Here is a 57,671-nt window from a genome sequence, read left to right as displayed (position 1 = left end):
CAACAAAATCACAAACTAAAGTTCCTGGACAAGATTCCTTTATTATCCTAAACAACATTCGCGAAAGCAAAAAAGTTTGGAGTAATAGTGGTGCAATTATTCAGGACTTAGGAGATGGAATCTTAAACTTAGAATTCCAATCTAAAATGAATACAATTGGTGGCGATGTACTTCAGGCTATCAATAAAGCAATCGACTTATCTGAAAAAGAATATCAAGGTTTAGTTATTGGTAATCAGGCAGCGAATTTCTCTGTCGGAGCTAATATCGGAATGATTTTCATGATGGCAGTTGAGCAGGAATATGATGAGTTGAACATGGCTATCAAAATGTTCCAGGACACGATGATGCGCGTTCGTTATTCTTCTATTCCAGTTGTTGTAGCACCTCACGGAATGACTTTTGGTGGTGGATGCGAAATGAGCTTACACGCTGATAAAGTGGTTGCTGCTGCTGAAACGTATATGGGATTAGTTGAATTTGGTGTTGGTGTACTTCCTGGTGGTGGTGGATCTAAAGAAATGGCTTTGAGAGCTTCAGATTTATTCCGCAAAAATGATGTGGAATTGAACGTTCTTCAGGAATATTTCTTAACAATCGCTATGGCAAAAGTTTCAACTTCTGGTTATGAAGCTTTTGATACCGGACTTCTTCAACATGGAAAGGACGTTATCGTAGTAAACAAAGATCGTCAGATCGCTGAAGCTAAAAAACATGCTTTATTAATGGCAGAAGCTGGTTATACACAACCTATCAGAAGAACTGATGTGAAAGTATTAGGAAAACAAGCTCTTGGAATGTTCTTAGTTGGAACGGATCAAATGGAAGCTGGAAAATACATTTCTGAGCACGACAAGAAAATCGCTAACAAACTTGCTTACGTAATGGCTGGTGGTGATTTATCTGAAGCGACTTTAGTATCTGAACAATATTTATTAGATATCGAACGTGAAGCTTTCTTGAGTTTATGTACTGAACGTAAGACTTTAGAAAGAATTCAATATATGTTAACTAAAGGAAAACCACTTAGAAATTAGAAAATAGAACAAAGAGAATAGAATATAGATTTTCAGACTTAGTAAAGTCTATTTTCTATACTCTATCTTCTATACTCTTAAAAAACAAAACAAATGAAAACAGCATATATAGTAAAAGCTTACCGTACTGCGGTAGGAAAAGCACCAAAAGGGGTTTTTAGATTTAAAAGACCTGATGAATTAGCTGCAGAAACCATTCAGTTTATGATGGATGAGTTGCCTGATTTTGACAAAAAACGTATTGATGACGTTATGGTAGGAAATGCCATGCCGGAAGCTGAACAAGGACTTAACGTTGGTCGTTTGATCTCTCTTATGGGATTAAAAGTTGAGGATGTTCCTGGTGTAACAGTTAACCGTTATTGCGCATCTGGATTAGAAACTATAGGAATGGCAACTGCTAAAATCCAATCAGGAATGGCAGATTGTATCATTGCTGGTGGTGCAGAAAGTATGAGTTTTATTCCGATGGGAGGTTACAAACCAACTCCGGATTATAAAGTTGCTGCTGCAGGTCACGAAGATTACTATTGGGGAATGGGTTTAACTGCGGAAGCGGTTGCTAATCAATTTAAAATTTCAAGAGAAGATCAGGATGAGTTTGCTTATAACTCTCATATGAAAGCTTTGAAAGCTCAGGCTGAAGGAAAATTCGACAAACAAATCGTTCCGATTACTGTTGAACAGACTTTCATCAATGAAAATGGTAAAAAAGAAACTAAATCTTATGTTGTAAAACAAGACGAAGGTCCAAGAGCCGGAACTTCTGTTGCTGCTTTAGCGGGATTAAGACCTGTTTTTGCTGCTGACGGAAGTGTAACTGCCGGAAACTCTTCTCAAATGAGTGATGGTGCTGCTTTTGTTTTAATCATGAGTGAGGATATGGTAAAAGAATTAAACCTTGAGCCAATTGCAAGACTTGTAAACTTTGCTTCTTCTGGTGTTGAGCCAAGAATTATGGGTATTGGTCCTGTAAAAGCAATTCCGAAAGCATTGAAACAAGCTGGATTAACATTGAACGATATCGAGTTAATTGAATTAAACGAGGCTTTTGCTTCACAAGCTTTAGCAGTAACTCGCGAATTAAACATTAACCCGGAAATCGTAAACGTAAACGGTGGAGCAATCGCTCTAGGACATCCTCTGGGTTGTACTGGTGCTAAACTTTCTGTTCAGTTATTCGACGAAATGAAACGCAGAGGTAACAAATACGGAATCGTTTCTATGTGTGTGGGAACTGGGCAAGGAAGTGCTGGGATTTACGAGGTTCTTTAAAAAGAGAATATTATTAAGTAAAGTACACGTTCAGTTTGTCATTGCGAGGAACGAAGCAACCTCGCTAACAATTGCACAAAGTTTTATTTTGCAAGTGCGGTTGCTTCGTTCCTCGCAATGACAAGATTGTGTACAAAAAACATAAATAAAAAACATACAAAAACAAAAAGCAATGGCAGATACAATCGAAAAAAACGTAACCCGTGGTGGTCAGTTTTTAGTTAAGGAAACAAAATGCGAAGATGTCTTTACACCAGAAGATTTTTCGGAAGAGCAGTTAATGATGCGTGACTCTGTAAAAGAGTTCGTTGACAAAGAATTATGGGCACACAAAGATCGTTTTGAGAAAAAAGATTATGCTTATACTGAATCATCTATGCGTAAAGCTGGTGAACTTGGACTTCTGGGAGTTGCGGTTCCTGAGGAATACGGTGGATTAGGAATGGGATTCGTATCTACAATGTTAGTTTGTGATTACATTTCTGGTGCTACAGGATCGTTCTCAACTGCTTTTGGTGCTCATACAGGTATTGGAACTATGCCAATTACTCTTTATGGATCTGAAGAACAAAAGAAAAAATACGTTCCTAAATTGGCTTCCGGAGAATGGTTTGGAGCTTATTGCTTGACTGAACCAGGTGCAGGATCTGATGCTAACTCAGGAAAAACAAAAGCTGTTTTATCTGAAGACGGAACGCATTATAAAATTACCGGACAAAAAATGTGGATTTCGAATGCAGGTTTCTGTAGCGTTTTCATCGTTTTTGCCCGTATTGGTGATGATAAAAATATTACAGGTTTCATCGTAGAAAACGATCCGTCTAACGGAATTTCTATGAATGAAGAAGAGCATAAATTAGGAATCCGTGCTTCATCTACTCGTCAGGTTTTCTTCAATGATACAAAAGTTCCTGTTGAAAACATGTTATCTGAAAGAGGAAACGGTTTCAAAATTGCAATGAACGCTTTAAATGTTGGTCGTATTAAATTGGCAGCTGCTTGTTTAGATGCGCAACGTAGAGTAACTTCAAATGCAGTAAAATATGCGAACGAAAGAATCCAGTTCAATACTGCAATTTCATCTTTTGGAGCTATCCGTTCTAAATTAGCTGAAATGGCAACTAATGCATACGCTGGAGAAAGTGCTTCTTACCGTGCTGCAAAAGATATCGAAGACAGAATCGCTGCTCGTGAAGCTGAAGGAACTACGCATCAGGAAGCTGAATTAAAAGGTGTTGAAGAATATGCTATCGAATGTTCTATCCTGAAAGTTGCAGTTTCTGAAGACGTACAATCTTGTGCTGACGAAGGAATTCAGATTTTTGGTGGAATGGGATTCTCTGAAGACACTCCAATGGAAAGTGCCTGGAGAGATGCTCGTATCGCTCGTATCTACGAAGGAACAAACGAAATCAACAGAATGCTTTCTGTAGGTATGTTGATCAAAAAAGCGATGAAAGGTCACGTTGATTTACTTGGACCAGCAATGAAAGTTCAGGAAGAATTAATGGGAATTCCATCTTTTGATACTCCTGATTTCTCTGAATTATTTGCTGAAGAAAAAGGAATTATCGCTAATCTTAAGAAAGTTTTCTTAATGGTTGCCGGTAGCGCTGTTCAAAAATACGGACCGGATTTAGATTCTCACCAACAGCTATTAATGGCTGCTTCTGATATCTTAATCGAAATCTATATGGCTGAAAGTACTATTCTTAGAACTGAAAAATTAGCTAAAAATCAAGGTGAAGATAAAGTACAAGAGCAAATTGCAATGGCAAAATTATACTTATACAAAGCTGTAGATATCGTAAACTCAAGAGGAAAAGAAGGAATCATTTCTTTTGCTGAAGGAGACGAACAACGTATGATGTTAATGGGACTTAAACGTTTTACAAAATACACAAACAATCCTAATGTTGTAGCTTTAAGAGAGGTTATTACATCTAAATTAGTTGCAGAAAACGAATACTGCTTCTAATATAAAAATAGTTTTTAGCTTTTAATTTGTTTAAACCCGCACTAATCCGAAACAGTGCGGGTTTATTTTTTTGTCATTTTTTTGTAGAGACGCAATATTACGATCTCATTTCACAAATCTTTATTAAAATTGCATTTCTGATACAAGATCAATAGCAAAATTTATAATCTAATGTTTTATATTTAGCGTTCTAAAACTTCAAAAAATATAAAATGAAACAAATTAACCTAATTGCTCTTTTATTTCTTTGCCTGATATCTACATCTATTTTTGCTCAGAAAAACAAGAAATTTGACATTATCGCTTATTACACTGGCGATGATAAACTGATTAACGAATACGAAGTAAACAAATTGAATCAAATTATTTTTAGTTTCTGTCATTTAAAAGATGGAAAACTAAGTGTAGATTCCCCTAAAGATTCTACCACAATTAAATACCTGGTTTCTTTAAAAGCTAAAAATCCGCAACTTAAAATTATTCTTTCACTTGGTGGCTGGGGAGGTTGTGAGCCTTGTTCTGCTGCATTTTCTACAGCTGAAGGAAGATTAACTTTTGCAAAATCAGTAAAAGAAGTGAGTGATTATTTTAAAATAGATGGATTAGATTTAGATTGGGAATATCCTGCAATTGAGGGACTGCCTGGACATTTATTTCAAGCTGCTGATAAACCTAACTTTACAGAATTAATTAAAATTTTGCGTTCTACTTTAGGTAAAAAGTATGAATTGAGTTTTGCGGCAGGAGGATTTCAAAAATATCTGGATGAATCTATAGACTGGAAAACCGTAGCGCCATTAGTAAATCGTATCAATATTATGAGCTACGATTTAGTAAACGGATATTCTAAAGTTACCGGACATCATACGCCATTATACAGTACAAATGCAAAAGAAGAATCTACAGACAGAGCGGTTACTTACTTAATAAAACAAGGAGTTCCTGCAGAAAAATTAATTATTGGAGGCGCTTTTTATTCCAGAACATGGAAAAATGTAGAAAATATAAACAATGGTCTTTATCAGGCGGGCGAACACATTCAGGGTGTTGACTTTAAAAACTTTGCTTCAACTTATACAGAAGCTAATGGCTGGAAATATTTTTGGGATGATAAAGCAAAAGCACCATATTGGTATAATGCGACATCAAAAACCTTTGCAACATCAGACGATCTAAAATCGATAAAGGAAAAAACGGAATATGTAAAATCTAAGAAATTAGGAGGTATAATGTTTTGGGAACTTACTTTAGATAGTCCGCAAAACGGAATGGTAAACGCAATTTATGAAGTTAAAACAAGTAAATAAGCTTTAAATAAAAAACGGTCGTTATAAATTTATAACGACCGTTTTTTTATGTTTATAACTTATTGCAATTTTGATTTATCCAATTCTCCTATAAAAGGAACAGATTCTAAGATTTCAGCACGGATTATAGTCTGTAAATAAACTTCTAACTGAAGAAATTTCGCTGCATTTATGGCGCCAACTGCTTTTTTAGCTTGTCCATAAGTTTTCGAGTATAATTTTTCATAAGCCAAATGATTTTTTAAAGTTCCTTTTGCCAACTCATCTGCTTTTTCATCTGTTAGTGTCGCATAATTTGCAGCATAATCATTAATCAACTGAAATTTTGCCTGACCTAAGGCTTTACGTTCTGTTTCGTAATTATCATACACTTTAGTAAAAGCAGCACTTTGAGTATCAGACAAATTCATATACTGTTTTACAAGATCACTTTTTGATTTGCCGTAAACACTTTGCAGCACATCAACATCTTCCTTAAATGAAGATTGGGCAAAGGATGGAAACGAGACAATTGCCATAAAAATAAGAAGAAGAAAATTTTTCATAGTTTTAAATTTAATTTTGTTTGTAAAAAATTCATACACTATCAAATATACTTATTTTTCTTACACGAAATCTTATTTTTTGCTTTCTTGAGCCTTAGGTGCTCTGATTTCTCCATCATAAGAAATTGGCCCTCTGTTATTGCTATTTATAGAAAGTGTTGCCCCGCCATCAAAAAAGACAGAAAGCATTAAGTCATATGAATCATCTTTACCTCTGACAGTTGCCTTGACGATATAATTTTTTTTATTTTTTTGAATTTTTATATTTTCAGGCAAACCTTCAAATTTTATTCCCCCATCGCCACCGTATGGTACATTAAAACCCCGACCAAAAAAGGGCAAATCACAAGTTGTCTTTTCAGTATTAAACTTTAGAAAATAAGTATTATAGTCCAGAAAAATAAGCCTTCCTCCTTGCGGATTGGCTTTTTGTGCTTCAAAATCAAATTTCTTGGAATCAATTAGAGCTTCAATTTCTTTTTGTTTCTTTAAATCTCTTTCTGCTTTTAATTCCTTCTTTGTTTTTTCCTGAGCAAAAACACCGAAACTTAAAAAGCATAATATCAGTATTGGTAAAACAGATAGTTTCGTTTTCATAAAACAAATATTTAAGTAGAACTAAAAAGCATTTTTATTTTTTGGTAAATCGCATCATCGCAATATCTTCCGAAATAAAATTCAGCGTTTTCCCATCATCGGTAACATCATATGAAGTTATTTTTTGTAAAGTGCTCATAAAAATGGGTTCACCTTGTGCATCAATACACATCATTCTGGTAACAGCCATAGGTTGGGTAAAATCAATTTTATTCCCTGTCACTTTCAATTTTCCTGTAAAAGAATTGCAGCTGTTGTTTCCGGAAACCTGATTTTCTTTTACATTAAAAGTTATGGTTGGTTTTTTATTTGGATACAAACCGTCAAAAGTTATTCTTGGTCCCGTTATATAATTAAGTTCCCATGTTCCTTCAAGTTGCGAAACAGAATCATTTTTTGAAGTTTTAGAAGCATTGCATGAGATTAGGACAATTCCTGAAAAAACTAAAATTAAAATATTCTTTATCATAATTTTATAGATTAAATTAGAAAATAATCGACACTGATTTTGAAAACTTTAAATTCGAGGTGATACGAAATTACGCAATAATAATTTGTTGATCCCTTAAAGAACCATTAAATTACAGGTAATAGTTTTAGATTTTTTTAACTCTTAGCGCCAATCAATGTCGGAATTTTATGTTAAATTTACTTAATCTTTAATTTAAAAAGCCTTTCATATGAAAAAAATAATCGTTTCTTTCGCTATAATTACAGCCTTAATTATTGGTTGTAAGACCAATACAAAATCAAATGACGCTAAAACACTTACTGTTGCCTTAGAGCCTAAAAGCAATAGTAAAGTTGGAGGAACTGCTACTTTTACAGAGAAAAATGGTAAAGTAACGTTTGTTGCAAAAATGACTGGTTTAGAACCGGGAGTACATGCAATCCATATTCACGAAAAAGCAGATTGTAGCTCTGCAGACGGAAGTTCTGCCGGAGGACACTGGAATCCCACTTTTAAGAAGCACGGAAAATGGGGCGTTGCAGAATATCATAAAGGTGATATTGGAAACTTTACCGCTGATGCAAAAGGTAATGGAACTATTACGCTAACAACAGACGAATGGTGCATTGGTTGTGGTGATACCAACAAAGATGTTTTAGGAAAAGGTTTAATTGTACATCAGGGAACTGATGATTTTACAACTCAGCCTACCGGAAATGCAGGCGGAAGAGTTGCCTGTGCAGGAATCATCAAATAAAAAACACAATAACCACTACATTTTCACAAAATCTAGTGGTTATTTCATTTAAAACTTATCCTAACACAAGAAAAAGATATAGCTTTGCAGCTATAAATTAAAGTTAATGATTAACCCATCGGCATCAGGTTGGATAGACAAGTTTTTTAGTGAACAAAAGTTTTCAGAGGCAATTCCTTTTGAGACTACAGAATCGTTTTACTATAAAATCAGAGAAACCGGTTTTATCTATGGCCACATTATCGAGATAGATTCTCAGGTTCCGGTGCCTATAAAAGGCTGGTTTAAAACCGAAATTTCTAAAGTAGCTTTACTAAATACTTTATATCACGTTTTTTGTTTGGAAAAAAGAAGTTCTGAACCAAAAAACTTTATAACCGAAGTCTTGAAATTTTATAATAAAATGAATCCGGAAGGATTTAATTTATTCAAAATTTTACTCCCTAAAGACACTCCTTCCCTTTCTCTTGAAAATATAATTGATCAAAGAGTTCAGACTAATGATAGTATTATTAGTAAAAACTTTTCGCATCTGGTTACCAATGCGCTTTTATTTATTGATGTTTTAGCTTTCAGACAGTATCTGGAGCATGGTGTAATTCCTGAAAAATATCTAAAAAGAATCGAAGAGACTGTTCTTGGTATTGTCGCTTTGGCCTTAAAAACGAAAACTGTTAAATCGCAACATGACGATTTACTGATTAAACTTTTTGAAGCATCAATACGATATTCTAAATTCTCAAAAGTTACTGTAGATACTTTAGAAACCCTGCAATTAGAAAACTTCAGTAATAAACTAGAGCAATATTATTTTATTGATATGGCCGGAATGGCACTATGGAGTGACGGCGTTGTAGAAAATGAAGAATCTTATTTTTTATATTCTTTAGGATCAATGATGGGCGTTACTGATGATTTTGTTACCAAAAGTATTGATACCACTCATACTTTTATAACAACTCATAAAAAGAAAATTCCGTATTTTAATTATTCAAATCCTGTAAAGCATTTTTACGATCAAATGACACATAGTGTTGTAAAGCTGATTGTAAGAAACAAAAACAGATTAGTTAAGGAAATTGTTCAGAGTAAAGAATTAATGGTCTTATTGGCTTATTCTACAACGAGAGATCTGGATGCCAAGGAAAAGAAGAAAGTAAAAAAACAGTTGTTGGATATTTGCAAAACGATTCCGTCATTAACAATATTTTTACTTCCCGGCGGAAGTTTATTATTACCTATTTTAATAAAGTTTATTCCAACCCTATTACCATCAGCTTTTAATGAAAATCTAGACGAAAACGAATAAAAAAAAAATCGCCCTTTTGAGGCGATTTTTTTTTTTATAGATTGCTTAGTTGATAAACCTCATCTAATTCATCATTTGATGCGATATTTACATTAAGATCCGTTACAAATCCGGAATTTAAACCGTAAACCCATCCGTGAAGCATTAAATCCTGACCATTTTTCCAAGCGCCTTGTACAATTGATGTTTTCGCTAAATTGTATACTTGTTCTTTAGCATTAATTTCAACAAAAGCATTAAAACGTTCCGTTTCATCTTCAATTGAATTTAGATATTTATCATGTAAACGATATTCATCTTTAATGTGACGAATCCAGTTATCGATGATTCCAACAGACATATTTCCCATTGCTGCTTTTACACCGCCACATCCGTAATGTCCGCACACGATAACATGTTTTACTTTAAGAACATTTACAGCATAATCTAAAACACTCAACATATTCATATCAGAGTGTACAACCATGTTTGCGATGTTACGATGCACAAAAACTTCTCCTGGTTTTGCCCCAATAATTTCATTTGCAGGAACACGGCTGTCAGAGCATCCAATCCATAATAATGGTGGTGTTTGCCCCTTGGCTAAATCTGCAAAATAATTTGGGTCTAATGCTAATGATTTTTCAACCCACTCCTTGTTGTTTTCTAATAATTGTTTATAAAACTCTCTCATTTTTTTGTTTTTTGAATGGTACTTCTACATGTTTAAACATATCAAAAATAACTTAATGTAAAGTTATCTAATTTTCATACTTCTCACAATGAAGAAATACCTTTAATTAATTTAATTTGTTTAAAAATCTTCTTTTACCGTTTCTTTTTTAACTAAAGCTCTTTTTGCAACATCATAATAATGTTCTATAGTTACATGATTGTTAATATCAGGAGAGTTTTCAAGCTCGTAAGCTTCTTTAAATCCTTTTAGTTTTACTTTGATATTTTCATCGATAGCCCTTGTTTCCTTAAACTCACGAATCAAATCTAAAACATCATGGGCAATATACTCTGTATCATGTGCATTGATAATTACTTTTGAGTTTTGAGGAATCTCACTTAATGTCGATTTAATTGCCGCTTTGTTCAGGAATGAAACTTCCTGAGCTAAATCAATATGAATAATGTCTCCATCTTCGTATTCTTCTTTTTTGAAACTGTAAGCTCTTTTCAGGTTTCCTCTCAAGACAAAAATTATACTAATAATAATTCCCAGTGCAACTCCTTTAAGTAAGTCTGTTGCTACAACAAATACTAATGTTGCAACAAAAGGAATGAACTGGTATTTTCCTTTCTCCCAAAAATGTTTGAAAGTTGCAGGTTTTGCTAATTTATATCCAACCAAAATTAAAACGGTGGCTAAAGTTGCCAACGGAATTTTATTTAAAATTGCTGGTATTGACAAAACACTAATCAGTAAAAGTACACCATGAATAATAGCTGACATTTTTGACTTTGCTCCTGCATTGTTATTCGCAGATGATCTCACAACAACTGATGTCATTGGCAAACCTCCTAAAAGTGAGCTCATGATATTACCAATACCTTGTGCCCTAAGTTCAACATTTGTATTGGTGTAACGTTTTTGAACATCCATTCTGTCAGAAGCTTCGATACAAAGTAATGTTTCTATAGAAGCTACAATGGCAATTGTAATTCCAACTACCCAAACTTGTGGATTTGTAACCGCAGCAAAATTTGGTGTAATTATAATAGATTTAAATTCATCAAAAGATTTTGGAACTGGCAATGAAACCAAATGTTCTTTTGCAATTGCCAATGAACTTCCTGAATTAAGAAATAATTCATTTAAAACTACTCCTGTAATAACCGCAATAAGTGCACCCGGAACTAATTTTAATTTCTTTAAAAAAGGAACTTTTTCCCATGAAATCAATATTACCAGTGAAACAAGTGAGATAACTACTGCTCCTAAGTGAATGTGATTTAAAACATCGAATAAAAATGAAAATGAATTGCTTCCATCATTTTGAACAAAAGCCTGATCTCCTTCAAAATCAGCATCGTAACCAAAAGCGTGAGGCAATTGTTTCAAGATGATAATGATTCCAATTCCGGCTAACATTCCTTCAATAACATTTGTTGGAAAATAATTTGATATACTTCCGGCTTTTAAAAACCCTAATGCTAATTGAATTAATCCAGCAATAAAAACCGACATTAAAAACACATCAAAAGCACCTAAATCACTAATAGCGGTCAAAATAATAGCGGTCAACCCGGCTGCTGGTCCAGAAACACTAATGTGTGACTGGCTTAAATAACCAACCACAATACCACCAATAACACCTGCTATAATTCCAGAAAATAACGGTGCTCCAGAAGCCATTGCGATACCTAAACACAACGGAAGAGCCACCAAGAAAACCACTAAACCTGAAGCAAAATCAGATTTAAGGTTGGCAAAAAGATTGATTTTTTTTGTCATAATACAATACTAAAAAAATTATTCATTAAAGATTTACCACATTTAATCAAAAATGCAGTGTAGTTCAAAATAATCGGAAGTATTATGCCAGGTTGGGAGGTGGAGCAAATATGCTCGGAGAAATATTATCTAATTTTACGATGTTTTCAGAAACGATCGTTTTCTTTTGAATATAAACAGGTAATAAAACTTCATGCTCTAATATTGTAGCATGAACTACAGATTTAAGTTCTTTATGAACTTCCTCTTCTGCAAAATTAAAAGACATAGGTGTATTGCCTCCTTTCTTTATCGCCTGAACAATTGTTGGGGTCGATAAAAAGGCAATAAATATGAATAATAATATGCGTGCGATTAGTTTCATTGCAGCAAAAATAGTGTTAAAGAAATAAAATCAAAGCGCGAGGGCAAAAAATTTATACAAATTTAACAAACATAAAAAAACAGAATAAAGGAAAGACCAATATTCTGTTTATATATCCTTAAAAAACAATTCGTTACAGTGATTCTTCTAACCATGCTTGCATCATCCAGATGGTTTTTTCCTGCTCTGCAATGAAGTCACTCATCATAGAATTTGTTCCTTCATCATTAATATCATCTGATTGTTTTAAAATTTCTCTTTCGATTTTCAACAAATCAGACAGCGAATTTACAATCAAGTGAACTGCTTTTTCATCATTAGAAATATTTTTTCCAACGGTTAATTTATTGTTTTTAATATAGTCTTCAAATGTATGCAATGGAGTTCCTCCTATTGTTAGGACTCTTTCTGCAATCATATCTATTTTTAGTTGTGCATCTGTATATAATTCTTCGAATTTAACATGCAAATCAAAGAAACGTTTACCACGAATATTCCAATGTATTCCTCTTAAGTTCTGATAGTATACCTGAAAATTTGATAACAGAATATTTAATTCGTTCACTAATAATTCTGACTCTTTTACCGGTAATCCTAAAATATTTGTTTTGATAGTTTTCATTTTATAATAAGTTTACTACAAATTTAAAACAACTTCTTTAAAAATATTATAAAAAAAAATTATATTTTCTTATTTTTGCATCACAAAATACTATCAAAATGACGATTACTCAATTACAATATGTGTTAGCTGTTGCCGAACATAAAAATTTTACACTTGCTGCCGAAAAATGTTTTGTTACTCAACCAACATTAAGCATGCAGATTCAAAAAATCGAAGAGGAACTTAATATTTTAATTTTTGACAGAAGTAAAAAACCAATCCAACTTACTGATATTGGTCAAAAAATTGTCAATCAGGCAAAGAATATTGTAAATGAAGCAGACAGAATCAAGGATATAGTAGAACAGCAAAAAGGTTTTATAGGTGGTGAATTTCGTTTGGGAATTATTCCAACCATTATGCCTACCCTTTTACCTATGTTTTTAAACAATTTCATTAAAAAATATCCTAAAGTAAAACTCTTAATCGAAGAATTAAATACGGATGAAATTATTATAAAACTAAAAAATGGTCATCTGGATGCTGCAATTGCTGCAACTCCGCTTGAAGATGAAAAAATAAAGGAAATTGTTTTGTACTTCGAGCCATTTGTGGCGTACATACCGGAACATCATGCAAGTTTTCAGAAAGAAGAAATTGAAGTTTCAGATTTAAATATTAATGAAATCCTGCTTTTGCAAGACGGACATTGTTTTAGGGACGGGATTTTAAATTTATGCAAAAATGGTACTGATATCGACCAGAATAATTTTCAGATCCAAAGCGGAAGCTTCGAGACCCTGATAAAATTAGCCGATGAAGGATTGGGTACAACATTACTTCCGTATTTGCACACCTTAGACTTAAAAGATTCTGACAAACTGAAACTACGAAATTTTAAGGAACCAAAACCTGCCCGTGAGGTAAGTTTAATTTACCCAAAGAGCGAATTAAAAATGCAAATCATTGACGCCCTAAGATCTACAATCGCCGGAGTTGTAAAAGGAGCAATTGTTTTTCAGAACGTTCAAATCGTGAGTCCGCTACAAAAGAAATAAAAAGAAAAAAGGAGCCAATTTGGCTCCTTTTTTTATACTTTGATCAGTAGTAAACTTTGTTTTAGTTCTGGTTTTTCAACAATAAAGTTTAATAACCATTCTTGCAATTGTTCCATCTCGTATGGTAACAGTGTTTTGATAGCTTTCTCTAGTTCTTTACAGAAAAGTATCGGGTCGAAACTTACTCTCTCAAGTATTGATTTCGTGTAATCAAACATCATTTTTGACATAATAAAACAAGATTTTTGGGGGTTATCTATATTTTTAAACTCGCACAAATTTAATCAAATATCATTCATACGTATTCATTTTAACTTATTTTTTTAAAAATTTTATCAACGAATACGTTTTCTTAATATATATAAATCAATATAGAACGATTCTAAACAATTCATTTAAACCTTTTTAAAGGCTCTAAACATCTCTCTTTTTCCCGGAGGTCCAGCTAATTTTTCGACGGTAAATCCAACTTCGATCATACTTCTTTTAACAACTCCGCGAGCGGCGTATGTCACTAAGACTCCGTTTGGCTTTAAACTATTATACATTTTCCTGAAAATTTCAGTACTCCAAAGCTCCGGTTGCACTCTATATCCGAAGGCGTCAAAGTAAATCAAATCAAAAATTTCAAAATCGTTTATTTCATCAAAAAATTGTTTCCTTTTGGTTAACGAAAAAGCATTACAAATTTCAATTTTTTTGTTCCATTCACATTTATGCATTTTCTCAAAAATGTTCTCAAATTCCAATGCCTCAAGTTCACTGACATAATTCATCGCTAAAACTTCTGCTGCTTCAACAGGGTAAGCTTCTACCCCAACGTAATCAATCTTCTGGCTTTTATGATTCGATTCTAAAAAAGTAATAAAAGCATTTAGACCTGTTCCAAAACCTATTTCAAGAATATTTACAGGATTATTTTCAAATAATGAAAGTCCGTTTTTTATAAAAACATGCTTTGCTTCTTGTATAGCACCATGTTTTGAATGATAACATTCATCCCATTCTGCCAAATGAATTGTCGTTGAACCATCTAGCGTTTTAATTATTTCTCTTTTCACTTTTTCGGAATTTATAATCTGATTTTGTTGGAATTCAGAGCGTTTTGCGAGCCAAATTTAGTCAAAACAAATGCGTAAAGACTTAAAAAATGGCTGTTTTTTCATAAATTCTATATAAAAATGTGCTAATTTTTTCACTTTATTATAAGATAAATAAATCTCAGTTAAACCCCATAAATAATGCAGTTTTACTAAGCAAATTATATATTTTTACTTAATTTTGCATTTGTTAAATTCTATTTCACACCAAATCATTGCTTTAGAATCTTCTATTGGAATGAGAATTACATAAAAACTTTATATAATTATGAGTACAACTCAAACAAGCAAAATTGAAATCAGAAAAGCCACTTCGTCAAAAATAAGCGGAGTTGACTTTCAAAACTTAAGCTTTGGTGCTGTTTTTACAGACCATTTATTCGAATGTGATTTTAAAAATGGAGAATGGCAAAATCCTGTCATTAAGCCTTATGCTCCAATTTTAATGGATCCGTCTTCTAAAGTCTTTCATTACGGACAAGCTATTTTTGAAGGAATGAAAGCTTATAAAGATGACAATAATGATGTTTGGTTGTTTAGACCTGACGAAAACTTTAAGCGTTTTAATAATTCAGCTGTTCGTATGGCAATGCCAGAAGTTCCTGAAGCTATTTTTATGGAAGGCTTAAATGAATTATTGAAAATTGATCAGGAATGGATTCAAAAAGGAAACGGAAGCAGTATGTATATTCGTCCTTTTATGATCGCTACAGGCGCTGGTGTTGTCGCTAATCCTTCTGACGAATATAAATTTATGATTTTACTTTCTCCTGCACAATCTTATTATGCCGGTGAAGTAAAAGTAATTATTGCTGAACATTACAGTAGAGCTGCAAATGGCGGAATTGGTGCTGCAAAAGCTGCCGGAAACTATGCTGCGCAATTTTACCCAACTAATTTAGCAAACAAAGAGGGCTTTCAACAAGTTATCTGGACTGATGACGCAACACATACAAAACTAGAAGAAGCGGGAACAATGAACGTTTTCTTTAGAATTAATGACACTTTATTAACTGCTCCAACAAGCGAAAGAATCTTAGACGGTATTACGAGAAAAAGTTTGATCGAAATGGCAGAAAAAGAAGGTCTTAATGTAGACGTTCGTCCTGTAATTGTTTCAGAATTGGTAGAAGCAGCTAAAAACGGATCTTTAAAAGAAATTTTTGGCGCCGGAACTGCTGCAGTTATCAGCGTTATCAAAGGTTTCTCTTATCAGGATGTTTATTATGAAATGGCTCCGGTTGAGAATTCATATGCTTCTTTATTAAAAGAAAAACTAACAAGTCTTCAAAACAAACTTTCTGAAGATACTTTTGGATGGACTGTAAAGGTGCAATAATCAAAAGAAGTTTTAAATATAAAAACCCGACAGCCTAATAAGTTGTCGGGTTTTCTATTTTATATGATTATTATAGGGCTAATTTTACCGCAAAGAACGCTAAGTTTTTTTTCTTTGTGGTCGTTTATAAAAAGTAAAAAGTTCGCAAAGCTGTTTCGACACAAAGCTTTGCGAACTTTATATTTCTTAAGTTATATAAAAAAACTTAGCGTTCTTTGCGGTAAAAAAAGTTCGTTTGTATTTACACACAGAATAAAAAAACCTTAGCGTTCTTTGAGGTGAAAAAAAATTATAAAAGTTTAGAGAAATCAGGTTTAAAATAATTTGGTCCTTTCATGACCTTACCATCTTCTCTGTAAATAGGTTGTCCGTCTTCGCCTAATTTACTCATATTACTACGCTGAATTTCATCAAAAACAGCTTCTATTTTATCCTGTAAACCGTGCTCGATAATAGTTCCGCACAAAATATACATCATATCACCAAGAGCATCAGCAATCTCGACCAAATCATTGTTCTGAACAGCTTCAAGATATTCTTCGTTTTCTTCTTTCATCAAATTATAACGAAGTATTTTCTTTGTTTCGCCCAAATCAGCAATTGGAGTCTGACTGTGACCTATTTTAAAAGCAGTATGAAATTCTGTTACGGCATCAAGTTGTTTCTTCATGATATTATTTGATTAAATGAAACGGCAAATTAGCAACTATTCATATACAATTCTCTAAATTTGTCAAAAATAATTTTCAACTATGTTTAGTCAAGGACAATTAATATTCGCGCTCTGTTTTTTTATTGCATTTGTAATCGTAATGATATTTGCTTACCGTAAAGATCTCGCTTTGCATAAAGTTTTTTATAAAGGAAATTATAAAGTTTTAATTGTATTCTTGATTTTTATTGCTCTTTTATTTGTTATCAAATTTTTCTTTAAAAGATAATTTCAAAAATTTATTGCTATATTTAGAATAAAATAACTTTAGAAGCTTTTTATACTTAAACATCTTCAAAAACGTTTATTTAAAGCTTTTTTTGACCAATATAATTTATAAAGTGTACTTTTATTGCTCCGTTATTATTGCGACTGGTAATTTAAATTTATAACTTTACGACACAAAATAAACGACTACAATGAAGATTCTAAAATATTTATTTCTCCTGTTATTATTAAGCTTAGTTGCTCTTACTGTTTTTGTCGCTACCCAAAAAGGGATTTTTTCTGTAGAAAGAAGCAAAGTGATCAATTCGCCAAAAGCAACGGTTTATAATTACGTAAATGATTTTAGAAATTACGAAGATTTTGAATCGTGGTCTGTTGAAGATTCATCAATAAAAATGACGTTCCCAAATAAAACTGCCGGAAATGGTGCGTCTTATTACTGGGACGGAGCTGAAGGAAAAGGAAATGCGATTACCCTAAAAGCAATTGACGGTGAAAGTATTCAGCAAAAAATGAAATATGACGGCACAGAAGCTGATGTAAACTGGACATTTAAAGATACTCTGGCAGGAAAAACAAAAGTTACCTGGAAAGCTAGCGGAACAATGAGCTTTTTATTTAAAGTATACACTGCGCTAAATGGAGGTTCTGATAAAGTCATTGGAACTATTTATGAAAAAAGCCTTGCTAACATCGATAAAAATTTAGATTATGAAACTAAAACTTTTGCTATCAATGTAAATGGTTTAGTAAAGAAAACAGAAACTCCTTATATCAAACAAACTTTTACGAGTGAGATTTCTAAAATAAATAAAAATGCAAGAATTGTAATTCCTAAACTTATTGAGTTTAGCAAAAACAATGGTTTGTCTACAAACGGAAAACCTTTTATAATTTATCATACTTATGATACACAAAAAGGATTAGCAAAAATCTCGATTTGTTTACCTACAAACAAAGAAATCATGACCACATCCGGAAGTGATATTTTAGGAGGAAAACTTAATGGTTTTGAAGCCGTAAAAACGACTCTAAAAGGAGATTACACGCATTTGAATACCGCAATTGCAAAAACTACTGCTTTTATCAATAAAGAAAAAATCACACCAGAGTTAAGCTGGTCTCATCTTGAAATTCTGGCCATTAGCAAGCTGGATGTAAAAAGCCCATCTAAGTTAATGACAGAAATTTATTTTCCTGTAAAACCAAAAGTAGTTCCTGTGGTTAAAGTTCCTGTATACAATACTCCAACAGCAGAACCTGCTTCGCCTAAACCTGCTACAGAAACACCTAAACCAGCACCTAAACCTACTACAGAAGAAGAGCAGTCAGAGTTTTAAAATAAATGATGCATTAAACCTTTTGTTTAAAGTTCATTCTAATAAGATAAATCGAAAAATTTGACAGACGAGAAGGAATTTATACAACAATTATTAGATCCTAAAACGCAAAATACTGCGTTTCAAAAACTCTTGTCTGATTATCAAAAACCATTATATTCTCACATTCGAAACATTGTTTTGAACCATGATGATACAGATGATGTATTGCAGAATACTTTTGTAAAGGTTTTTCAGTATTTAAAGAATTTTAAAGGCGAAAGTAAACTCTTTTCCTGGATGTACCGAATTGCCACTAACGAGGCTCTTACTTTTTTAAATCAGAAAGCAAAACTAAGCGGATTAACATCTGAGGCATTACAAAACAAAACCATCGATAATTTGAAGGCTGATGTTTATTTTGACGGAGATGAAATTCAGTTAAAACTTCAAAAAGCAATTGTAACGTTGCCGGAAAAGCAACAATTGGTTTTTAAGATGAAGTATTTTCAAGAGTTAAAATACGAAGAAATTGCTGAAATTCTGGGAACTTCAGTGGGCGCTTTGAAAGCATCTTATCATCATGCTGTAAAAAAAATTGAAATATATGTTACATCAAATTAAACCTTTTGTTATAAAACATATCTTATAGACATTATGAAAGCATTTAAATTAGAAAACGAACCCAAAATAACAACTGGATTTAAAACTCCGGAAAATTACTTTGATAATTTTTCGGCAAAAGTTTTAGAACGGGCAAACGAAGAACAGGAAGTAAAAGTAATCCCAATTTACAAGCGTAAAAAAGTACTTTCGCTACTTGCTGCCGCTGTAGTTGTTATTGCCTTAATGATCCCTATAGTTAATAATTACAACAATACCTCTAAAGATCTGGATGAAGATACTTTAGAAACCTATTTATCTTATCAGTCGAATTTAAATCAATATGATTTAATTCAAAAACTAGATACAAAAGACATTCAGCAATTAAGTAAAAATGTTGCAATTGAAGATGAAACCCTTGAGGATATTCTGGCAACAAATCCAAATATTGAGCATTTAATATCAGAATAAAAAAACTAAAAAATGAAAATCAAAAATATACTTCCGATAATCCTGTTTCTGGTTAGTTTTTCGTTTTATGCACAAAGCGGCAAAACTGATGAAAAGAGAGAAAAAATTAAAGCTTATAAAGTTTCATTTTTAACGACTGAGCTGGAATTAACCTCAACAGAAGCTGAAAAATTCTGGCCTATTTATAATGTTTATGATGATAAACAATTTGAATTAAGACATCAGAAAATGAAAACGTACATGCGTAAATTAGATGATGATAATATCAATTCAATGTCTGATAAAGATGCCGTAACGCTTTTATCACAAATGGAAAGCACAGACAAAGAGCTGTATCTTTTGCGCGATAAATACATGACGAATTTGAAAAAAGTACTTTCGGCTAAAAAGATATTAAAGCTTAAAAAATCAGAAGACGATTTTAATCGCAAATTACTGCAGCAATATCGAGATAAAGCAGGTAAAGATTAAAATACATTTTACAGTACAACAGCGACAGGAACCCTTTATAATAATACTTACTTTATTATTTAGGGTTCTTGTTATTTAGAGTTCTTTCTAATTATTTAAAATTAATTCGAACCATTTTATTATATCCTGCAGCAATTGCCGTATTTTTATTTAAAAATCGAATTGTAAAAAGCTTAGTATCATCTGATAATTGTATCCATGAAGCGCCATTATCTGTAGAATATTGCAATCCTCCTGATCCCACACAAACCAATTGGCTACCATTAGTTCCGGGAACATACTGCACGCAGGAAGCATAACCAAAACCTTCATTTTGACCTATTACATTCCAGGTTTTTCCACCATCTTTTGTAAAGGCTTTATTATCCTTTTTTTGATCCGGTAATTCATAATCTCCTCCAGCGATAAAACCGGTTTTCGCATCATAAAAATCAGCCGTAAAAATTCCGGTCATTTCTTTACCCTGAACTATTGGCGTTTCGATTACTTTCCAGGTTTTACCTTTATCAGGAGAATAAAAAGTCCTAGCTTTTTTTCCGCCTGAAAAAATCCATGTTTCGTTTCCTTTTATTACAATATTTGAATTACTTGCTGCAAAAGCTGCCTCGCCCGTAGCGTTTGTTGGTAATTTATCTGATAATAATTTTGTCCAATTTTCTCCTCCATCACGGGTAATAATGATCGAAAAAGTATCTTCTGTAGGATCTCCAATTGCGATTCCTTCTTTATCATTCCAGAATTGCATACTATCATAAAATACTTTTGTATGGACTTCCTTGTAAACTAATTTTACTTTTTGAGTTTTTTTAGAAACCTGATAAAGTAGTGCGGGATTTCCTATACTTAATAAAAAAACATCGTTAGAAGTTTGTGCTATACTTCTAAATTCAAGCTTTAAAGTATCGCGATAAATATGCTCTTCAAATTTCTCATTTTTATCTAAATCATAATAGCCAAAACGAGAATTATCGCCACCGTACCAGACCTTGTTTTTATCTATTGATATGGCGCGAATACTAATTTGATCCTTAAATAAAGTATCTATTTTGACAGTCGAAAAATAACCATTTAACCCTACTTTATCACTGTAATTCAGCGTCTTAAAAGACATAAACAAAACAAAAGCGCAACAAAATAAAATTAGTTTTTTCATAATCAATTAGAGTTTATTTGGCGCTAAAATACAATTATTTACAAAATATAAAATAAGTTAGGTGTTTTTTTCTGGCACAGTAATTGGATATCTCACAATATTAATCTTAATATGATTTAAAATGAAAACGAAACTACTATTTATAGCCCTGTTAACATTAGGTTTTAGTTCTGTACAAGTTCAAAGCCAAACTACTGTATATGCAAAGAATTCAGATATAAGCGATAACTTAGATTTAAGAGCCGTGGCTTCTATTTTTGGAGAATCAGCCAATCTTCAGGATTTTGAAAGACGTTTGAATGATCCAAAATACCAAATATCAAATCTAGATTTAAATGGAGATGATCAGGTTGATTATTTACGTGTAATCGAATCTGTAGAAGACAGAACCCACGTTGTAATTATTCAGGCAGTTTTAGATCGTGATGTTTATCAGGACATTGCAACAATCGATGTAGAAAGAGATAACTCTAACAGAGTCGTGGTTCAGGTTGTAGGTAATACTTATTTATATGGTGCAAATTATATTTATGAGCCGGTTTATAATGTAACACCCGTAATTTACAGCTCATTTTGGGTAACCAATTACAGACCTTACTGTTCTACATGGGGATGGAACTATTATCCAACCTATTATTCAGTTTGGAGACCCTTCCCAATTTACAGATACAGAAACAATATTAATGTTTACATCAACGTAAATAATCATTATAACTATGTAAATACAAGAAGAAGTTACAGAGCTCCGGTTATGTATGAATCAAGACGTACTTATGGTTACGAAACAAGACGTCCTGACTATAGCTTTGCTCAAAGACATTCTAATGTATCTAACAGATATGATCTCGATCAAAGACGTGTTGCGAGCAGAGAAACAGGCAGAAACCAAAATTACAGCACAAACAGATCTAATACAGGAAGAGTTTCTACTACAGACAACAGAACTGCTCCAAACAGAAATTATGCTGAAAACAGAACGAGCACTGACAGAAGTTACAACACAAATCGTTCTGCTTCATCAAACAGAAATAGTGCATCTACAGGAAGCAATCCTACTGTAAACAATCCGGTAAGAGTTGAAAATACTCCAAGAACAGAAACCAGAAGAGATTACAGTCAAAATAATGGGAATGTTTCAAGAGGAAATTCTCAAGATAATGTAAACACGAATAGAAACGTTACACCTCAAAGAACAGAAACTCCAAGAAGTTATTCTGAAAACAGAGGAAACTCAGAAAGCAGAGGAAACTCAGCGAGAACTCAAAACACGCAACGTTCTGAAGCTCCAAGAGTAAGCCAGGAATCAAGAAGCAGTCAGCCACAAAGAGAAAATTCTGCTGGCGGAAGAAGCGCCGGAGGAAGAAGAGGTTAATATTAAATTCGCATTTCTAAATAAAAATCTAAAGCACAATTTAACGATTGTGCTTTTTTTTATCTTTTTAATTATAATTGATGCTAATTTGTTTTAAAACAGTAAATTTGCAACCGTCTTTTATAAAAACATACATGAGCGCATCGCATAAAAACTTACATAGTAAGTTGTCTATAGGGGGTTTATTGATAACATTAGGGATTATTTATGGGGATATTGGTACTTCTCCATTGTATGTAATGAAAGCCATACTTGGTGAGTACGCCATTAATTCTGATATTGTTCTGGGTGGAATTTCTTGTGTTTTCTGGACCTTGACTTTACAAACTACCATAAAATACGTACTTATTACCTTAAGCGCTGATAATCATGGCGAAGGTGGTATTTTTGCACTTTATGCACTAGTCAAAAAGACTAAAATTCAATGGCTCATCGTGCCCGCCATAATTGGAGGAAGTGCCTTGCTTGCTGATGGAATTATAACACCGCCAATTTCGATATCTTCAGCAGTAGAAGGAATCAGGGCGTTTTATCCTACTATGCAAACCCAGACAATTGTATATATTGTTATCGGAATTTTATTCATATTATTTACCATTCAACAATTTGGGACCAAGCTGGTTGGAAAGTTTTTTGCTCCAATGATGCTTATCTGGTTTGCCATGTTGGGAACTCTTGGAACTATCCAGATTATAAATCATCCGGAAGTAATAAAAGCGGTAAATCCTTATTATGCTTACCATTTATTATCTATTCATCCTGATGGTTTCTTCGTTCTTGGTTTTGTATTTTTATGTACAACTGGTGCAGAAGCTTTGTACTCTGACATGGGACATTGCGGAAGAAAAAATATTAGAATCAGCTGGATTTTTGTAAAAACTACTTTAGTATTAAATTACTTTGGTCAGGCAGCTTATTTAATCCACCACGAAGGAAGCACTTTGCAGCAATTAGGCGGTGAAAACGGAAATCCTTTTTACCTCATCATGCCACATTGGTTTCTTCCGTTTGGTATTGTGGTTGCAACTTTAGCAGCGGTTATTGCTTCTCAGGCGCTTATTAGTGGTTCATTTACTTTGATAAACGAAGCAATGCGATTGAATTTCTGGCCAAAAGTAAAAATCAAATATCCTACTGAAGTAAAAGGACAATTGTACATTCCGTCGATTAACTGGTTATTGTTTTTTGGTTGTGTCGGAATCGTTTTGCATTTCGAAAAATCAGGTAACATGGAGCATGCTTATGGTTTAGCAATCATTTTATGCATGATCATGACTACTATTTTACTTAATTATTATTTAATAATGAAACGAGTAAAATTGTATTTGATGGTTCCGCTTATTACAATTTATTTATTGATAGAATTTAGTTTCTTAATTGCTAATATTACCAAATTTGCCGAGGGTGGTTATGTAACTTTAATCATTGCAATGCTGCTGATTTCGATTATGACAATCTGGTATCTGGCTAAGAAAATTAATAAAAGCTACACTAAAATCATTAAAATTGACGATTATAAGAAAGTATTAATGGAGTTAAGCGAAGACTTATCTATTCCTAAATACGCAACGCATTTGGTATACATGACCAATGCAAACCGCGTTGATGAATTAGAGGAAAAAGTAATCTATTCGATATTGCAAAAACGTCCTAAAAGAGCTGACATTTATTGGTTTGTACATGTAAACATTCTTACTGAACCATACAAAACACAATATAAAGTTACTGAGATTGCGAAAGACGATATTTACAGAATCGATTTTAACTTAGGATTTAGAGAACCTACAAAAATCAATTTAATGTTTAGAGAAGTAATTCGTGATATGGTAAAACGTGGCGAAGTAGATATTACCAGCCGTTACGAATCATTAAACAAAAACAATATCATTGGTGACTTTAAATTTGTATTATCTGAGAAGTTTTTATCGAATGATAATGATTTAAGATGGCACGAAAATATCATCATGAACTCTTATTTCTTTATCAAGAAACTGAGTTTGTCTGAAGAAAGAGCCTTTGGTTTAGATAGTAGTTCGGTAAAAATAGAAAAATTCCCAATGGTGCTTCACGCTCCGGAAAACATCGGATTAACCCGAATTATAAAATAAAATCAATTCAAAACACATTCAAAAAACACTCTTTTAAACTTTATTAGAGTGTTTTTTTTCTTTTTAAAGGAAGTTAAAACAACAATCAAAATTAAAAATTTAACTTTCAATCAATTAATAGTACCTTTGCAACTCAAATATTTAAAATGAGATTACACAGAAATTTAGTTTATACTACCATCGATTCTTTAAATGCTATTTTCAATGAAGGAGAATATGCAGACAAAGTGGTAGCAAGAGCATTAAAAAAAGACAAACGTTGGGGAAGTTCTGATAGGAAGTTTGTTGCTGAAACGATATACGAAATTGTTCGTTGGAAACGATTATACGCAGAAATTGCCGAAGTAAAAGAACCTTTCGACAGAGAGAACCTATGGAGAATGTTCGCAGTTTGGGCAGTTTTAAGAGGATATCCTATTCCGGATTGGAAACAACTGGAAGGAACTCCTGAAAGAAAAATAAAAGGACGTTTTGATGAACTTTCTAAAATCAGAGCATTAAAAGAATCTATTCCGGACTGGATGGATGAATTGGGTGTAAAAGAATTAGGCGAAAAAGTTTGGGCTACAGAAATTGCTGCTCAAAATCAACCTGCAAAAGTTATTTTAAGAACTAATACACTTAAAGGAACTAAAGAAAGCCTGAGAAACACGTTGATGGATTTGAATATTGAAACTGAATATTTAAAAGATCAACCGGAAGCTTTAGTTTTAAAAGAAAGAGCAAATGTATTTTTGACAGACGCTTTTAAACAAGGACTTTTTGAAGTTCAGGATGCAAACTCACAATTAGTTGCCGGTTTTATGGATGTAAAACCTGGAATGCGTGTTGTTGATACTTGTGCCGGAGCTGGAGGAAAAACATTGCACATTGCTTCTTTAATGGAAAACAAAGGACAATTGATTGCAATGGATTTGTATGAAAGCAAATTGAAACAATTAAAATTAAGAGCAAAAAGAAATGGCGCTTTTAATATTGAATATCGTATTATTGACACAACAAAAGTGATCAAAAAATTGCACGAAAAAGCGGATCGTGTTCTAATTGATGCGCCATGTAGTGGTTTAGGAGTTCTAAAAAGAAATCCTGATGCAAAATGGAAATTAAAACCTGAGTTTATTGACAACATTCGTAAAGTTCAGGCAGAAGTTTTAGAAAGCTATTCTAAAATTGTAAAACCAGGCGGAAAATTAGTTTATGCAACTTGCTCTGTTTTACCATCTGAAAATCAGGAACAAGTAGAGAAATTCTTAAAAACCGAAATTGGTAAACAATTTACTTTCATAAAAGATCGTAAAATTTTAGCTTCTGAGTCTGGTTTCGACGGATTTTATATGGCATTGTTAGAACGTAAAGATGCAGTAATAAAAGAATAATTCTATATTACTTGTAAATAAAAAGCCTTTAGATTTATTTTCTAAAGGCTTTTCTTTTTTTCACCATATAAGTTCATTTAAAGTATTGTGTCCTAACGTAATGTATAATCCCTACGGGACATTTTTTGTTTGTCTTTATTTTTTTTCTACCAACCTTTAACTCCTAGCGGAGTATTCCACATAGTACTCATGTAATGCTTTCAAATATAAAAAACTACAAGAAAATTATCTCTTAGAGATTAAATATTGGTAAAAACCCACAACAAAAGCGAACGATTGTTCCGTAGGAACTACACCACTATTTTTTAAATGAACTTACATAACTTATATGGTAAAAAACTACGCCAAACTAGGCTTACGCAATAACTTTCCATTTTCATTTTCTTTAAATTTTGGAACAAAAACAATCTCTTTTGGTTTTTCATATTTGTCTAAAACATCAAAGAAATCATTCGCAAAATCTTGTTTTTCTCCTTCAATAACTAAAATTAATTTTTCGCCCAAAGTTGTATCCGGAACTCCGGTAACAAAAAATCTTGTGCTGATTTTTCCATTCAGCTTTGCTTCTATCTGTTCTGGAATGAGCTTTACTCCTCCACTATTCACTACATTATCTATTCTTCCTAAAAACATGAACTGATTTCCTCTAATTATTTCAACCAAATCATTAGTAACAATTGCATCTTCAGAAATAGTTGGAACAGTAACAACCAAACATCCGCGGTGATCTTGTGCGATTTTTACATTTGGCAAAACGGTAAAAACATTCTCTCCTACCTTTTTTGCAGCAATATGAGTAATTGTTTCAGTCATACCATATGTCTCGTAGACTTCTGTTTTTATTAATGGTAAAACTTTTTCTTCGAGAGAAGCATCCATTTTAGCTCCGCCAACTATTAATTTTTTAATGTTTTTTAAAGCATCAATAGAATTCTGAACTTGCAAAGGCACCATTGCCACAAAATCATAACTTTTTGTATTTAAAGCTAATGGCTGTGTACTTGGTTCTACAATATCCAGTTCAAGTCCTAAAATTATACTTCGTACCAACATCATTTTACCTGCAATAAATTTTACAGGCAAACAAAGTAAAGCTTTATCTCCAGGCTCTAATTTAAAAAAATCACCCGTGGCCAAAGCAGACTGAATCATGGCTTGCTTTTCTAATTGTACTAATTTTGGTAATCCGGTTGTTCCGGAAGTTCTCATTTCGATATATTCTTTATCATCGAACCAATCCAGCAAAAATTCACCAATCGCCTGTTCGTTGCCATCACCTTCTTTTATATAATCATAAGCAACACGGCGCAACTCCTCTGCGTTTAAATGAAAACCATTTATCTTAAAATAATTGTGAACATTTTTATGTGTTAATTTTGACATGATATTATTAATTTGAAATTTCTACAACATTTATTTTCCCCGTTAATTTTTCTTTCCAGTTTGTCCACTTGTATTTTTTACTAAAAATAAAAAGCAAAATAGGATAAATCACTACAATAGGAAGTATTACATCGAGTCCTGCTGAAGGATCTGACATGTCTTTGAAAAGAGAATGAGTCTGAAAAACTGACCAGTCTGAAGTAACTAACAAGGCACCAACCAAATTATTGGCGGCATGAAAACCTAAGGCAAGTTCTATACCTTCATCCATAAGGGTAATAACTCCTAAAAATAATCCTGTACCAATGTAATAGATCATAATAATATAACCCATTTTTGCCACTTCAGGATTAAAAACGTGCATGGAGCCAAATATAAGCGATGTCATCAATAGCGGAAACCATCTGTTTTGCGCCAAATTTGCAAATCCCTGCATCAAATAACCTCTAAAAACATATTCTTCGGTACTGGTTTGTATCGGAATCAAAATAGATCCTACACCAACTAAAGCTAAAAAAGGAAGTAATTTAAAATTCCAGATGAAATTCTCAGGAGATTTTAGATAAACAGCCAGAAAACTCAAAACAGAAAAGAAGGACCATAGAAAAAAAGAAAAACCTATACGTTTCCAATCTACTTTATTTCTGGATGTTGTAATTGATAAAAATGTCTGATGATGCAAATATTTTACCACATAATAAATTCCCGCAAGTGCAAAAGCAAAAGAAATCATTACTAAAAACAAGGTCATATTGGGCTCGAATATTTTCATAACCGCAGCATTATCAGTTGGAAAAGTCTCTTTGCTAATAAAAGTTTTACATAAGACTGCAACCGAAAAAGGAATCTGACCAATAAATGATGCAATAATGATTAAAACGGATCCTATAAGATATAGCCAAAATTTATTGTGAGGTTTAATTCCTTGTTCTAAAAACATATTTATAATAATTTAAAAATGAGAATTCGATTTGATAAGTAAATCTTATTTTTGGTCTTGCTAAAATACCGATTTTTTAGTTTAATTATCTTACAACACTTTAAATTTAGTAAAATGATACAAATTTACCATAATCCTCGTTGCGGAAAATCAAGAAATTGTCTTGCCTTTATTGAACAGACAAATCAGGAATATGAAATAATTCCCTATTTAACAGAAACTCCGAGTTTTGATGAATTGAAAAAACTTTTAGAAAAACTAAATCTTCAACCAATTGAATTAGTTAGAATTAAAGAAAAAATATGGATTGAAAATTACAAAGGAAAAGAACTAACAAACGACCAGATTATTCAGGCTATGATTGAAAATCCAATTTTGATAGAACGTCCAATTGTAATAAAAGACGGAAAAGCAATCATAGGCAGGGATTTAGATCGTGTCGCTTCTTTTTTAGACTGATTATAAAGAAGCTTATTAACATATTTTTGTGATTTTCCTCTTTAAACCAAAAGCTACATTTGCGGTCTAAAAAGTAATTGAAACCAAAAATAACAATGAAAAAAATCAAATTTGCTGTATTGCTTGTATTCTTTCTTACAAGTTTTTACAACTATGCACAACAGGAACCACCTGCCAAAAATAAGGTAAAAGTAACGGGAAAAGTTTTCGAAAAAATAAGCAAACAACCCCTTGAATATGCAACAATTTCTATCACTGCGCCAAATGACACTAAAGTTATTGCGGGCGGAATCACAAATCCCAAAGGAGAATTTGATGTAGCGGTTGCGCCGGGAACTTATGATATAAAAATTGAATTTATTTCGTTTAAAGCGACTGAAATCAAAGCAAAAAATATTCAGGAAGACACCAATTTAGGAGTTGTAAATTTATCTGAAGATGCAGCACAATTAAATGAAGTTGTTATACGTCAGGAAAAATCGACTGTAGAAATAAAACTGGACAAAAAAGTATACAATGTTGGTCAGGATATGATGGTAAAAGGCGGAACTGTAAGTGACGTTTTAGACAATGTACCATCTGTTTCTGTTGATACAGAGGGAAATGTAAGTTTAAGAGGAAGTGATAATATCAGAATTTTAATCGATGGAAGACCTTCAAACGCTATAAATGTTGCCGAAGCTTTACGTCAGCTTCCAGCCGATGCTATTGACAAAGTAGAAGTAATTACAAATCCATCTGCGCGTTATGATGCCGAGGGTGGATCAGGAATTATCAATATCATTCTTAAAAAAGGAAAAAACCAAGGTTTTAACGGAACTTTTATTGCCTCAACAGGTCTTCCGGAAACTTATGGAGCAAGTGCAAATTTGAATTATAAAACAGAAAAACTTAACTATTTTACAACTGCCGGATATAACTACAGAACAAATGAAGGAGCAGGTTTAACTAACTCTGAATATTTTAATCCGGACGGAACGACTAAAAATTTCCTTGACGAAGATCGTGATACCAAAAGAACCAGAGAAGGTTTTAACGGTAGAGCTGGTATTGAATGGACTGTTGCACCAAATACATTCTGGACAAATGCCATTAATTACCAAAAAAATACTGGTGAAGACAGAGATTTAATCAATTATAATAACTTTGACGCCGGTCGTAATTTTACCGGTTCAACTTATCGTTTAAATACCGGAGATACCGGAAGTGAAAACGTAGAATATACTTCGAACTTAATTAAAAACTTCAACGATAAAGGTCATAAATTAACGGCTGATTTATCGATTTCAAGAAATACTGATGATAGTAATAGTGTTATTACAGGTTCTGACGATTTTAACAATACACTAAACAATCAAGTTCAGAAACAAGTACAATTACAAGCTGATTATGTTTTGCCATTAGGAAAAGGAAGTCAGTTTGAAGCTGGATACAAAGGAAGTTTTGGAGATTTGAATAACGAATATTTTGTTCGTGATGATCAGGGAGAAGCACTTCCTAATTTATCAAATACGTTAGAATACAAAGAAAACATCAATGCACTTTATGCTTCATATGGTTTTAAAGTAAACAAATTCTCTTATTTATTTGGTTTACGTTGGGAAGACACAAACATTCAGGTTAACTTATTAGACACGAACGATTTTAATACTAAAAAATACAACAACTTATTTCCAAGTGCATTTATTAGTTACGAAATCTCAGATCAAAGTAATTTTACAGCAAGTTACAGCAAGCGTTTATCCAGACCAAGAGGACGTTTCATGAATCCTGCGGTAAATTATTCAAGTAACATTAATATCTTTCAAGGAAACCCAGACTTAGATCCATCGCTTACAGATAAATACGATATAGGATTTATCAAACGCTGGAACAAAGTAACCTTTAATACCTCAGCATATTTTGAAGACACAAAAGATGTTTTCAGTTTTGTTCGATCTCCTACGGGTGAAGACGTAAATGGAATTCCTGTTATTTTGAGCAGACCTATTAACTTAGGAAAAGAGCAAAAATTTGGTTTTGAATTTACATTAAATTATACCGCGTTTAAATGGTGGAAATTAAACAGTAACTTCAATTTTTACAATGTAAAAACAACTGGAGAAAACAGTTATACAGATGCTAATGGTTTACTTGTAGTACAAAATCTGGACAATCAGGCAAATTCTTGGTTTGCCAGAATCAACTCAAAAGTAACTTTACCATACAAAATCGACTGGCAATTAACCGGTATGTATAACGGAGAGCAAAAAACAGCACAGGGTAAAAACTTAGGTCAGTTTGGTATGAATACAGCTTTGAGCAAAGATGTCCTAAAAGACAAAGCTACAATTGCTTTTAATATTAGTGATGTTTTCAATTCAAGAATCATGAAATCATACACCTATCTTGAGAACCAAACTTCTTATGGAGAAATGCAATTTCGTAAACGTCAATTCAACTTATCGTTTACCTATCGTTTTAATAAAGCTAAAAGCGATAGAGAAAAACCAACAACACCTAAAAATGAAGGTGACGGCGGAGGAGAATTTCCTGGATAATCTTCAACAAATAACTTATAAGAGGACTCGTGAAAACGGGTCCTTTTTTTATGAGTTAAAAAACATAAAGCATAAAAAAAAGGACTCGTAAAACGGGTCCTTTTTTTATGAAGTCAATTTAAAATTAAATTGCTTGTTCTTGTTTCTTTTTTGCTCTTTTCTCTTTGATAAGTTCCCAGCTTGCTCCCGTAACCCAATAAGATACGAAACCAACTAAGAAAAACATCAACCAAAACCCTATAGTTAGTATGGTCAAGAAAAGTAAAAAGCCTAAGTACTGTGAAAATTCAAACATGTTTTCCGGAATTTTTGAATGTAAGCACAAATGTATGTTTTATATTTTTCGTTAGCAATAAAAACCAAATCAATTTTTATAAAATCACAATAATCCGTATATTTAAACTCATTTTAAATAAGGGATTTTTTCGATTATTATTTAACTATCTAAACTGTAAGAACATGAGTATTTTCAGGAGCTATTTCCCGCTATTCGTTACAATCTTTTATGATTTTTAAAGAAAAAACATAAAAGGATTTCCACTTCTATCGGGGCTAGGATATACGTTTTTATAAGAAATTTTAAGCATCAGAATCTTAACAGACTTTTAAAATGAACGAATAAGAGAAAAAATCCGTCTTAATCTGCGTCTTTACGAAGTAAATCAGCGTCATCTGCATTCTATTTATACCAATAATCAACAATCCACATTTCAAATAATAATATATAACAACTCACATAAATAAAATAAAATGAAATACAGAATAGAAAAAGACACGATGGGCGAAGTTCAGGTCCCGGCAGATAAATATTGGGGCGCACAAACAGAACGCTCCCGAAACAATTTTAAAATTGGCGCTTCGGCATCAATGCCACAAGAAATAATCGAGGGTTTTGCTTATCTTAAAAAAGCTGCCGCTTACGCCAATGCTGATTTAGGAGTTCTTCCTGCCGAAAAACGTGACGCAATTGCTGCAGTTTGCGACGAAATTTTAGCCGGACAATTAAAAGACGAATTTCCATTAGTAATTTGGCAAACCGGTTCAGGAACCCAAAGCAATATGAATGTCAACGAAGTTGTTGCCAATCGTGCACAAGTTTTAAAAGGATTCAATATTGGCGAAGGCGAACCTTTTATTAAAGCCAATGATGATGTCAACAAATCACAATCTTCAAATGACACCTTCCCCACTGCGATGCATATTGCAGCATACAAAATGGTAATCGAAACCACTATTCCGGGAGTAGAAAAACTTCATGCTACTTTATCAGCAAAAGCAAAAGAATTTAAAGATGTTGTAAAAATTGGACGCACGCATCTTATGGATGCTACGCCACTAACTTTAGGACAGGAAATTTCAGGATATGCCGCTCAACTATCTTTTGGATTAAAAGCATTAAAAAATACTTTATCACATTTATCTGAAATCGCTCTTGGCGGAACTGCAGTAGGAACCGGATTAAATACTCCAAAAGGATACGACGTAAAAGTTGCAGAATATATTGCGAAATTTACGAACCTGCCTTTCGTTACTGCCGAAAATAAATTTGAAGCTTTAGCAGCACACGATGCCATTGTAGAAACTCACGGAGCATTAAAACAACTGGCTGTTTCGCTTAATAAAATAGCAAACGATATTAGAATGCTTGCTTCAGGACCACGTTCCGGAATTGGAGAAATTCATATTCCAGAGAATGAGCCAGGATCTTCTATCATGCCGGGAAAAGTAAATCCAACGCAATGCGAAGCCTTAACCATGGTTTGTGCACAAGTTATTGGTAATGATATGGCAATTGCTGTTGGCGGAATGCAGGGACATTATGAACTGAATGTTTTTAAACCCGTAATGGCGTCAAATTTTCTTCAATCAGCACGTTTATTAGGCGATGCCTGCGTTTCATTCGACGAACATTGCGCTCAGGGAATTGAACCTAATTACAAACGAATCAAAGAATTGGTAGACAATTCGTTAATGCTGGTTACAGCTCTAAACACAAAAATAGGATATTATAAAGCTGCCGAAATCGCTCAGACTGCACACAAAAACGGAACTACTCTAAAAGACGAAGCTGTTCGATTAGGTTACGTAACTCCGGAAGATTTTGACGCCTGGGTAAAACCGGAGGAAATGGTGTAAGTTAATTATTAGTTGTTAATTATTGATGATTGATTATTAAAAAGCCCTGCAATTTTTATATTGCAGGGCTTTTATATTTTTTATAACAGTTATATAGTTTGACTCTGCCTTGGGTAAAAGAACATCGTATTCCAAAAACAATTAACCATCAATAATTAACCATTAACAATCAACAATAATACTTATTTCCCGTCTACATAATCTTGCAGATAACTAAATCTTTCCGTTAGCTTTCCTTTTTCTGTTACTTTTGATCGTTCTAAAATTCCATCTTTATCTCCGTTAAAAAAGGCAGGAATAACATGTTCCATAAATTGTTCTCCAAAACCTTCGCTAGCATCTTTTGGGATCTCGCATGGCAAATTATCAACTGCCATTACTACAACTGCCGCCGGGTGAAAAACCTCAACTTCTCTGTCTTCTAAAGGAAAATAACCATAAATAGGCTCTTCAATTGTAGAAGAACGCAAAGTACAGGCGATTGGTCCTTTTACATCACAAGAAATATCAGCAACCACTTTTAGTTTACAATCACTGGCATTCAGCATTTCTCTGGTTAAAATCATTGGAGCTCCAGTAGCATAAAAATGTCCTGCAAAATAAATATCAGAAACTTTGGTGAATTTTTCAAAGTCAGAAACATATTCATTCGGATGTGCTACGAAATCATTAAAATCTATAATTTCACCGTCTTTTCGTTTGTTGTATTCTAAAACATCTAACTGAACGTAAACTGGTTGTGTATAATTTTTAGTTAAGTAATTCTCAACCGTAATTTCTTTTACCTTTATGGCATCCAGAATTTCTTTTGCACCATTCCCTACTTTTCCGGTTCCGGTTACGACAAATTTTAATGCTGGTAAATTAAGACGTTTCAAATGCGTAATTAATGCATCTTTTCCGTCAAGAGATTCTGCTTTAGGCAATTTAAACAATTCGAATTTTATTCCAAAAGCACGAATTCCGTTATAAACACCAACCATTCCGGCATATTTTCCAAAACCAATTAAACGACGATTTTGATCATCAACAATTGTTTCATGATCATAGAGATCAATATTTTTTTCTAAAATTGCTTTTATTAATTTCTGATTATAAGGCTGTTTCTTTATAGTATGAGAAAAAAAGAAATACGCTTTATTTGGAATCAAATTTTCTACAGGAACTTCTTTTACACCAAATAATACATCACAATCAGAAACATTATCTGTAACCGTAATTCCCAAACTTTTATATTGAACATCCGAAAAAATCCTAATATCCGAACTTTCTACCTCAACAACCGCATCGTGGTATGTTTGTTTAAGTTTTGCAAGCTCACTTGGTGAAAATACAACACGTCTGTCCGGCGGACTTTTTCTTTCTTTTATAATTCCAAATTTCATTTATATCAGATTAAAATAATTATTAATATAACTTTTTAAGTTCAATTTGTTTCAAATATAACAAATTTAGTTAAAGTTTTGTTGTTAAAATACAATTTAGAATACTTACAAACCGTTAGGAGCTGACTTACAATCAACTAATTAAACAAAGTCTTAATTTTTTGTTAAAAAAACCTTTTCCTTTATCGAAAAAAGCCAAAACATAAACATTGAATTCTATATATTTGTTTTTAAAGAACGATGAAAATGATTTTCCTTAAAAAAACAAAGATACCACAAATACTTTTCTCAATACTAGTTTTGAGCTCTTGTGGTAATGACAAAAAGACTCAAAAAAATACAACTCCTGAAGTCGAAGATACTTTACCTAAAATGAAACCATTAGGTCCGGAAACTAAGATTTCGCAAGCCTATATAAATTCAGTAACTGGACGAATAAATCATTTTTATGTTAAAAATTGGCCAAACAACAGTATGAACGGAAGTTTTTTAGTGGCTAAAAATGGTCAGATTATTTTTGAAAGATATAATGGTTTTGCCAATAAAAACGAAGGAACTAAAATTACGGCAGAAACACCTGTACAAATTGCTTCTGTAAGCAAAGTTTTAACGGCAACGGCAGTTTTAAAATTGGTAAATGCCGGCAAAATCGATTTAGACCAAAAAGTAAATACAATACTGAAAACATTTCCGTATGAAGATTGCACGATCAGAATGCTTTTAAGCCATCGTAGCGGAATGCGTAATTATGCCTATTTTACAGATCATGACAAAACTGTTTGGGACAGACACAATCAACTTACCAATAAAGATATCTTAGACATTCTGGCAACAAAAAATGTAGGTTTAGAATCAAGAACAGGAACACGTTTTAGTTATTGTAACACAAATTATGCAATGCTTGCGCTTATTATCGAAAAAATTACGGGGCTAAGTTATAAAGAAGCTATGTCTCAAATGATTTTCAAACCTTTGGGAATGACGCATACTTATGTTTTTGATGATGACAAGGAAAGAAAAAAAATTGTTCCTTCTTATAAAGGCAATGGTGTAGAGATTGGTTTTGATTATCTGGATAATGTTTACGGAGATAAAAACGTTTTTTCTACGGTACGAGATCTTTTAAAATTTGACAGAGCCAGAAATGCTCCTGGCTTTTTAAAACCGGAACTTTTAAAACAAGTTTATGCAGGCTATAGTAACGAACGTAAAGGAACAAAAAATTACGGTCTTGGTATTCGAATGATCAATTGGGATTCCGGACAAAATTATTACTTTCATAACGGTTGGTGGCACGGTAATACCTCATCGTATATCCCGCTTATGAAAGAGCATGTTACTATTATTGCTTTATCAAATAAAATGACCAGAAACACTTATGCGGTGCGTAAACTGGCTCCAATTTTTGGTGATTATCCGTTTAAATTTAAAGATGAAGAATAATATTATTTTTCTGTAAATTTTATTACGAACCTAACTTCAAATAGTATAAATTTGCAAACTCATTTTTGGGGTCGACTGGTTTTGACAGCAAGTCGAATTGAAAAGTAAGCACGTCGAGCATTGAGACCTTGCTCGTAAATATAAGATCTTACAATTTTACACGGCGAAAATAACTACGCTTTAGCTGCATAATCCGAATTATAGTAAGATTAAGCCACGTCCCTATCAGATAGGGAAGCTGGATTCTCCTTGAAAGCCTTGGTTTGTGGCGGTCAGTACAGGGGAACCGTAAAAATAGACCTAGATTTCCATGAGCTTCGGGTGGATATCGAAATTAAGAAGATAAGTGTTGAGTGGTTGTTCCTGACCTAGCTTAACAACGAAAATCCAATCAGGAAATAAACGTGTAGAAAGCTCTTTAGTTGCTTGTTTGGACCCGGGTTCGATTCCCGGCGACTCCACAAAAAAAATCGCAATCACCTATAATAATGGTAATTGCGATTTTTTATTTTCTAAATTAGCCGACATCTAACCGACAAGTTTTTTTATTAATATGATTTTATGCAATATATGCATTAAACTAAGCCTCTTACTTACTATTTTGTGGTAATTCAAAAGTAAAATAAATCCTTTGTATAATAGTTGACATTTTTTGATATTGTTTTTCATTGTCTTTTCTTTCGATATCTCCAACAGTTAAATGAAGCATTAACGATTCTTTACTCGTTTCATTATAAATATATCCCTCTAACTTTCCTCCTCTGATACGAACTAATGCAAATCCACCGCCTATAAATATTTGTGCAAGGTTTGAATTTAAATGCTTATCTAAAGCTTCAATACTATAGGTTGGTGTTGGACTAAACTCTATATTAAGTTTTAGATCTTTACTGTCGGGTCTATTTACAAAGTCATAATTAGTTTGCCTTAATAATTTTAACGTTTCCTCCATAATTTCCCTAATTAACCAATTACTTAGAATCGCTTGAGCAAACTTATGATCACAAAAATCAAAAATGCGATCTTTAGGTCCCACACCCTCAGCAAATTCATACAATAAAATAGCGACTGTATCTTCGTAACTTGTTTCAAACAAGGACTTCTTTTGGTTATCACTTAGCTTATCAACTCCCGGGTGAAGACGTTTTGCAAATTTAACTAATGCTTTTTCAGCTATTTCATCCCGCATATGGTTAACTTCTTTCCCGATGTTATCTACTGTTTTACCAACTTTTTCCTCTATCTTATCTACTGTCTTATGTACTTTTTGACCTATTTTTTCTTGTAATTTTTCTCTTATTTCGTTAATATCATCATATAATTTTTTAATTAAATCAAAATACTCCATATCATAAGGCTCATGTGGTCTTTGTATTTCAACCTCTTTCTTGATTTCATTGTAAAGTTTTAATAAATCATTAGAAACTACATTATTAAAACTCTCTGACGAATTATTAATTTCTTCGCTTATGCTTCTCACAGAGTTCTTTATTTCTGCAATAATACTTATTAAGGAGGTTTTAATTTCTTTCTTAATATTAACTGCTGACTTTTTAATTTCTTTCTTTGAAATATCTTTTAAATCATCAATAATTTTATCAACTTCATGTGAACCATCAGACTTTTTATTAAGCTTATTGTTTATTCTAATCAACCTCTGTAACAGCTTATATTCTTTTAGATGTTTTGGTTTTTCTTTTACTGCTAATTCTTGGTCAATTCTAAAATATTCTGTAGTTTTTATACTTCTTTCAAAAGGTTTTTCAAGTATTTTATCAAGAGTATCAACTTTAAAAGTATCGCTCAGCTTTAAATAATATAACTCTTTTACCATGATCTGTCCAAGTTTTACCCTGTCATCGTATTTTGCAAAATTGAAAGTTATCTTTTTGTTTGTAGTAAAATATTTTTCCATGATATCTTCTATTATATCCGGAGCCATCCAAATTGTAAAATTGTCATTAATCTCTCTAACAATAGTGTCAAATTCTTTATTTCCTGTTGTTGACGATACTTCGTCTAAGGATTTTTTTAGAAAACTATTGTTTAAATCTTTAAAAGATGAATTTATATAATCCTGAACTAGAGTCTGTTCAAATTCTACCAGTTTAAAATCTAATTCTTCCTGAGATAAATTTTCAAAACTTTGTTTATTTCCTTTAGCATCGATAAATTCTCCACTCAATCTTCCCTTACCTTCTAAAAGTAATTTTACATTATTCATATTATCAGCAAACAAATATTTATTTCCTCCCTTTAAGAAATCATCCGTTTTATCAGTTAAGAACCAAAGATTTACAGGCATTTCTGGTCCTCCTAATGCCATTTCCCCATCTATCGCAGTTAAAATAGACCCCATTGTTACTCGTGCCGCAGCATCAAACCATTCAGATATTATGCCTTTAGTTTTTAAATAAGCATCAACGAATTGATAATAAGCGTGACGCTGCGCAATTGTATGGTATAAATAATGCTGCCCATTTAGGGTATTATATAAGGAGGCATCCCAGAAAGTAGATCCTTCTTTGGTTGGATTAATTCTATCATAATCATACCATTGGCCTATTTTTAATGGGGCATAATTCCAAAATATATCCATTCCTATTTCACCTGTACCATACTTAATCTCTATGTCATCCAACAACGTTCCTGACCAGATGAAATACATGTCTTCTAGTCCAATGTTAGGATACATTTTTTGAGGACTTAAATTGGGATATACTATTTTTTGAGTTTGTATGGTTACTTTTCCAGGTAAATTAGGGAAAACTGATTTTAATAGTAAGAATAATTCATCATGTTCTGAAAATAGCTTTTGAATATTTATATCAGGATTTTTAATTTCTTTAATCATCCTATTATAATATACTCTCAAATTTTCATTCGTTTCTTCATCTGATAATTGCAATAATTTCAAAATCATTAATTCACTTACATCTCCCCAATTTATATTAGTAATTGCAGGCTCATCAATTGTAGCGAGACGCCATTTTTGCAATCCAAAATACATTTTTGAAAAAAGTTCATGATCCTTTTTACCATTAAAATCCTGAGCAGTGGCTCCTTTTTTAAAAGCCTTAGTAATCTGTCTCCAATATGCTATTTCTTCAGTATTTTTTATTGCAATAGCAGCATCTAATTTCTTTTTAATTTCTGCCTTAATAACTTCTAAAGTAGGTTCGTTGCTCTTTGTTTGAGGTATTTCTAAGGTTTGATTTGCAGCCACACCCGCATAGGTTTGCGTGGTAATGCCGCTACTGAAGTTTAGCGTATTATTTTCTGCTCCCAATCTCGGAGGAGTAATGTTGCCTGATACGGAAGAACCCATTGTTATTATTCCATTGTTATCAGTAACGCCTCCTCCGATTAGAGCAGTTGAAGTTGTTTCTCCGAAAACCGAAGAAGTATTGCTATCCGATGTTGCTGTTTTTTTAATAGTTTCAGCATTGGTATTGGCAGCGCCCTCTTCGATTGCGGTAGTATTTTGATTATTTTGCTCTTGCCATTCCTGCATGATATCTTTTTGCTGGCTCATTTCTTTTGAGACTTTGGCTAACTCTTTTATAATTGCTTTGGTCAGTTCTTCTGAGCTTTTTATATCAGCAGTATTTTTTATTGAAAGATCGAAATTGTGAATTGAATTTTTACTCATCGCTAGGGGTTTTTCTGAGTGTAAAAGTAATATCAAAATTTACGTTTTCTAAATTTTAAAACACTTGTATTCAGTAGTTTCAGTAGAAATACAACTTACTGAAACTACCGAATTCACCAGACTTTTTTTTGCACTTTTTCTATTCTTCTGTTCTACTTTTACACCCTCAAAAAGTAACATTCATGCAATTTTAATTTGCAAATTCTGCTGTTATTTTCTTAAAAACAATCACACATTATATATTAATCATACTAAAAACGATAGCCATTATGGATTATTTATTATCGAAAGGCAGTAGAAAAATGCCGAAAATTCCAGACAAGAATAACTATCAATATTCTTTTAATCAACCGTTGAGAGAAAACTCCAATTAGAAATTCATCAATAATTTAATCTATACATTTAAAAGCAGAAAATATGGCTACACAAACATTAGAAACAATAAAGAAATGGTTTAAAACCGGTTTAAAACCAACACAGGTTCAATTTTGGGACACATGGGATTCCTTTAGACACAAGTACGAAAAAGTTCCTGTAAAAGATGTCGATGGGATTGATGAATTGCTTTTATCTAAGGCAGATAAAACAGTTTTAAATAATCACTTATCAGATAAAGAAGCACATGCCCCACAAATAAATACGGATTGGAATAGTGAATCTGGTTTTAGTCAATTGATTAACAAACCTGAATTTAAAACAATTAATGGGGAAAAAATAGTAGGAACAGGTGACATATCTATAATTGATAGTGGTTCTCAGAATTTACAGCAAACTTTGAACAATGGAGCAACTGCCGAATTTGAAGATACTGCTTTTATAAAATTATTGGATGGAGAAGCTTTTCAAAAAGTTGTTTCCTGGGACTTTTTAAATGACTCCCAAGAGGCTCATTTTTCTTCAAACGTAAGTAATTTTAGTAATTCTATAAAAAATGGAAGCAAAAGCACTTCTATTATACAACAATCAAATGAATTAATTTTAGCTAAAACTCAGGATACAGAAGACGGAACTTTTCAAAACAAGCTTGACCTGGGAATTCCTACAAGTTATTCGAGATTCACTTTACCTTCAAAAGAAGAAGATGGTAATTATACCATAGCAACACTTGACGATGTTGTGGGTGAAAATGGTTTAACCCTAAAAAAGGTTTTAGAAAATGGGAGCGAAGGAAGAATTGATAAAGATGTCATTCTGGGATTCACCGCTTTGGACAATACCTCATGGTCAACAATAGTTTTTAGAGATGAAATACAAGAGAATGCCACCGGAGTAGGAATAGCTACAAGTGGCTCTTTTGATGTAAATGCAAAGCACATAGGTTTAAATACCCCATTCGGCTCAATATCAACAGGATACAACAACCAAACAAATATTTTCGAAATACACGCAAATAGTTCTAAACTTTCTTTGAGAGGTGGTGCCGGAGGTGTTGAAATTTGGGGAGATGGTAAAGAAGTTAAAATATCAGGAAGCGACTATGGAGACGGTGCAATTCAAATGCTATCTACAATGTCAGCAGGAAAAATTACAAACAGACTAAATCAGGAACTTAAAATTGAGACACAAACAGCATTAAATATTAATTCCTACAAAACTCTACAAATGGGAGTATACGGATCTGCTGCAACTATTTTTATGGAAATGAGTGGAGAAAATACTCCATATATAAATATCAATTCTTTTGGAAATATAAGAATTGGTGCAGAATATGGGGTAATTAATGTTGTAACTGGTACAAATACAGGACAAGGAATAACTGTCAATAATAAACATGTGGTTAGAACAGTCAACGGAATTGAAGCTGATATTGCTGGAAATGTAATACTTTCAGAGTTTGGAGATATGACAACAACTACAAATCAGGAAGTATCAGGAATAAAAACCTTTTTAAGCGGAAAACTTGCTCTTAGAAATAATGCCGATACTTTTTCTTCGTTTTTATCAAATTCAAATACGGGCTCCAGAACTTATTCCTTACAAGATACAAACGGAACTTTAATGCTAAGTGACGCTGGAAATTCAAATTTAACTGGATATGGTCAGGCTGTTCAAGTATTGTCTCCAAATGGGACTCCTACAAGAGGAGGAAATATCATTAATTTATTCTCTTTTGTACAGGCAACACCAATAACTATAAATAGTAAGACATTAAGTTCTATTTTGACTGGTACTATATTTGGAAATACTACTTTAATTTCAAGTACAGATTTGGACAATCCGATGTTAACAATTGGAAAATGTTTTTCAGGTAAAATGTTTGGAAAAATCAACGCAATTCCATCAGCTACTTTTAACACAATTTTGAAGGTTGGCTCAACAATACTATTGGATTCAAATTCTTTAATAATTCCATCTTCCTTAACTAACAAATCATTTGAAATTAATTATTCTTTCACAGTTCTTTCTGAAGGATTGATTGGAAAAATGATTGGTAACTTAAGTATTTTAATAGATGGTATGGGGGTTTATTCTGTATCGGGAGATCCAGTTACCATAGATACCACAATAAACAAAGTATTTGATATACAATTTGCATTTGGAGAAACAAACGCAGGAAATTCTATAACTTTTACAAGTGTGAAAGGAGGGAATGATGTTAATTAAAGATTTAAACGAAAATATTATTTCTAATAATTCAAAATTCATTAATAGAGACAATAGAGAAAAATGGATCGACAATGGAATTAAATTTAATGGCGGACAAGTAATAAGTTCAAATTTAAGTGGAGTAAATAACTGGAATACAGCAACTCCTTTTTCAGTAAATATAATATTCAAACCTACTAAAATAGGAAATTATGAAATGATTTTTACAAACTGGGAAGATAATATTGAGGGAAGAAATGCTTTTAATATAGATTTGAGATTAAATGGAACTTTTTGGGTTTCATTTCAATTAACTGGGATAGCAGGTGAACCGGTAACAATTCCATATAAGATAAATGAGACTATTGTAATAGGTATGACCTACGATGGATCTATTATGAAGGTATATAAAAATGGTGTTTTCTTTGATTCCGTAACAACAAATAGAATTGTTGGTGATTCAAATACTGTACATATTGGAGCAACTGGAAATCGAGGGATTTACAGCTCGACGGCAATAATTTATGATGTTAAAGTTTTTAAGAAAACCCTTTCACAAACAGAAATTGTTGAATTGTATAATACAAGAGGAAAAATTGTTCCAACAACTGCAACAAATGATGTATTGCTTGATTTAGGATTTGAAGAAAAAACAGGTACAATTGCAAATGACAAAAGCGGAAATTCTTACAATGGTTCTCTTATTGGATTTATAAATACTTCTTTAGGATCAAACAATTGTCATGTAGATTATACAGGACAATCTATCAACAATTAATTTTATAAAGTAACCATTAAAATCAAAGATATGATTTTTCTCTTATGTCTTTGTTTATCAAAATCTATATAATATGGCAACAAATATCAACACCATTCTAAACTGGTTTAAAACCGGCAAAAAACCAACTCAGGAACAATTTTGGTCTTCTTGGCAAAGCTTTTGGCATAAGGACGAAACAATCCCGCAAAGCAGCATAACAAATTTGGTAAATTCATTGGATGCTAAAGAAAATCTAAGCAATAAAAGCTTAACACTTTCTTCATTATCTACAAACAATGATTACCCATCTTCGAAAACAGTTTATGATTTTGTAAATGAATTTGTAAAAACAGAAAACAATTTAAATACAGAAGATATTCTAAATCTGGTAGAATCGAATTCTTTGATTCCAGGTAATTATTATTTAATAAATGATTTTCAAACCATTTATACAATCAATGGTTCCGACTCTTCTCCAAAAATAACAACAAAACGAATTGATTCTTTTATTGCAAATCTTGCTGCTCTAAAGGATGGATATGATTATAATTTAGTTTTGGGGAAAAATGTAACTATTACAAAACTTCCTGAAGGCTATTCAGGTCCATTAACTGTTGGATCAAGCACAACTGTTTCTTTTGTAGACCAATATTATTATTTCCGCTTTGCTAATGGAATGCAAAATGTTTTAGGATTAGAATTCGAATATTCCATGCCAAGATATTCTAATGGAATTGCTGATAATTTAATGATTAACGATTCTAACGGAAAACCAGTAATACGTCCGGGAGGAGTATTAAATATTGAAGTGCACAACAACACGCAATATATGGATATGTTGGCAAATGAAAATCCTGGAGTTCCTTTAGAATCAATTATTTTAAAAGCAAAATCTACGAATGAATTTGAATTAGAAGGAAAATCAATAACATATGCTGATGATGTTATTGAATACAGATTACCTCTTGCAGGTAGTGTTGCAACAAAAGGAAAAATATTAAGGCGATACAATAATGCACTTAATATTGATTTAAAAATTGACTGGAGGGTGCAACGCTATCGTCGATGGAAAATTTCTGCTGATTCTATTTTAAAAATACTTAACCAAGATCAGCCAGTTACCTCGTTAACCGGATTTGATGGTGTTTATCAATTTACAGCTACTCAATCCAGTACTGCAACACAAGAAAGATTTTATATTGCTTCAGACTTAGATAGTAAATCAGTAACAATAGATGCTAACACGAAAATTATCGATTTTACTATGGAGGTTAGCGCTTATGATCAGGCCAAAGATTTTACAATTTTTAAATTAGATCAAGATCACAAACCTGTTAATATCAAAATGATGAAAGTTTCCGGATCTTTTGATAACATTGTAATTCAAAATAATTTAGGTGAACTTAATTTTGATACTGCAGTAGATGCAGAAGAATTAAGCAACACCACATTTGTTTGTTCTGCAGTAATTAATGGTACATTTATCAAAATATCTGACAGTTTGTTTTTAGACAGTTTATTTTTTTCTCCTACCTGTAAATCAATACTTTCTATTTCTAAAACAAAATCATTACCATTTTTTATAATTTCTACCGCAAGCTGTTCTGAAATTTCAAATTGTGTAATTGGCATTAATACTAATAACTATACCGGCGATCCTGCTCCATCGGTTAGATGGCTTATAATAGAAAATGTCCAAAGTTCTACTTTAGAAAGAGTGCTTCTTGGTGCATCATCAGTTAATTATAATTTTAATAACTCTGACATTAGCAACTCTACTTTATTTTTCTATCATGCGCCTCGCAATGAGTATTCACCATTCTATAGCAAAAACAGCAAATTGATATTTAATAATTGTTTAATGGTTTCAATGTCAATTTTTAACAGGGCCAACTTAGCTAATGCTATATTTAATAATATAACTAGCAATGTCTTTTATACACCATCATCTGCATCGGGAAGGGATCTTTATATCAATTCGACAGAATTAAGCGAAATTCAAATTCAGATGAATAAATACAATCATAAATTATTCTACGAAGAGCGAGATGCATCAGATGTTTTAACCGTTAAAACGTATGCAACTCCTTTGCCATAAAAAAACAAAAAAACACTCTTTTAAATAAGAAAAAAAAACATAATTATTCAATATTAAAAATATACTCTCTAATAATATATCAAAGTCTGTCAAAAAGTTTAACTATTAGATTTTATGCATTTTATTTCAAAATGAAAGTGGAAGAGACACTAAAAATCGCTCTGTTTCAGAAGTTTTAATGTATCAACATCCGGGTTTAGAGATCACCTTTAAACAATTATATTAACCTTTTAGAATAAGCAATGATTAAACATTTTACAAGCAATAAATTTAATAAAACTGTCCAAAACATACTATATAAACTAAATAACTAAATCACCTATTTACAAAAAAACTTCTCCATATATTATCATAAAACTGATTGAATACTATATAAGAAGTTTGATTTTACAAACATTATCACATTAATATAAAAAAAAAGAACATGGCTCTACAAACATTAAATACAATTAAAAACTGGTTTAAAACTGGTTTAAAACCAACACAATCTCAATTTTGGGATACTTGGGATTCTTTTCGACATAAAAATGAAAAAGTTCCAGTTAAAGATGTAGCAGGTATAGACGAATTACTTTTTTCTAAAGCAGACAAATCAGCCTTAAATGATCATTTGCTGGATAAAAATGCACATGCTCCACAGATAAATACTGATTGGAATAGTGGATCTGGTTATAGCCAATTAATTAATAAACCCGAATTTAAAACAATCAATGGAGAACCAATATTAGGCACTGGAGATATAATCGTTGATAATGAAGGTCCACAAAATATAGATCAAGTACTTACAACAGGAAACACTATTAATAATCAAGCCCTTGCATTTAGAAATTCATCTTTTAATTATCCCGTTGATGTGTTACAAGACTCTGATGGAAGCCTTTTAATTAAAGGTAGTGCAAAAGCTTATGGAACAATTGAAACTCCTGAATTAAAAGCAACTGTTTGGATAAATACACCCTTAATAAATACAGGTTCTTTATCAAGTTCTTATTCAAGCTTATCACCTTCTCAAATCTCAGCAAATGGTAGTTTTGGTATATATCCTGCCGGTAATTTTTCTATAGGCAGTAATGGTGCATTTACAGTAAATAGCTCTAATGCTTCATTTAACTTACCTTCAATAGATTCTGGAAGAGCTTTATACAAATTTAATGAAAATAAAATTTCTGGGGATTATGTAATTGCGACACTAGACGATATTACTGCAGGAGGAGTACAAGATCTACAACAAACATTAGACAATGGATCTATTGCTAATGGAGTTAATGATTATAACGTTAGTGGCGATAATGGCATGATTAGGCTATCATCTGATGGATTAACTCTTGGATCGAGTAAAGGTTTCGTTTCATTTGGAGACAAACAATTTAATGGATCAAATTTCTTTAATGGAGAGGTTGTACTCGAGGGGGCTCCAATTAAATTGGGTGAATCCAGCACAATCGATTTCTATACTCATACTGGAACTCCAACTAATCGTAAAGGATTAATCTCCTATGATGACACAAATGGATTAGGGTTAGAAAGTCAAGACGGTAAAAAAACATTTCTTAGGTCTGTTACAGGCGGAGGTATTCTTCTCGATGCAGGAGGACAAGGGGCAATTAGAATCGATAACGAAGGATTTATTCTTGAATCAAGAGGAAGTAATACAGGAGTTAATATATCCGGAGTTGGAAAATTAAATGGAGTTAAATTAGCTACTATCGATGATATAGGATTACCCGTTTCAGCAATACAATCAGGGGTAGTAAACAACGTAGCTCTACAGGAATTAGGTGGTTCAGATAAGTTAATTAATGGTGTTAGAATTGGTCAGGGAGAAGGTACCGGGGCTTCAAACACTGTGTTAGGTATTAATGCTTTATCTGTAAATACTACAGGATCAAACAATACAGCAATTGGATTTGGAGTCTTAGAATTAAATAATACAGGTGAATCAAACACTGGATTAGGAGATTCTACTTTACATGCTAACACATCAGGATCATATAATGATGCCTTTGGAAGCAATGCACTCAGTAAAAATACTACTGGTTATGCTAACACTGCACTAGGTGCATATTCATTATCTGAAAACTTAACATCGCAGTTTAATGTAGCAATTGGCTGCAGTTCGTTATCAACTATGACATCAGGACTTGGACAATCTACAGCAATTGGAGCATACTGTATGTCTGATGCCACCAGTACAGATAAAAATGCAGCTATTGGTACTTATGCTTTACGATACAATACAGCAGGATTTTCCAACACAGCTATTGGTCATACTGCATTGGGCCTTAACACATCAGGACATTCAAATAATGCGATAGGCAATTACTCCCTTGGCGCTGTTTCAACTGGAGCGGGTAATATTGGTATTGGAAAATCTGCGGGAAGATACGTAACAACAGGAAATAGTAACATTTATATAGGGTCAGAAGGTATTACAAATGATGCGGAAGCAACTGGCGTAATTAATATAGGAAATAGATTTATTGCAAGAGAAGCAAAGTTATCTTTAATTGGAACAGTAAATATAGGAACAACCCCTACACATGAAAATAATACAATCGCTTTAGCTGCTGGTTTAACAGCTGGAGACATCTACCGTACATCTACAGGTATATTAATGATTGCTTATTAAATGACAATTATTATTTATAAAGATCATTAAAAATAATATCTCTACTTACTAATACATCAAAGTTTATTAAAGAGCTTAATTCTCTTGATAGATTTTGATGTATTTTATTTAACATACAGATAAAATCCTTATGCTTTTGGCAAATACAACAGTGCCTCTAAACGATTTAACCGTAACTCAACATTTAGAAAACATCAAACCCATATAACTAAAAAACAAATAGTTAATATCGTTTTATTTCTTACTGAAACTACTGAATACAGACCTTCAATTTTTCTTTTTTCACACTCTTCTGCCGTATTTTTACATACTCTAATTTCAACTATTAGAACTCCCAATAAATCGAATATCATGCTCTGTTTTCTGAATATTTCAGAGAACTGACACCTCAACTTTATACCTCAATTTTTAGCAATCATTAACAATTAAAAAAGTAAAAAATCATGGATTATACACCCAAAGATTTAGGAGAAACACCTAAAACACCAGACATGAGTAATTTCAAAAATCCTTTAATGCAAGCATCAGAAGGAAGCATTTTTATAGGGAGTTTTAATATCACGCCATTAAACATCTCTGAAAAAAGTGAGAACCTCAACGAAATTATAAAAAAGGAAAGCAGAGACAGCAGTATTTAAATATCCTAAACCCTTTTAGCCCTGATTTTACATCAAAAAAACAAAAATCTAAAACCATAAAAATGCCAGACGAAACAATACAAAAATTAAAAGAAAAATACGGTACGGTTTTAAAACTTACTTCCGATGATCAGACAATTACAACTTATTGCAAGAAACCATCATTTGCCACATTCTTAAACTATCAAAATAAATACAAAGAAAATCCGCATGAAGCCATTCTTTTTTTATTTAAGGAATGTGTTCTCGACCAGGAGAATTATGACGACGAATTCATGCTTTCGGCAGGAAATTCTATTGTGGCAATGATCAAAAAAGATAGCGAATTTGCGATAGATCCCACTCCGCAAAAAGACGAATTCAAAAAATCTGCAGCACTTATCAGACACACATTTCAGGTAGATCCATATCAATTATCAATGGATGAGTTTTATAAACTACTCGAAGAAGCGCTTTGGCTGCAAAAACACAACGACAAAAGACTCGAAAACACCTTCATGACAGCTCTTGCACAAACATTTTCTAACTAAAAAACAAAAAATAAATCATTATGAAATTCAATTTTAATGTAAATGAAATTTTAGACACAAAAGATGCTGAATATACAGGCATTAACTATAACGAATCAGAATCGAAAGATTTTATTATAGATAAAACCGGAGGTGAATTTAATTTGAGAGTTTTTGCTCCTTTGGTTTTTGAACCTCTGATAAAAAACGATCTTAATTTACCCAGTTTACGAGTAGATGCCGTTACTGTAAATCTAAATCGTTCAAAAACAATCAAAAAAGAAGGAGTTGAAGGAAGAGATTCAACCATCAAAGAACATATTACAAATGGAGATTTTAGTATTTCAATCGAAGGTTTAATTGCGAATGAAACTGGAGATGAATATCCAAAAGAAAAACTTTTTTTACTGAAGCAATTCCTGAACGCGCCTTATGCTTTAAGAGTAACGCATGCGATTTTAAACCGATTTGGCATTTATGAATTAGTGATAGACTCCTACTCTATTCCTTCTATTTCCGGAACAAAAAACATTCAAAAATTTACCGCCAGCGCCACATCAGATGAAACTGTAGAACTAATAATTAGAGACAATGCTTAAACTAAATGCTAAAATTAGAGTTTACGAAACTATAAAACTCATCCCTACTCCTAAATTTTATGAGTTTACGTATGTAAAAAATGTAGAAATAAACAGCTCGTACAAATCCCTCACAGATACAGCTACTCTTGTAATGCCTCAAAAAGTATATACAGATACCAAAGGATTTGACCAGAGCATGTTTACAAATGCAAGTGGAACCGAAAAAACAATTCATGATTTTTTTAAACTCGAAAATTTCATAGAAATATTTTTAGGATATGACGGTGATTACAAACCTGCTTTTAGAGGTTATATCACAGGAGTACAAACAGATATAAATGCTGTAATAACTTGCGAAGACGCAATGTATGCGTTTAAAAAAGTAAAGGCTGTAAAAGATGATGATGTTCAGGATAAAAATGACACCTTAAATTTTGTGGCAACAAATCCAACCACAAATGTTGAGAATTTTAATCCAAAAACTTTCTTCGAAAAAAGAATCAAAGAACTCAATTTACCTTTTAAAGTAAATGCACTTGACGAAGAATTAGGAAACATAATGATTAACAGAAACCAAAGTCTGGCTCAGGTTTTTGAGATGCTCAAAGACAAAGGAATTTATACCTATTTTAAAATCGAAGATGCAGCGCCTGTGCTTACAATTACCAATAATCCGCAGCAACATACCGCAATTGAATTAGCCGGTTTTATAGATCGAAATTTTATTAAAAGCCCGTTAGCCGGAGCGCTTGTCAAAAAGTTGATCAATCAGGGGATTTCTCTTTTAAGTGCTCAATTAAGCAAAGCCACGAAATCACTTTCTGATCGTTTTTTAGGGCAGGTACGTTTTAGATTTCGGTATAATATTATCGAAGATAAATTAGTTGTGGTCAATGAGTCTACAAAGAATACACGTTTACGGGTAGAAAAATACTTTAAAAACTCAAACACGCCAATTTATATCGAATTAGGTGATCCAAACGGGCAATTAATAAAAACCCACGTATTGCATAATGACAAAGAAGACTTGCCAAAAGATCCTGTAGCTTTTAAAAAAGCAGCAACTGAAGTAGCTTCAGAATTGTATCAATATGCCGCTTTACGAGCAATGGAATCTAAACCAAGCGGATTTGAAGGTTCGTTTCTCACATTTGGAGAACCGTTTGTGCGACCTACTGACAAAGTAATCCTGGAAAACGCAAAGGACAAAGAAAAAAACGGAACATTTCAGGTCGAAAAAGTAGAAAGAAGCTACGGCGAAAATGGCTACAGACAAAGGATTTATATAGGGCGAAGAGTAGAAACAGTATAAAAATACATAAATGGGAAATATAACAGACTTAATAAAAGACGTCGCCAGTAAAAATCAAATTATCGAAACTTTTGCGGCGAAAGTCATCGAAATAAATAAGGAAACAGAATCGCTCCATAATCCGGAAGACGCTTATACTGTAAACATTATGCGAGCTGATGGGGCGATCATTAAAAACGTACGATTAAAGGCTTCAATCCTCGATGTAGAACAAGGAATTATTACCATTCCAAAAAAAGACAGTTGGGTTTTGGCTACCATTATTGACGGAGTAGAAACGAGAGCTTTTATTTCGCAGTTTTCTGAAGTTGACAGACTTATGGGGAGAATTCAAGGAACAAATGAACCAAAATTGCTTTTCGATTATAGCAGCGATGGCGAGGTATTACAAATTCGATATGTAAAAACTGACATAATAACAGAAACTGACGAAACAAAAATAATTGATGTAGCTAAAATCGAATTTAACAAAGATAAAAACTTTAAAATAAGTTACTTTGATGACGATGAAAAACCATTGGCAACTACACATTTTACATCTGACAGCTTAATTACAACTTTTAATTCGATTAAAGACAAGCAAGTAAAAGAACGTGTGGCATTCACTCTTAGACAAGGAGAAGCTACCTTAAAATTAAATAATCAAGAAGGTAAAAAACAAAGTACTATCACAATAGATCAGAATAAAATTTCTGGTTTACTATATGATGACCAGGAAGCTGAAAAATTAGTTTTTGAATTAAATAGTGAGAATGACAGTATACAATTAAGGAAAAATGATAAGAATTTAATCGAACTGAAAGGAAAAACAGCCATTACTTTAAAAAGCGAAGGAGATATTAACATTGAAGCAAAAAATATTAATCTGAAATCGACTGAAAAAATCAATATAAATGCCATAGGAGATACTATTATAAGCGGCGAAAAAGTAAAAATTAATTAAATTATGGCTACCAAATATGTATGTAACGGTGCATTATGCGTCTGCAATAAAGGTGCTACAGGAGGCGTTTTGGAAGTAAAATCTCAAAGTAACATTTTTATTCAGGAAAAATTGATGGCTACTGATAGTGATTTAACTTTCAAAGTTCCTCTTACTGGAATCTGTTCAATAACTCAAAAAACATGTATCCCGGCTTTATTGACAAAATGGGAAAAACCTGCAAGTAATGTATTCGAAGGAGATAAAAAAGCTCTTTTACAAACCTCAACCTTAAATTGTGATATTGGAGGGGAGATTAGTATAACAGATCCACAACAAACTGGATCTAAAACTGTTATATTTGACAATTATACAGCCCCGGAAATCATAAAAACAAAGCAAATTATAAGTGCTTCCTGGATGACTGGAGATTTAAAAAACAATATAAAAAATGCCTCATATGATGAAAAAATAAGTCTTTTAGTTAAAACTATTAATTATGAAGCCGGAGAAAGAATTACTATAATTGTAGATGAAAAAGATGGTAAAGATATAAATCAAGGCATTAAAGAAATTAGTTTAAGTGGAATAGTCAATGAAAATGGTTTTGCAGAGTTGAAAGAAATTATAGAAATCGAATCACCAAAACAAAATACAACATGGATATAACACTTCAAATAAAAGAAATTAGTGGTAATACTAATTTTAAACAAGTTTTTTTAAAAATTAGTAATCCAGTAGAAGGAGATTTTTTTGATGTGTCTGGAAACTATTTGGGTTCAACTAAACAAAGCAAAAAAGAGATTTATATTTTGGGCAGGGATTTTATAAAAAATCCCTATTCCAGAAGTAATCTTCCCAAAGATTTTTATGACAAACAAGTATCCTTTGATGGACGAGGCAATATAGTAAACAGTAAAATTGGTGGTCAATACGGAACTATAATTACTGATTTATCAATTGAAACCAAATCAAAAATCGTTGAAAGAATTTTTAATCATTACTATACTGAAGCCGGTTTTAATTTGAATGAATTAAAATATAGAACCATTACAGACGCAGATGACTTAGACAGACATTTAGATAAAGCTGAAATTCAAAGACGAAATGATAAATATACGGAAGGCAGAAGACTTCAACTCGAAGGCACCGGATTTGCAATAACCAGAATTGGAGGATATACTAATTATTCTGATTATTTGAAAAAATTTGAAGGTGAAATCAGTATCTGTTATTCCCATCTTGGATTTAATTTTGACACTGGTTATGACATTATGAGTATTTGTGCACATGAGCATAAACATCTTGAAGATTGTATTAAAGATTTACAAAATAATACAAAGATAAATTCAGAAAACAGAGCATATACTCATCAAACTCTAGTTGACAAAAATTGGCCTTTTGTGTCATTTCGATTTAAAGCTGGAATGTATTTTAATACTCCGGCAAGCTCAAACATGTATAAAGATGACTTTAAAAAAGCATTTGGAAAACAGGAAGATTATCAAGGATTTATTGAATATATACCAGGTAAAAACATCACTTTATGAAAAAGATATTATTTCTATTTTTATTTTTATTTGCTTTTTCGTGCAGCAAAGATAAAAAAACACAACCTCTTGCCTCTATAGAGAAAATCGAATATATCGACTTAGATTACGAAAAACAGCCAGGTGTAATTATAAATATTAAAGTCAATGACTCAATTATAGCTAAAAAGCTTAAAAATAAAGAACTAAGAGAATTTATAATATATTCAATCAAAAAGGAAGATAGAAATTATTTTTTTTACGAAGTATGGAAAGTCCCAATAAGAAAGGGGAATATTTTTTCATTTTTAATTCGTACAAGTTATTTTTCTCAAAATATTCCAGATAAAGAAAAAAAAGGAAAAAGAATTTGGAATAAAGATAATATTACAAAAGCATTAAGTGGTGATATAGGTTTAATTTTTTATAAAGATACTATTCACGTTAAACCTAGTAAAGATAGGAAAATCGTAATACAAGAACTTAATGATTGAAAAACTAAAAAAAGAGAAAATTTCAGATTAACTGAAATTTTCTCTTTTTTTAGTTTAATTGAGTTTCTTTCTCAAACTCTCTTCCATTTCATAGAATTTACTTTCGAGATCGTGAATCTTTTCATAAATATTAATAGGATCCGGCATTTGTTTAGAAGCATACATACTTGCGTACCAAACTTCCAGAATATCCTCGGCATAAATAGAATACATTGGGTAATTTCCGTCTCTGTTGTCAGATTTCAAAATTAATTTTCCGCTTTCCCTGATTCTGTTTAAAACCCTTTTTACGACAACTCCATCATTCTTACTAATGATAACATAAATTCTTCCGTCCAGAATATCATCAAAATTATCTACATATTTCCCAAAAAGATAATCGCCGTCATGTATTGTTGTAGACATTGAGTTTCCTTTAATTTCAAAACATCTGTAAGTTCCGTTTTTTAGCATTGGCATACTAAACGAGGGAAGTTTTTCCATATATTCCGGATCAGCGTAACCGTCTAAATAACCTGCTCTCGCCTTTACTCCAACAAAATTAATATTCTCTTCTCCGTCTTCATTAACAGTTATAATCTTTGGAAGATTTAAACCAACTTCAGTACTCGTTTTATTGGTAAAGATTTCTTTACTGTCTCCAAAAAAATAATCCGGATTAACATTGCAATGGTCAATAATACTTTGCAGTAAATCAAAACCGGGTTTTGTTCTTTTTCTGTCTCCGTCTGCTTGCAATCTTCCAATCGTGATACTATCAATTGTAGTACTGGTTACTCCTATTAATTTCGCAAATGAGTTATTGTTTAACTTCATCTCGTCTATAATACGTTTTATCTTAGTATGTATTTCCATGTTTTAATTGCATTTGATTTTTTGTGTAATATGTTTTAACCAACAGTAAACATTCCACTATATGTTGCAAAACTAAAAAATATTATACAAATAACCGCATTCTTTTACATTTTTTTCATAAAACAACTGATTTTCAATACAATTGTAACCTCTTTCTTATTGTATTACTAGAACATATGACATAAATAAGCAAATCATATTACTGAAACTATTGCATTTTTTAGCGCAATATGTTGTATATTTTAAAACATATGTTGTATATTTGTAAAAAAATAATCCATCATATGATTTTAAAAGAATTTTATAACGAGAAAAAGAGCGCAATACAAACTGAGTTTTCCAGCATTGCGCCAGCAGTACAACTTTACAGTGATGCTGTTTTTAAAACTGCTATTGAAGCGCCTTTAGTAATGTTTAAATATGATACTATTTCCTGGGAAACATCTTCTGAGAAAAACTACAAAGCAGATGTCTCTTTTTGTTTATACATCGTATTACCTATTGGTTCTGCTTCATCAACAAGTTACGAAGAGGTATTCGAAATTGCCTATCATTTAGACAAAGCCGTCTTGTCTACAACGAGCAATAATACTTTTATAGACACCAATTCGACTTTTAAAGTAAAAGAAAAGCAATACAATAATGAAGAAGTATACTGGAATAAAAATGACCATTTTATTTGGGAGATCACTTATAAAACAACGTTGATAGAAAATATATTAAAAAAGAAATATATTCTTTTTAACAACGGTTTAAGTAATGAAGCTTTAGAAGAATTAGGATATAACTTAACTTCTGACATAATCGAAATAAACCCAAATCAGGTCGAAGGAGATATAGATTTAAATAGTATCAAATAATCAGAACTGGCTGTTAATACCACTTGATAACAGCACGTTTTTAGAAAGAAATAAATGAAATAAAACCCAAAGCATACAAACCAAAAGCAAATTAATCCGTACCTATTAAAACCCCAAAAATGAAAAGAAGCAGAACACTATTAGACAAAAGGAGAGATTATGTGATCAACTACCTAAATAGAAATCAAGCTAAACAAATGAAAGTTGTAGTATCTGAACTTTCGGATACTTTGTTCCTTACAGAACGCACTATTTATACGATTATAAACGAAGGCTTGTCTACAGAAGCCAGAGCTTAAATCGCTGAAACTACTGGTTTTGACCATCAAAAAAATTGGAAAAAGCAAACTTGAACCTTAAATTTGTACTCGATATCAAAAGCAAATTTATCTCTTGGCCAAGAGCAAAATTCAATTGAAAAACCAGTTTTTATAAACCGTCCAAAAACACCAATCTACTTTTTGGATTCCAAATTACGAATACCTTTTTTTTAAAATTAAATCATTGATAATAATAAGTTCAGCAACTTATTACAGTCCTTCTTTTGCTCTTTTTTAAGCAAAAAACAAAAACAAATATTAAACAATTAAAACAATTTATATTATGAGTACATTAAACGATGTAGTGATTAACAAACTATCTGGCGGATTAGGAAGAAGAACTCCGGAACAGGATATGGTTTCAGGATTACTTTTTGACGGAGTTGCAACCACAAAATTAGCATTAAACAAAATCGAACGTTTGGTTTCAGTAGAAGATGCCGAAGCATTAGGTATTACAGCTGATTATGATGTAAATGGACAATCTGCTTACTACCAGATTCAACAATTTTTCAGAATGAATCCTTCAGGCGATTTGTATGTTATGGCAACAACAGGAGCTTCATACACAGATATCGTTGCAAAAGCGATGGATATGCAGGAAAAAGCGAATGGAAACATTCGCCAGATAGCAATTATTTATTCCGGAGCAACCACTTTTGATCAAACACTTGTTGCAGTTACAACAGCACAAACACAAGCAGGACTTGCTTATACAGACTATATGCCTTTTGAAGTAATTCTGGAAGGAAAAGGATTTGATGCTGACTCTGCTACAAGTTTAGCGCAATTAAACGCAGAAAACGTATCAGTAGTAGTGGCTATGGATGTTGAAAAAGCATTTGAACAAAAATTGTTTATGAAAGGTATGACAGCAAAGGATGATAAACTTTATACCTTAGCATATAACGAGAAATTAGTTCCTATAGAAAATTCTTCTAATCTTTACAAGGTACAGAAAATCGATGGCAGTAATAATATCGATAGAGAGAATCTTGAATTCATTTTCAAAGATTCATATAAAAATACTGCTGCAGTTGGTTTGGCATTAGGAGCTGTATCAAGAGCAAAAGTGTCTGAAAATATTGCCTGGATTGAAAAATTCAATCTTACTGGCGAAGGTTTTGCAAAAGCAGGTTTTGTAGGCGGACAAGAAATTAAAACTCTTGGAACTTTAAGCGAATTAAACGACAACAGATACATTTTTACAAAAACACATACTGGTTTAGCAGGCGTTTATTTTAACGACAGCCACACTTGTACTACAGGAACATCTGACTTTGCTTATGTAGAAAACAACCGTACAATTAATAAAGCAACTCGTTTATTGCGTACTGCTTTGTTGCCAAAATTAGCTTCTCCGGTTTTAGTAGATATTGATGGTAAATTGCCTCAATCTGTTTCTAAAAGTTTTGAAGGATTATGCCGTAGCGCTTTAGAAGGAATGGTTGCCAATCAGGAAGTTTCGGCTTTTGATGTTTATGTAGATCCAAAACAAAATATTTTGGCAACATCAGAATTAAAAGTTAAAGCAGAAATCACACCAATTGGAACTGCCCGTAAAATTACTGTTGATTTAGGATTCAAAAATCCTTTTGGGATCGACAAAGCATAATTTATTTAATCTCTTATAATTCAAAAAAACAATAAAAATTCACCAATA

At 32.4% G+C, this 57,671-nt stretch carries 52 protein-coding genes and 1 other RNA gene (1 of these 53 running past the window's edge); 36 read left to right on the top strand and 17 right to left on the bottom strand.

The features are described 5' to 3' along the window. From ASF10_RS19555 to ASF10_RS19540, 4 genes are all read left to right on the top strand, one after another. A protein-coding gene (locus ASF10_RS19555; RefSeq protein WP_056252976.1) for a 3-hydroxyacyl-CoA dehydrogenase/enoyl-CoA hydratase family protein crosses the window boundary here: on the top strand, window positions 1–1,037 show its 3' portion. The gene continues 1,354 nt to the left of window position 1, outside the view; 1,037 of the gene's 2,391 nt are visible here — the last part of the coding sequence; its start codon lies beyond the left edge, outside the window; the stop codon is at window positions 1,035–1,037. A 93-nt stretch (window positions 1,038–1,130) separates the two neighbouring features. Next, on the top strand, window positions 1,131–2,312 hold the full coding sequence (locus ASF10_RS19550; RefSeq protein ID WP_056252972.1) for a thiolase family protein: 1,182 nt from the start codon (window positions 1,131–1,133) through the stop codon (window positions 2,310–2,312). A gap of 172 nt (window positions 2,313–2,484) precedes the next feature. Further along, on the top strand, window positions 2,485–4,290 hold the full coding sequence (locus tag ASF10_RS19545) for an acyl-CoA dehydrogenase family protein (RefSeq protein ID WP_056252970.1): 1,806 nt from the start codon (window positions 2,485–2,487) through the stop codon (window positions 4,288–4,290). Between the two features lie 212 nt (window positions 4,291–4,502). Further along, a complete protein-coding gene (locus ASF10_RS19540; protein WP_056252968.1) occupies window positions 4,503–5,597 on the top strand; it encodes a glycoside hydrolase family 18 protein in 1,095 nt (364 codons plus the stop codon). A 59-nt stretch (window positions 5,598–5,656) separates the two neighbouring features. Here ASF10_RS19540 and ASF10_RS19535 read toward each other — a convergent pair whose 3' ends face one another. The 3 genes from ASF10_RS19535 to ASF10_RS19525 all read right to left on the bottom strand — a co-directional run bounded on the left by ASF10_RS19535 (window position 5,657) and on the right by ASF10_RS19525 (window position 7,208). Then, window positions 5,657–6,142 (bottom strand): hypothetical protein, encoded by a 486-nt coding sequence (locus ASF10_RS19535; protein WP_056252965.1) that lies wholly within the window; start codon window positions 6,140–6,142, stop codon window positions 5,657–5,659. 72 nt (window positions 6,143–6,214) lie between these two features. After that, complete coding sequence (locus tag ASF10_RS19530) at window positions 6,215–6,739, bottom strand: DUF4251 domain-containing protein (protein WP_056252963.1); 525 nt, start codon at window positions 6,737–6,739, stop codon at window positions 6,215–6,217. Between the two features lie 34 nt (window positions 6,740–6,773). Further along, window positions 6,774–7,208, bottom strand: a complete 435-nt coding sequence (locus ASF10_RS19525; protein ID WP_056252960.1) for an META domain-containing protein — start codon at window positions 7,206–7,208, stop codon at window positions 6,774–6,776. A gap of 211 nt (window positions 7,209–7,419) precedes the next feature. On the opposite strand from ASF10_RS19525, the gene ASF10_RS19520 reads away from it, so the two are divergent. Continuing rightward, complete coding sequence (locus ASF10_RS19520) at window positions 7,420–7,947, top strand: superoxide dismutase family protein (RefSeq protein WP_056252958.1); 528 nt, start codon at window positions 7,420–7,422, stop codon at window positions 7,945–7,947. A 106-nt stretch (window positions 7,948–8,053) separates the two neighbouring features. Next, entirely contained in the window at window positions 8,054–9,256 is a 1,203-nt protein-coding gene (locus tag ASF10_RS19515; RefSeq protein ID WP_056252955.1) for an LETM1-related biofilm-associated protein, read from the top strand. 34 nt (window positions 9,257–9,290) lie between these two features. Here the strand turns inward: ASF10_RS19515 and can are convergent, their stop codons facing one another. From can to ASF10_RS19495, 4 genes are all read right to left on the bottom strand, one after another. Further along, entirely contained in the window at window positions 9,291–9,929 is a 639-nt protein-coding gene (can, locus tag ASF10_RS19510) for a carbonate dehydratase (RefSeq protein ID WP_056252952.1), read from the bottom strand. Between the two features lie 120 nt (window positions 9,930–10,049). Next, window positions 10,050–11,699, bottom strand: coding sequence for a SulP family inorganic anion transporter (locus tag ASF10_RS19505; protein ID WP_056252949.1), 1,650 nt, complete (start codon window positions 11,697–11,699; stop codon window positions 10,050–10,052). 82 nt (window positions 11,700–11,781) lie between these two features. Continuing rightward, a complete protein-coding gene (locus ASF10_RS19500) occupies window positions 11,782–12,063 on the bottom strand; it encodes a hypothetical protein (protein WP_056252946.1) in 282 nt (93 codons plus the stop codon). A 133-nt stretch (window positions 12,064–12,196) separates the two neighbouring features. Further along, complete coding sequence (locus ASF10_RS19495; RefSeq protein WP_056253045.1) at window positions 12,197–12,676, bottom strand: Dps family protein; 480 nt, start codon at window positions 12,674–12,676, stop codon at window positions 12,197–12,199. Between the two features lie 107 nt (window positions 12,677–12,783). Here ASF10_RS19495 and ASF10_RS19490 point away from each other — a divergent pair, with 107 nt between their 5' ends. Continuing rightward, a complete protein-coding gene (locus tag ASF10_RS19490) occupies window positions 12,784–13,725 on the top strand; it encodes a LysR substrate-binding domain-containing protein (RefSeq protein ID WP_056252943.1) in 942 nt (313 codons plus the stop codon). A gap of 32 nt (window positions 13,726–13,757) precedes the next feature. Here ASF10_RS19490 and ASF10_RS24585 read toward each other — a convergent pair whose 3' ends face one another. Both ASF10_RS24585 and mnmD read right to left on the bottom strand, forming a co-directional pair. Next, complete coding sequence (locus ASF10_RS24585; RefSeq protein WP_056252939.1) at window positions 13,758–13,955, bottom strand: hypothetical protein; 198 nt, start codon at window positions 13,953–13,955, stop codon at window positions 13,758–13,760. A 165-nt stretch (window positions 13,956–14,120) separates the two neighbouring features. Beyond that, a complete protein-coding gene (mnmD, locus tag ASF10_RS19480) occupies window positions 14,121–14,786 on the bottom strand; it encodes a tRNA (5-methylaminomethyl-2-thiouridine)(34)-methyltransferase MnmD (protein ID WP_056252938.1) in 666 nt (221 codons plus the stop codon). Window positions 14,787–15,093: 307 nt separating this feature from the next. Here mnmD and ASF10_RS19475 point away from each other — a divergent pair, with 307 nt between their 5' ends. Next, the gene (locus ASF10_RS19475; RefSeq protein ID WP_056252935.1) at window positions 15,094–16,164 is read left to right on the top strand and encodes a branched-chain amino acid aminotransferase; all 1,071 of its coding nucleotides are present in this window, start codon (window positions 15,094–15,096) and stop codon (window positions 16,162–16,164) included. Between the two features lie 289 nt (window positions 16,165–16,453). Here ASF10_RS19475 and ASF10_RS19470 read toward each other — a convergent pair whose 3' ends face one another. Continuing rightward, a complete protein-coding gene (locus ASF10_RS19470; protein ID WP_055096002.1) occupies window positions 16,454–16,834 on the bottom strand; it encodes a nucleoside triphosphate pyrophosphohydrolase family protein in 381 nt (126 codons plus the stop codon). Window positions 16,835–16,916: 82 nt separating this feature from the next. Between ASF10_RS19470 and ASF10_RS24580 the strand changes: the two genes are divergently transcribed. The 5 genes from ASF10_RS24580 to ASF10_RS19445 all read left to right on the top strand — a co-directional run bounded on the left by ASF10_RS24580 (window position 16,917) and on the right by ASF10_RS19445 (window position 19,968). Further along, window positions 16,917–17,105 (top strand): hypothetical protein, encoded by a 189-nt coding sequence (locus ASF10_RS24580; RefSeq protein WP_055096000.1) that lies wholly within the window; start codon window positions 16,917–16,919, stop codon window positions 17,103–17,105. A 190-nt stretch (window positions 17,106–17,295) separates the two neighbouring features. Next, window positions 17,296–18,444 carry an SRPBCC family protein gene (locus ASF10_RS19460; RefSeq protein ID WP_056252933.1) on the top strand — a complete coding sequence of 383 codons (1,149 nt, stop codon included), beginning with the start codon at window positions 17,296–17,298 and terminating at the stop codon, window positions 18,442–18,444. Window positions 18,445–18,504: 60 nt separating this feature from the next. Further along, window positions 18,505–19,047 carry an RNA polymerase sigma factor gene (locus ASF10_RS19455; protein WP_056252930.1) on the top strand — a complete coding sequence of 181 codons (543 nt, stop codon included), beginning with the start codon at window positions 18,505–18,507 and terminating at the stop codon, window positions 19,045–19,047. Between the two features lie 33 nt (window positions 19,048–19,080). After that, window positions 19,081–19,497, top strand: coding sequence for a hypothetical protein (locus tag ASF10_RS19450; RefSeq protein ID WP_056252928.1), 417 nt, complete (start codon window positions 19,081–19,083; stop codon window positions 19,495–19,497). A 12-nt stretch (window positions 19,498–19,509) separates the two neighbouring features. After that, a complete protein-coding gene (locus ASF10_RS19445; RefSeq protein WP_056252926.1) occupies window positions 19,510–19,968 on the top strand; it encodes a hypothetical protein in 459 nt (152 codons plus the stop codon). A 91-nt stretch (window positions 19,969–20,059) separates the two neighbouring features. Here ASF10_RS19445 and ASF10_RS19440 read toward each other — a convergent pair whose 3' ends face one another. Next, entirely contained in the window at window positions 20,060–21,121 is a 1,062-nt protein-coding gene (locus ASF10_RS19440) for a WD40/YVTN/BNR-like repeat-containing protein (RefSeq protein WP_056252923.1), read from the bottom strand. A 121-nt stretch (window positions 21,122–21,242) separates the two neighbouring features. On the opposite strand from ASF10_RS19440, the gene ASF10_RS19435 reads away from it, so the two are divergent. The 3 genes from ASF10_RS19435 (at window position 21,243) to ASF10_RS19425 (ending at window position 25,977) form a co-directional block, all read left to right on the top strand. After that, a complete protein-coding gene (locus ASF10_RS19435) occupies window positions 21,243–22,493 on the top strand; it encodes a hypothetical protein (RefSeq protein WP_056252921.1) in 1,251 nt (416 codons plus the stop codon). Window positions 22,494–22,627: 134 nt separating this feature from the next. Then, window positions 22,628–24,601, top strand: coding sequence for a KUP/HAK/KT family potassium transporter (locus ASF10_RS19430; protein ID WP_056252917.1), 1,974 nt, complete (start codon window positions 22,628–22,630; stop codon window positions 24,599–24,601). A gap of 146 nt (window positions 24,602–24,747) precedes the next feature. After that, complete coding sequence (locus ASF10_RS19425; protein WP_056252915.1) at window positions 24,748–25,977, top strand: RsmB/NOP family class I SAM-dependent RNA methyltransferase; 1,230 nt, start codon at window positions 24,748–24,750, stop codon at window positions 25,975–25,977. A gap of 339 nt (window positions 25,978–26,316) precedes the next feature. Here ASF10_RS19425 and ASF10_RS19420 read toward each other — a convergent pair whose 3' ends face one another. Next, window positions 26,317–27,360, bottom strand: coding sequence for an AMP-binding protein (locus ASF10_RS19420; RefSeq protein WP_056252910.1), 1,044 nt, complete (start codon window positions 27,358–27,360; stop codon window positions 26,317–26,319). A 7-nt stretch (window positions 27,361–27,367) separates the two neighbouring features. After that, complete coding sequence (locus ASF10_RS19415; protein ID WP_056252907.1) at window positions 27,368–28,300, bottom strand: CPBP family intramembrane glutamic endopeptidase; 933 nt, start codon at window positions 28,298–28,300, stop codon at window positions 27,368–27,370. A 114-nt stretch (window positions 28,301–28,414) separates the two neighbouring features. On the opposite strand from ASF10_RS19415, the gene arsC reads away from it, so the two are divergent. Together arsC and ASF10_RS19405 are read left to right on the top strand one after the other, a co-directional pair. Next, window positions 28,415–28,759: an arsenate reductase (glutaredoxin) gene (gene arsC / locus ASF10_RS19410; RefSeq protein WP_056252904.1), complete on the top strand. Its 345-nt coding sequence runs from the start codon at window positions 28,415–28,417 to the stop codon at window positions 28,757–28,759. A 95-nt stretch (window positions 28,760–28,854) separates the two neighbouring features. Next, window positions 28,855–31,299: an outer membrane beta-barrel family protein gene (locus tag ASF10_RS19405; protein WP_056252901.1), complete on the top strand. Its 2,445-nt coding sequence runs from the start codon at window positions 28,855–28,857 to the stop codon at window positions 31,297–31,299. Window positions 31,300–31,423: 124 nt separating this feature from the next. Here the strand turns inward: ASF10_RS19405 and ASF10_RS24140 are convergent, their stop codons facing one another. Next, the gene (locus ASF10_RS24140) at window positions 31,424–31,594 is read right to left on the bottom strand and encodes a hypothetical protein (protein ID WP_055095973.1); all 171 of its coding nucleotides are present in this window, start codon (window positions 31,592–31,594) and stop codon (window positions 31,424–31,426) included. Window positions 31,595–32,049: 455 nt separating this feature from the next. Between ASF10_RS24140 and fumC the strand changes: the two genes are divergently transcribed. After that, window positions 32,050–33,435: a class II fumarate hydratase gene (fumC, locus tag ASF10_RS19395; RefSeq protein ID WP_056252899.1), complete on the top strand. Its 1,386-nt coding sequence runs from the start codon at window positions 32,050–32,052 to the stop codon at window positions 33,433–33,435. A gap of 182 nt (window positions 33,436–33,617) precedes the next feature. On the opposite strand, the gene ASF10_RS19390 is transcribed toward fumC, so the two are convergent. Continuing rightward, the gene (locus tag ASF10_RS19390) at window positions 33,618–34,820 is read right to left on the bottom strand and encodes an NAD(P)-dependent oxidoreductase (RefSeq protein ID WP_056252896.1); all 1,203 of its coding nucleotides are present in this window, start codon (window positions 34,818–34,820) and stop codon (window positions 33,618–33,620) included. Window positions 34,821–35,060: 240 nt separating this feature from the next. Between ASF10_RS19390 and ASF10_RS19385 the strand changes: the two genes are divergently transcribed. Both ASF10_RS19385 and ssrA read left to right on the top strand, forming a co-directional pair. Further along, entirely contained in the window at window positions 35,061–36,263 is a 1,203-nt protein-coding gene (locus tag ASF10_RS19385; RefSeq protein ID WP_056252891.1) for a serine hydrolase domain-containing protein, read from the top strand. A 67-nt stretch (window positions 36,264–36,330) separates the two neighbouring features. Then, window positions 36,331–36,727: a transfer-messenger RNA gene (ssrA, locus tag ASF10_RS23985) on the top strand. 125 nt (window positions 36,728–36,852) lie between these two features. Here the strand turns inward: ssrA and ASF10_RS19375 are convergent. Further along, on the bottom strand, window positions 36,853–39,915 hold the full coding sequence (locus tag ASF10_RS19375; RefSeq protein ID WP_056252886.1) for a hypothetical protein: 3,063 nt from the start codon (window positions 39,913–39,915) through the stop codon (window positions 36,853–36,855). 417 nt (window positions 39,916–40,332) lie between these two features. On the opposite strand from ASF10_RS19375, the gene ASF10_RS19370 reads away from it, so the two are divergent. From ASF10_RS19370 to ASF10_RS19315, 12 genes are all read left to right on the top strand, one after another. Further along, window positions 40,333–42,519 (top strand): hypothetical protein, encoded by a 2,187-nt coding sequence (locus tag ASF10_RS19370; RefSeq protein ID WP_056252883.1) that lies wholly within the window; start codon window positions 40,333–40,335, stop codon window positions 42,517–42,519. Next, window positions 42,506–43,279, top strand: a complete 774-nt coding sequence (locus ASF10_RS19365) for a LamG-like jellyroll fold domain-containing protein (RefSeq protein WP_082472473.1) — start codon at window positions 42,506–42,508, stop codon at window positions 43,277–43,279. Before ASF10_RS19370 ends, ASF10_RS19365 begins: the two co-directional genes overlap by 14 nt. A gap of 73 nt (window positions 43,280–43,352) precedes the next feature. After that, a complete protein-coding gene (locus tag ASF10_RS19360) occupies window positions 43,353–45,359 on the top strand; it encodes a hypothetical protein (protein ID WP_056252876.1) in 2,007 nt (668 codons plus the stop codon). Between the two features lie 424 nt (window positions 45,360–45,783). Next, a complete protein-coding gene (locus ASF10_RS19355) occupies window positions 45,784–47,988 on the top strand; it encodes a hypothetical protein (protein ID WP_056252873.1) in 2,205 nt (734 codons plus the stop codon). A gap of 443 nt (window positions 47,989–48,431) precedes the next feature. Then, a complete protein-coding gene (locus ASF10_RS19350; protein WP_056252870.1) occupies window positions 48,432–48,626 on the top strand; it encodes a hypothetical protein in 195 nt (64 codons plus the stop codon). 62 nt (window positions 48,627–48,688) lie between these two features. Then, window positions 48,689–49,156, top strand: a complete 468-nt coding sequence (locus ASF10_RS19345; RefSeq protein ID WP_056252868.1) for a hypothetical protein — start codon at window positions 48,689–48,691, stop codon at window positions 49,154–49,156. A 20-nt stretch (window positions 49,157–49,176) separates the two neighbouring features. Further along, complete coding sequence (locus ASF10_RS19340; protein ID WP_056252865.1) at window positions 49,177–49,734, top strand: DUF6046 domain-containing protein; 558 nt, start codon at window positions 49,177–49,179, stop codon at window positions 49,732–49,734. Continuing rightward, complete coding sequence (locus tag ASF10_RS19335; RefSeq protein ID WP_056252861.1) at window positions 49,727–51,028, top strand: hypothetical protein; 1,302 nt, start codon at window positions 49,727–49,729, stop codon at window positions 51,026–51,028. The genes ASF10_RS19340 and ASF10_RS19335 overlap by 8 nt, the downstream gene beginning before the upstream one ends. A 10-nt stretch (window positions 51,029–51,038) precedes the next feature. Further along, window positions 51,039–51,971: a hypothetical protein gene (locus tag ASF10_RS24575; protein WP_056252857.1), complete on the top strand. Its 933-nt coding sequence runs from the start codon at window positions 51,039–51,041 to the stop codon at window positions 51,969–51,971. A 3-nt stretch (window positions 51,972–51,974) separates the two neighbouring features. Beyond that, window positions 51,975–52,619: a DUF4280 domain-containing protein gene (locus tag ASF10_RS19325; RefSeq protein ID WP_056252855.1), complete on the top strand. Its 645-nt coding sequence runs from the start codon at window positions 51,975–51,977 to the stop codon at window positions 52,617–52,619. Then, window positions 52,610–53,500: a hypothetical protein gene (locus ASF10_RS19320; RefSeq protein WP_056252851.1), complete on the top strand. Its 891-nt coding sequence runs from the start codon at window positions 52,610–52,612 to the stop codon at window positions 53,498–53,500. The genes ASF10_RS19325 and ASF10_RS19320 overlap by 10 nt, the downstream gene beginning before the upstream one ends. Further along, window positions 53,497–53,973 carry a hypothetical protein gene (locus tag ASF10_RS19315; RefSeq protein ID WP_056252848.1) on the top strand — a complete coding sequence of 159 codons (477 nt, stop codon included), beginning with the start codon at window positions 53,497–53,499 and terminating at the stop codon, window positions 53,971–53,973. The genes ASF10_RS19320 and ASF10_RS19315 overlap by 4 nt, the downstream gene beginning before the upstream one ends. A 54-nt stretch (window positions 53,974–54,027) precedes the next feature. Here ASF10_RS19315 and ASF10_RS19310 read toward each other — a convergent pair whose 3' ends face one another. Next, window positions 54,028–54,828: a S24 family peptidase gene (locus ASF10_RS19310; protein ID WP_056252846.1), complete on the bottom strand. Its 801-nt coding sequence runs from the start codon at window positions 54,826–54,828 to the stop codon at window positions 54,028–54,030. Between the two features lie 284 nt (window positions 54,829–55,112). On the opposite strand from ASF10_RS19310, the gene ASF10_RS19305 reads away from it, so the two are divergent. The 3 genes from ASF10_RS19305 (at window position 55,113) to ASF10_RS19300 (ending at window position 57,623) form a co-directional block, all read left to right on the top strand. Further along, on the top strand, window positions 55,113–55,688 hold the full coding sequence (locus ASF10_RS19305; RefSeq protein ID WP_056252842.1) for a hypothetical protein: 576 nt from the start codon (window positions 55,113–55,115) through the stop codon (window positions 55,686–55,688). A gap of 119 nt (window positions 55,689–55,807) precedes the next feature. Then, window positions 55,808–55,987 carry a hypothetical protein gene (locus tag ASF10_RS24185; protein WP_131726559.1) on the top strand — a complete coding sequence of 60 codons (180 nt, stop codon included), beginning with the start codon at window positions 55,808–55,810 and terminating at the stop codon, window positions 55,985–55,987. 304 nt (window positions 55,988–56,291) lie between these two features. Then, window positions 56,292–57,623, top strand: coding sequence for a DUF2586 domain-containing protein (locus ASF10_RS19300; protein WP_056252840.1), 1,332 nt, complete (start codon window positions 56,292–56,294; stop codon window positions 57,621–57,623). Window positions 57,624–57,671 lie beyond the last annotated feature (48 nt).

This window comes from Flavobacterium sp. Leaf82 (assembly GCF_001422725.1).
Lineage (GTDB): Bacteria > Bacteroidota > Bacteroidia > Flavobacteriales > Flavobacteriaceae > Flavobacterium.
This window is presented reverse-complemented; position numbering and strand designations above follow the sequence as displayed.

Coding starts and splice junctions, on each gene's coding strand:
- ASF10_RS19360 (WP_056252876.1), top strand. CDS start 43,353: ATGGCAACAAATATCAACACCATTCTAAACTGGTTTAAAACCGGCAAA.
- ASF10_RS24580 (WP_055096000.1), top strand. CDS start 16,917: ATGTTTAGTCAAGGACAATTAATATTCGCGCTCTGTTTTTTTATTGCA.
- ASF10_RS19375 (WP_056252886.1), bottom strand. CDS start 39,915: ATGAGTAAAAATTCAATTCACAATTTCGATCTTTCAATAAAAAATACT.
- ASF10_RS19430 (WP_056252917.1), top strand. CDS start 22,628: ATGAGCGCATCGCATAAAAACTTACATAGTAAGTTGTCTATAGGGGGT.
- can (WP_056252952.1), bottom strand. CDS start 9,929: ATGAGAGAGTTTTATAAACAATTATTAGAAAACAACAAGGAGTGGGTT.
- fumC (WP_056252899.1), top strand. CDS start 32,050: ATGAAATACAGAATAGAAAAAGACACGATGGGCGAAGTTCAGGTCCCG.
- ASF10_RS19445 (WP_056252926.1), top strand. CDS start 19,510: ATGAAAATCAAAAATATACTTCCGATAATCCTGTTTCTGGTTAGTTTT.
- ASF10_RS19490 (WP_056252943.1), top strand. CDS start 12,784: ATGACGATTACTCAATTACAATATGTGTTAGCTGTTGCCGAACATAAA.
- ASF10_RS19545 (WP_056252970.1), top strand. CDS start 2,485: ATGGCAGATACAATCGAAAAAAACGTAACCCGTGGTGGTCAGTTTTTA.
- ASF10_RS24140 (WP_055095973.1), bottom strand. CDS start 31,594: ATGTTTGAATTTTCACAGTACTTAGGCTTTTTACTTTTCTTGACCATA.
- ASF10_RS19370 (WP_056252883.1), top strand. CDS start 40,333: ATGGCTACACAAACATTAGAAACAATAAAGAAATGGTTTAAAACCGGT.
- ASF10_RS19505 (WP_056252949.1), bottom strand. CDS start 11,699: ATGACAAAAAAAATCAATCTTTTTGCCAACCTTAAATCTGATTTTGCT.
- ASF10_RS19305 (WP_056252842.1), top strand. CDS start 55,113: ATGATTTTAAAAGAATTTTATAACGAGAAAAAGAGCGCAATACAAACT.
- ASF10_RS19355 (WP_056252873.1), top strand. CDS start 45,784: ATGGCTCTACAAACATTAAATACAATTAAAAACTGGTTTAAAACTGGT.
- ASF10_RS19365 (WP_082472473.1), top strand. CDS start 42,506: ATGATGTTAATTAAAGATTTAAACGAAAATATTATTTCTAATAATTCA.
- ASF10_RS24185 (WP_131726559.1), top strand. CDS start 55,808: ATGAAAAGAAGCAGAACACTATTAGACAAAAGGAGAGATTATGTGATC.
- ASF10_RS19405 (WP_056252901.1), top strand. CDS start 28,855: ATGAAAAAAATCAAATTTGCTGTATTGCTTGTATTCTTTCTTACAAGT.
- ASF10_RS19515 (WP_056252955.1), top strand. CDS start 8,054: ATGATTAACCCATCGGCATCAGGTTGGATAGACAAGTTTTTTAGTGAA.
- ASF10_RS19390 (WP_056252896.1), bottom strand. CDS start 34,820: ATGAAATTTGGAATTATAAAAGAAAGAAAAAGTCCGCCGGACAGACGT.
- ASF10_RS19345 (WP_056252868.1), top strand. CDS start 48,689: ATGCCAGACGAAACAATACAAAAATTAAAAGAAAAATACGGTACGGTT.
- ASF10_RS19460 (WP_056252933.1), top strand. CDS start 17,296: ATGAAGATTCTAAAATATTTATTTCTCCTGTTATTATTAAGCTTAGTT.
- ASF10_RS19535 (WP_056252965.1), bottom strand. CDS start 6,142: ATGAAAAATTTTCTTCTTCTTATTTTTATGGCAATTGTCTCGTTTCCA.
- ASF10_RS19385 (WP_056252891.1), top strand. CDS start 35,061: ATGAAAATGATTTTCCTTAAAAAAACAAAGATACCACAAATACTTTTC.
- ASF10_RS19300 (WP_056252840.1), top strand. CDS start 56,292: ATGAGTACATTAAACGATGTAGTGATTAACAAACTATCTGGCGGATTA.
- ASF10_RS19440 (WP_056252923.1), bottom strand. CDS start 21,121: ATGAAAAAACTAATTTTATTTTGTTGCGCTTTTGTTTTGTTTATGTCT.
- ASF10_RS19550 (WP_056252972.1), top strand. CDS start 1,131: ATGAAAACAGCATATATAGTAAAAGCTTACCGTACTGCGGTAGGAAAA.
- ASF10_RS19350 (WP_056252870.1), top strand. CDS start 48,432: ATGGATTATACACCCAAAGATTTAGGAGAAACACCTAAAACACCAGAC.
- ASF10_RS19340 (WP_056252865.1), top strand. CDS start 49,177: ATGAAATTCAATTTTAATGTAAATGAAATTTTAGACACAAAAGATGCT.
- ASF10_RS19320 (WP_056252851.1), top strand. CDS start 52,610: ATGGATATAACACTTCAAATAAAAGAAATTAGTGGTAATACTAATTTT.
- ASF10_RS19325 (WP_056252855.1), top strand. CDS start 51,975: ATGGCTACCAAATATGTATGTAACGGTGCATTATGCGTCTGCAATAAA.
- ASF10_RS19435 (WP_056252921.1), top strand. CDS start 21,243: ATGAAAACGAAACTACTATTTATAGCCCTGTTAACATTAGGTTTTAGT.
- ASF10_RS19475 (WP_056252935.1), top strand. CDS start 15,094: ATGAGTACAACTCAAACAAGCAAAATTGAAATCAGAAAAGCCACTTCG.
- ASF10_RS19525 (WP_056252960.1), bottom strand. CDS start 7,208: ATGATAAAGAATATTTTAATTTTAGTTTTTTCAGGAATTGTCCTAATC.
- arsC (WP_056252904.1), top strand. CDS start 28,415: ATGATACAAATTTACCATAATCCTCGTTGCGGAAAATCAAGAAATTGT.
- ASF10_RS19425 (WP_056252915.1), top strand. CDS start 24,748: ATGAGATTACACAGAAATTTAGTTTATACTACCATCGATTCTTTAAAT.
- ASF10_RS19415 (WP_056252907.1), bottom strand. CDS start 28,300: ATGTTTTTAGAACAAGGAATTAAACCTCACAATAAATTTTGGCTATAT.
- ASF10_RS19310 (WP_056252846.1), bottom strand. CDS start 54,828: ATGGAAATACATACTAAGATAAAACGTATTATAGACGAGATGAAGTTA.
- ASF10_RS19335 (WP_056252861.1), top strand. CDS start 49,727: ATGCTTAAACTAAATGCTAAAATTAGAGTTTACGAAACTATAAAACTC.
- ASF10_RS19530 (WP_056252963.1), bottom strand. CDS start 6,739: ATGAAAACGAAACTATCTGTTTTACCAATACTGATATTATGCTTTTTA.
- ASF10_RS19420 (WP_056252910.1), bottom strand. CDS start 27,360: ATGTCAAAATTAACACATAAAAATGTTCACAATTATTTTAAGATAAAT.
- ASF10_RS19520 (WP_056252958.1), top strand. CDS start 7,420: ATGAAAAAAATAATCGTTTCTTTCGCTATAATTACAGCCTTAATTATT.
- ASF10_RS19450 (WP_056252928.1), top strand. CDS start 19,081: ATGAAAGCATTTAAATTAGAAAACGAACCCAAAATAACAACTGGATTT.
- ASF10_RS24585 (WP_056252939.1), bottom strand. CDS start 13,955: ATGTCAAAAATGATGTTTGATTACACGAAATCAATACTTGAGAGAGTA.
- ASF10_RS19470 (WP_055096002.1), bottom strand. CDS start 16,834: ATGAAGAAACAACTTGATGCCGTAACAGAATTTCATACTGCTTTTAAA.
- ASF10_RS19540 (WP_056252968.1), top strand. CDS start 4,503: ATGAAACAAATTAACCTAATTGCTCTTTTATTTCTTTGCCTGATATCT.
- ASF10_RS19315 (WP_056252848.1), top strand. CDS start 53,497: ATGAAAAAGATATTATTTCTATTTTTATTTTTATTTGCTTTTTCGTGC.
- ASF10_RS24575 (WP_056252857.1), top strand. CDS start 51,039: ATGGGAAATATAACAGACTTAATAAAAGACGTCGCCAGTAAAAATCAA.
- ASF10_RS19500 (WP_056252946.1), bottom strand. CDS start 12,063: ATGAAACTAATCGCACGCATATTATTATTCATATTTATTGCCTTTTTA.